The sequence below is a fragment of the Streptomyces sp. NPDC101165 genome, assembly GCF_044768135.1.
In the GTDB taxonomy this organism is placed as follows: Bacteria; Actinomycetota; Actinomycetes; order Streptomycetales; family Streptomycetaceae; genus Streptomyces.
On record NZ_JBIWPG010000019.1, the window covers coordinates 110,363 to 167,893 of the forward strand.

At 71.3% G+C, this 57,531-nt stretch carries 46 protein-coding genes and 4 pseudogenes (1 of these 50 running past the window's edge); 32 read left to right on the forward strand and 18 right to left on the reverse strand.

From position 1 onward, the window contains the following. The 7 genes from ACIRVH_RS34275 to ACIRVH_RS34305 all read left to right on the forward strand — a co-directional run. Nucleotides 1-703, forward strand: partial view of an ATP-binding protein gene (locus tag ACIRVH_RS34275; protein ID WP_403961566.1) — the end only. Its footprint begins 1,424 nt before the window's first position; 703 of the gene's 2,127 nt are visible here — the last part of the coding sequence; its start codon lies off the left edge, out of view; the stop codon is at nt 701-703. A gap of 137 nt (nt 704-840) precedes the next feature. Beyond that, complete coding sequence (locus ACIRVH_RS34280) at nt 841-2,442, forward strand: PucR family transcriptional regulator (RefSeq protein ID WP_403961568.1); 1,602 nt, start codon at nt 841-843, stop codon at nt 2,440-2,442. A gap of 176 nt (nt 2,443-2,618) precedes the next feature. Further along, nucleotides 2,619-4,064 (forward strand): aldehyde dehydrogenase family protein, encoded by a 1,446-nt coding sequence (locus tag ACIRVH_RS34285; protein WP_403961571.1) that lies wholly within the window; start codon nt 2,619-2,621, stop codon nt 4,062-4,064. Nucleotides 4,065-4,255: 191 nt separating this feature from the next. Continuing rightward, the gene (locus ACIRVH_RS34290; RefSeq protein ID WP_403961573.1) at nt 4,256-5,629 is read left to right on the forward strand and encodes a S8 family serine peptidase; all 1,374 of its coding nucleotides are present in this window, start codon (nt 4,256-4,258) and stop codon (nt 5,627-5,629) included. A 163-nt stretch (nt 5,630-5,792) separates the two neighbouring features. Beyond that, a complete protein-coding gene (locus ACIRVH_RS34295; RefSeq protein WP_403961766.1) occupies nt 5,793-6,401 on the forward strand; it encodes an AraC family transcriptional regulator in 609 nt (202 codons plus the stop codon). A gap of 160 nt (nt 6,402-6,561) precedes the next feature. Continuing rightward, the gene (locus tag ACIRVH_RS34300) at nt 6,562-7,350 is read left to right on the forward strand and encodes an ArsR/SmtB family transcription factor (RefSeq protein ID WP_403961769.1); all 789 of its coding nucleotides are present in this window, start codon (nt 6,562-6,564) and stop codon (nt 7,348-7,350) included. A 29-nt stretch (nt 7,351-7,379) separates the two neighbouring features. Next, nucleotides 7,380-7,886: a hypothetical protein gene (locus ACIRVH_RS34305; RefSeq protein ID WP_403961576.1), complete on the forward strand. Its 507-nt coding sequence runs from the start codon at nt 7,380-7,382 to the stop codon at nt 7,884-7,886. 24 nt (nt 7,887-7,910) lie between these two features. Here ACIRVH_RS34305 and ACIRVH_RS34310 read toward each other — a convergent pair whose 3' ends face one another. After that, complete coding sequence (locus tag ACIRVH_RS34310) at nt 7,911-8,291, reverse strand: VOC family protein (protein WP_403961580.1); 381 nt, start codon at nt 8,289-8,291, stop codon at nt 7,911-7,913. A 220-nt stretch (nt 8,292-8,511) separates the two neighbouring features. Then, nucleotides 8,512-9,465 (reverse strand): annotated as a pseudogene (locus ACIRVH_RS34315) (fibronectin type III-like domain-contianing protein); the annotation flags it as partial. Nucleotide 9,466: 1 nt separating this feature from the next. Between ACIRVH_RS34315 and ACIRVH_RS34320 the strand changes: the two are divergent. Next, nucleotides 9,467-10,372, forward strand: a pseudogene (locus tag ACIRVH_RS34320) (glycosyl hydrolase family 95 catalytic domain-containing protein); the annotation flags it as partial. A 34-nt stretch (nt 10,373-10,406) separates the two neighbouring features. Then, nucleotides 10,407-11,125, forward strand: a pseudogene (locus tag ACIRVH_RS34325) (hypothetical protein). Nucleotides 11,126-11,175: 50 nt separating this feature from the next. Here ACIRVH_RS34325 and ACIRVH_RS34330 read toward each other — a convergent pair. Together ACIRVH_RS34330 and ACIRVH_RS34335 are read right to left on the reverse strand one after the other, a co-directional pair. Beyond that, nucleotides 11,176-13,218 (reverse strand): annotated as a pseudogene (locus tag ACIRVH_RS34330) (TIM-barrel domain-containing protein). A gap of 84 nt (nt 13,219-13,302) precedes the next feature. After that, the gene (locus ACIRVH_RS34335) at nt 13,303-14,316 is read right to left on the reverse strand and encodes a LacI family DNA-binding transcriptional regulator (protein WP_403961583.1); all 1,014 of its coding nucleotides are present in this window, start codon (nt 14,314-14,316) and stop codon (nt 13,303-13,305) included. 212 nt (nt 14,317-14,528) lie between these two features. On the opposite strand from ACIRVH_RS34335, the gene ACIRVH_RS34340 reads away from it, so the two are divergent. Both ACIRVH_RS34340 and ACIRVH_RS34345 read left to right on the forward strand, forming a co-directional pair. Then, complete coding sequence (locus ACIRVH_RS34340) at nt 14,529-15,338, forward strand: endo-1,4-beta-glucanase (RefSeq protein WP_403961586.1); 810 nt, start codon at nt 14,529-14,531, stop codon at nt 15,336-15,338. A gap of 132 nt (nt 15,339-15,470) precedes the next feature. Further along, nucleotides 15,471-17,408 (forward strand): acyl-CoA dehydrogenase family protein, encoded by a 1,938-nt coding sequence (locus ACIRVH_RS34345; protein WP_403961589.1) that lies wholly within the window; start codon nt 15,471-15,473, stop codon nt 17,406-17,408. 20 nt (nt 17,409-17,428) lie between these two features. Here ACIRVH_RS34345 and ACIRVH_RS34350 read toward each other — a convergent pair whose 3' ends face one another. Continuing rightward, nucleotides 17,429-17,887, reverse strand: coding sequence for a lamin tail domain-containing protein (locus ACIRVH_RS34350; protein WP_403961592.1), 459 nt, complete (start codon nt 17,885-17,887; stop codon nt 17,429-17,431). A gap of 198 nt (nt 17,888-18,085) precedes the next feature. On the opposite strand from ACIRVH_RS34350, the gene dxr reads away from it, so the two are divergent. From dxr to ispG, 3 genes are all read left to right on the forward strand, one after another. After that, nucleotides 18,086-19,351: a 1-deoxy-D-xylulose-5-phosphate reductoisomerase gene (gene dxr, locus ACIRVH_RS34355; protein ID WP_403961595.1), complete on the forward strand. Its 1,266-nt coding sequence runs from the start codon at nt 18,086-18,088 to the stop codon at nt 19,349-19,351. Beyond that, entirely contained in the window at nt 19,348-20,652 is a 1,305-nt protein-coding gene (locus ACIRVH_RS34360; protein ID WP_403961598.1) for a M50 family metallopeptidase, read from the forward strand. The genes dxr and ACIRVH_RS34360 overlap by 4 nt, the downstream gene beginning before the upstream one ends. A 169-nt stretch (nt 20,653-20,821) precedes the next feature. Then, entirely contained in the window at nt 20,822-21,979 is a 1,158-nt protein-coding gene (gene ispG / locus ACIRVH_RS34365) for a flavodoxin-dependent (E)-4-hydroxy-3-methylbut-2-enyl-diphosphate synthase (protein ID WP_403961601.1), read from the forward strand. A gap of 59 nt (nt 21,980-22,038) precedes the next feature. Here ispG and ACIRVH_RS34370 read toward each other — a convergent pair whose 3' ends face one another. Further along, nucleotides 22,039-22,776, reverse strand: a complete 738-nt coding sequence (locus ACIRVH_RS34370) for a GNAT family N-acetyltransferase (protein ID WP_403961605.1) — start codon at nt 22,774-22,776, stop codon at nt 22,039-22,041. A 100-nt stretch (nt 22,777-22,876) separates the two neighbouring features. On the opposite strand from ACIRVH_RS34370, the gene ACIRVH_RS34375 reads away from it, so the two are divergent. From ACIRVH_RS34375 to ACIRVH_RS34385, 3 genes are all read left to right on the forward strand, one after another. Then, on the forward strand, nt 22,877-23,725 hold the full coding sequence (locus ACIRVH_RS34375) for a GNAT family N-acetyltransferase (RefSeq protein WP_403961608.1): 849 nt from the start codon (nt 22,877-22,879) through the stop codon (nt 23,723-23,725). A gap of 130 nt (nt 23,726-23,855) precedes the next feature. Then, nucleotides 23,856-24,386: a GNAT family N-acetyltransferase gene (locus ACIRVH_RS34380; RefSeq protein ID WP_403961611.1), complete on the forward strand. Its 531-nt coding sequence runs from the start codon at nt 23,856-23,858 to the stop codon at nt 24,384-24,386. Nucleotides 24,387-24,494: 108 nt separating this feature from the next. Then, on the forward strand, nt 24,495-26,201 hold the full coding sequence (locus tag ACIRVH_RS34385) for a proline--tRNA ligase (protein ID WP_403961613.1): 1,707 nt from the start codon (nt 24,495-24,497) through the stop codon (nt 26,199-26,201). 190 nt (nt 26,202-26,391) lie between these two features. On the opposite strand, the gene ACIRVH_RS34390 is transcribed toward ACIRVH_RS34385, so the two are convergent. From ACIRVH_RS34390 to ACIRVH_RS34400, 3 genes are read right to left on the reverse strand one after another with little or no spacing between them, the layout of a single operon-like run. Then, nucleotides 26,392-27,300, reverse strand: coding sequence for an aminoglycoside phosphotransferase family protein (locus ACIRVH_RS34390; RefSeq protein ID WP_403961617.1), 909 nt, complete (start codon nt 27,298-27,300; stop codon nt 26,392-26,394). A 50-nt stretch (nt 27,301-27,350) separates the two neighbouring features. After that, nucleotides 27,351-27,836 (reverse strand): ferritin-like domain-containing protein, encoded by a 486-nt coding sequence (locus tag ACIRVH_RS34395; protein WP_403961620.1) that lies wholly within the window; start codon nt 27,834-27,836, stop codon nt 27,351-27,353. Further along, nucleotides 27,833-28,366 carry a hypothetical protein gene (locus tag ACIRVH_RS34400; protein ID WP_403961623.1) on the reverse strand — a complete coding sequence of 178 codons (534 nt, stop codon included), beginning with the start codon at nt 28,364-28,366 and terminating at the stop codon, nt 27,833-27,835. The genes ACIRVH_RS34395 and ACIRVH_RS34400 overlap by 4 nt, the downstream gene beginning before the upstream one ends. 220 nt (nt 28,367-28,586) lie before the next feature. On the opposite strand from ACIRVH_RS34400, the gene rimP reads away from it, so the two are divergent. From rimP to ACIRVH_RS34445, 9 genes are all read left to right on the forward strand, one after another. After that, the gene (gene rimP, locus ACIRVH_RS34405; RefSeq protein ID WP_403961626.1) at nt 28,587-29,096 is read left to right on the forward strand and encodes a ribosome maturation factor RimP; all 510 of its coding nucleotides are present in this window, start codon (nt 28,587-28,589) and stop codon (nt 29,094-29,096) included. Between the two features lie 2 nt (nt 29,097-29,098). Further along, a complete protein-coding gene (nusA, locus tag ACIRVH_RS34410) occupies nt 29,099-30,097 on the forward strand; it encodes a transcription termination factor NusA (RefSeq protein WP_403961629.1) in 999 nt (332 codons plus the stop codon). Nucleotides 30,098-30,198: 101 nt separating this feature from the next. After that, nucleotides 30,199-30,480 carry a YlxR family protein gene (locus ACIRVH_RS34415; protein ID WP_403961632.1) on the forward strand — a complete coding sequence of 94 codons (282 nt, stop codon included), beginning with the start codon at nt 30,199-30,201 and terminating at the stop codon, nt 30,478-30,480. 167 nt (nt 30,481-30,647) lie between these two features. Then, nucleotides 30,648-33,755 carry a translation initiation factor IF-2 gene (infB, locus tag ACIRVH_RS34420; protein ID WP_403961635.1) on the forward strand — a complete coding sequence of 1,036 codons (3,108 nt, stop codon included), beginning with the start codon at nt 30,648-30,650 and terminating at the stop codon, nt 33,753-33,755. A gap of 195 nt (nt 33,756-33,950) precedes the next feature. Beyond that, complete coding sequence (locus ACIRVH_RS34425) at nt 33,951-34,244, forward strand: DUF503 domain-containing protein (RefSeq protein WP_403961638.1); 294 nt, start codon at nt 33,951-33,953, stop codon at nt 34,242-34,244. Nucleotides 34,245-34,284: 40 nt separating this feature from the next. Beyond that, a complete protein-coding gene (gene rbfA, locus ACIRVH_RS34430; RefSeq protein WP_403961641.1) occupies nt 34,285-34,746 on the forward strand; it encodes a 30S ribosome-binding factor RbfA in 462 nt (153 codons plus the stop codon). Further along, nucleotides 34,743-35,648 (forward strand): tRNA pseudouridine(55) synthase TruB, encoded by a 906-nt coding sequence (truB, locus tag ACIRVH_RS34435; RefSeq protein WP_403961643.1) that lies wholly within the window; start codon nt 34,743-34,745, stop codon nt 35,646-35,648. Before rbfA ends, truB begins: the two co-directional genes overlap by 4 nt. 271 nt (nt 35,649-35,919) lie before the next feature. Then, nucleotides 35,920-39,468, forward strand: coding sequence for a trypsin-like peptidase domain-containing protein (locus ACIRVH_RS34440; RefSeq protein ID WP_403961646.1), 3,549 nt, complete (start codon nt 35,920-35,922; stop codon nt 39,466-39,468). Nucleotides 39,469-39,599: 131 nt separating this feature from the next. Continuing rightward, a complete protein-coding gene (locus ACIRVH_RS34445) occupies nt 39,600-40,547 on the forward strand; it encodes a bifunctional riboflavin kinase/FAD synthetase (RefSeq protein ID WP_393483582.1) in 948 nt (315 codons plus the stop codon). 70 nt (nt 40,548-40,617) lie between these two features. On the opposite strand, the gene ACIRVH_RS34450 is transcribed toward ACIRVH_RS34445, so the two are convergent. From ACIRVH_RS34450 to eccE, 3 genes are all read right to left on the reverse strand, one after another. Next, a complete protein-coding gene (locus ACIRVH_RS34450) occupies nt 40,618-44,070 on the reverse strand; it encodes an SCO5717 family growth-regulating ATPase (protein WP_403961649.1) in 3,453 nt (1,150 codons plus the stop codon). A 361-nt stretch (nt 44,071-44,431) separates the two neighbouring features. Next, entirely contained in the window at nt 44,432-45,196 is a 765-nt protein-coding gene (locus ACIRVH_RS34455; RefSeq protein ID WP_403961652.1) for a hypothetical protein, read from the reverse strand. Beyond that, nucleotides 45,196-46,566, reverse strand: a complete 1,371-nt coding sequence (gene eccE, locus ACIRVH_RS34460) for a type VII secretion protein EccE (protein ID WP_403961655.1) — start codon at nt 46,564-46,566, stop codon at nt 45,196-45,198. Before eccE ends, ACIRVH_RS34455 begins: the two co-directional genes overlap by 1 nt. Nucleotides 46,567-46,771: 205 nt before the next feature. On the opposite strand from eccE, the gene eccB reads away from it, so the two are divergent. Genes eccB through ACIRVH_RS34475 form a run of 3 tightly spaced genes read left to right on the forward strand, consistent with a single transcriptional unit; the run spans nt 46,772 to nt 50,193 of the window. Next, nucleotides 46,772-48,295, forward strand: a complete 1,524-nt coding sequence (eccB, locus tag ACIRVH_RS34465) for a type VII secretion protein EccB (protein ID WP_403961659.1) — start codon at nt 46,772-46,774, stop codon at nt 48,293-48,295. Between the two features lie 27 nt (nt 48,296-48,322). Continuing rightward, nucleotides 48,323-49,597 (forward strand): type VII secretion-associated serine protease mycosin, encoded by a 1,275-nt coding sequence (gene mycP / locus ACIRVH_RS34470; RefSeq protein WP_403961662.1) that lies wholly within the window; start codon nt 48,323-48,325, stop codon nt 49,595-49,597. Further along, nucleotides 49,585-50,193, forward strand: a complete 609-nt coding sequence (locus ACIRVH_RS34475; protein ID WP_403961665.1) for a hypothetical protein — start codon at nt 49,585-49,587, stop codon at nt 50,191-50,193. Before mycP ends, ACIRVH_RS34475 begins: the two co-directional genes overlap by 13 nt. 37 nt (nt 50,194-50,230) lie before the next feature. Here ACIRVH_RS34475 and ACIRVH_RS34480 read toward each other — a convergent pair whose 3' ends face one another. The 5 genes from ACIRVH_RS34480 to ACIRVH_RS34500 form a co-directional block, all read right to left on the reverse strand. After that, nucleotides 50,231-50,743, reverse strand: a complete 513-nt coding sequence (locus ACIRVH_RS34480; RefSeq protein ID WP_403961668.1) for a hypothetical protein — start codon at nt 50,741-50,743, stop codon at nt 50,231-50,233. A gap of 60 nt (nt 50,744-50,803) precedes the next feature. Next, a complete protein-coding gene (locus ACIRVH_RS34485; protein WP_403961671.1) occupies nt 50,804-51,301 on the reverse strand; it encodes a hypothetical protein in 498 nt (165 codons plus the stop codon). A gap of 80 nt (nt 51,302-51,381) precedes the next feature. Next, nucleotides 51,382-52,707, reverse strand: a complete 1,326-nt coding sequence (locus ACIRVH_RS34490; protein ID WP_403961673.1) for a hypothetical protein — start codon at nt 52,705-52,707, stop codon at nt 51,382-51,384. Nucleotides 52,708-52,783: 76 nt separating this feature from the next. After that, nucleotides 52,784-53,167 carry a hypothetical protein gene (locus ACIRVH_RS34495; RefSeq protein WP_403961675.1) on the reverse strand — a complete coding sequence of 128 codons (384 nt, stop codon included), beginning with the start codon at nt 53,165-53,167 and terminating at the stop codon, nt 52,784-52,786. 190 nt (nt 53,168-53,357) lie between these two features. Further along, on the reverse strand, nt 53,358-53,714 hold the full coding sequence (locus tag ACIRVH_RS34500) for a DUF4333 domain-containing protein (protein ID WP_403961677.1): 357 nt from the start codon (nt 53,712-53,714) through the stop codon (nt 53,358-53,360). A gap of 356 nt (nt 53,715-54,070) precedes the next feature. Between ACIRVH_RS34500 and ACIRVH_RS34505 the strand changes: the two genes are divergently transcribed. The 3 genes from ACIRVH_RS34505 to ACIRVH_RS34515 are packed head-to-tail and all read left to right on the forward strand — an operon-like array spanning nt 54,071 to nt 56,229. After that, entirely contained in the window at nt 54,071-54,376 is a 306-nt protein-coding gene (locus ACIRVH_RS34505; protein ID WP_403961680.1) for a hypothetical protein, read from the forward strand. Between the two features lie 32 nt (nt 54,377-54,408). After that, nucleotides 54,409-55,680, forward strand: a complete 1,272-nt coding sequence (locus ACIRVH_RS34510) for a putative T7SS-secreted protein (RefSeq protein WP_403961683.1) — start codon at nt 54,409-54,411, stop codon at nt 55,678-55,680. A 33-nt stretch (nt 55,681-55,713) separates the two neighbouring features. Then, entirely contained in the window at nt 55,714-56,229 is a 516-nt protein-coding gene (locus tag ACIRVH_RS34515; protein WP_403961685.1) for a hypothetical protein, read from the forward strand. A 102-nt stretch (nt 56,230-56,331) separates the two neighbouring features. Here ACIRVH_RS34515 and ACIRVH_RS34520 read toward each other — a convergent pair whose 3' ends face one another. Beyond that, complete coding sequence (locus tag ACIRVH_RS34520) at nt 56,332-57,045, reverse strand: hypothetical protein (protein WP_403961688.1); 714 nt, start codon at nt 57,043-57,045, stop codon at nt 56,332-56,334. Nucleotides 57,046-57,531 lie beyond the last annotated feature (486 nt).

Consider the following 57,531-nt stretch of genomic DNA (forward strand, 5'->3'; position numbering starts at 1 on the left):
CGCCGACCGGATCGCGCTGCTCGACCGGCCCGCATTCGCCGCCTTCTTCGACACCTCCGGGCAGTCCCGGCCGTTCTCCCTCAAGGCCCTCGACCACCCGGTCCGGGTCCGCATCGACCTGCCCCAGCGCGGGCACGCCGACGCCTCGCGGATCCTCGCCCGGCTGGTCCTCGCCCAGTTCACGGCCAGCGTGACGGTACGGGAGGACCGCTCGCTCTTCGCCTGCCTGCTGCTGGACGACGCCTCCGGTGTGATCACCCCGGAGTCCGTGCGCGGCGTCCAGCGACTGCGCTCCGCCCACGCGGGCACCGTGCTGACACTGCGCACCCTGGACGACGTACCCCGGCCGCTGCGCGGACCGCTGCTCGGTGCCACCGGCTGCCGGATGGCGCTGTCCGGGCTCACCCCCTGGGACGGGCAGGACTTCGCCGAGGTGTGGGGCAAGGAGTGGACCGAGACCCGGGACGTCACCGACCGGCAGATCATCGCCGAGACCCCGGCCGGCAAGGCCGTGCACATGCTGCGCCGGGTCATCACCGGCCAGGCGCCCACCGCACGAGCCGTCACCGTCCGCCAGGTGGAGCGCGAGCGCTGGTCGGCCTCCGAGCTGGCGCACGGGGTGCCGCCGGGCCATGCGGTGCTGTCGCTGACCACGGTCCAGGGTGAGCACGCTCCGCCGTTGCTGGTGGATCTGCGGGACTGAGGGAAGGCGGCACCCGGGGACCGTACGGTACGGCAGAATCGGCATAGGCTGTTCATACGCGGCGGCCAATTGATCACACTGATCACCGGATCTCCCCACCCGCCGTCCGTCCCGGTTCTCCCCTCCCTGAAGGCCTCATGCCCCCGACGCTCGCCTCGCTCGTCCACCACTCCGCGCTCAAGCTGACCGTCCGCGCGGGCGAGGACCGGCTCGACGTGCCCGTCCGCTGGGCGCACGTGAGCGAGCTGGCCGATCCCGTGCCCTACATGGAGGGCGGCGAGCTGCTGCTGATCACCGCGCTCAAGCTGGACGCGGAGGATCCGGAGGCGATGCGGCGGTATGTGAAGCGGCTGGTCGGCGCGGGCGTCGTAGGGCTCGGCTTCGCGGTCGGGGTGAACTACGACGAGATCCCCAAGGCCCTCGTCGACGCCGCCGAGGAGGAGGGGCTGCCGCTGCTGGAGGTGCCCCGCCGCACCCCTTTCCTCGCCATCAGCAAGGCCGTCTCCGCCGCGATCGCCGCCGACCAGTACCGGGCCGTCACGGCGGGCTTCGCCGCCCAGCGGGAGCTGACCAAGCAGGCGCTGAACGCCGGACCCGAGGGGCTGCTCGGCGCGCTCGCCGCGCAGGTCGACGGGTGGGCGGCGCTGTACGACGCCTCGGGCGCCGTCGTCGCCACCGCGCCCGAGTGGGCCGGCCGCCGGGCCGCCCGGCTCACCGCGGAGGTCGAGCGGCTGCGGGAGCGGTCCGCCCCGGCCTCCTCGGTGGTCGGTGGTCCCGACAACGAGGACCGGGTGGAGCTGCACTCCCTGGGCACGGGCCGGCGCCCGCGCGCCGCGCTCGCCGTGGGCACGGCCGCAGCCCTCGGCACCGCCGAGCGGTACGCCGTCCACTCCGCGATCGCCCTGCTCACCCTCACCACCGAACGGTCCCGCTCGCTGCACGCGGCCGAGCAGCGGCTCGGCGCGGCCGTACTGCGCATGCTGCTGGCCGGGGAGCCGGACCATGCCCGGGCCGTCGCCGGTGACCTGTACGGCGGGCTCCTCGACGCCCCCTTCCGGATGATCGTCGCCGAGTCGGCGTCCGGCCCGGCCGCGCGGGCGCACACGGAGGCGGACGCCGACGCGCTGGGCGGGATCGTGGAGGCCGTGGAGTCGGCTGCCGCGCGCGCCGGGGAGGCCGTGCTGGTCGTGCCCGAAGGGGAGCGGCTGGTGGTGATGGCCGCGGACGGGGGTGCGGCGGTGGCCGCGTGTGCCGCGTACGCGGCGGCGCTGGAGGCCGGGCGGGCCATGCCCGAGCAGACGGCCGGGGACGAGGTGGAGCTGGTCGTCGGGCTGTCGGCCCCGGTCGGACCGATCGCCGCGGCGGCGGCCTACAAGCAGGCCGAGCAGGCGCTGTCCGTCGCGCGGCGACGGGGGCGGGTGCTGGTGGAGCACGAGCAGCTGGCTGCGGGGTCCGTGCTGCCGTTGCTGGCCGACGATGCGGTGAAGGCGTTCGCGGACGGGCTGCTGCGGGCGCTGCACGAGCACGACGCGACGGGGCGGGGGGATCTGGTCGCCTCGCTGCGGGCGTGGCTGTCCCGGCACGGTCAGTGGGACGCGGCGGCGGCGGACCTCGGGGTGCATCGGCACACGCTGCGGTACCGGATGCGGAGGGTCGAGGAGATCCTGGGGCGCTCCCTGGACGACCCGGACGTCCGGATGGAGCTGTGGCTCGCTCTGAAGGCGACGTCACCGGAATAGCCGTACCAGGAGTCTCCGCCCCCTGGCCCCCGGCCTCTCCAGCCCCCACCACGCCAAACCGGAGCATCGCCCACCCCCACCAGTACGACTCGGACAAGCGACCCCCGCTCGCCTCCGCCCTACCGTGGACCACGAAAGAACACGCACACCCCCAACGCGGAAGGGCCGGGACTCACATGACTTCCACCCACGCCTTCTGGCTCGCCGGCCGCCAGGTCACCGGCGAGGACACCTTCGACGTAACCTCCCCGTGGGACGGCCGTCTCGTCGGCAAGGTCAGCGTGCCGACCGACGCCCAGGTCGAGGAGGCCGTGGCCGCCGCGTACGCCGTGCGGGACGAGTTCGCCGCGACCCCGGCGCACGTACGTGCCGCCGCCCTCGACCACGTCAGCAAGCGCCTGGTCGAGCGCACCGAGGAGATCGCCCAGCTGATCTCCGCCGAGAACGGCAAGCCGATCAAGTGGGCCCGCGGCGAGGTCGGCCGCGCCGTGTCCGTGTTCCGCTTCGCGGCCGAGGAGGCCCGGCGGTTCAACGGCGGCGAGGCCCAGCGGCTCGACACCGACCTCGGCGGCCAGGGCCGCCTGGCGCTCACCCGCCGCTTCCCGAAGGGCGTCGTCCTCGGTATCGCGCCGTTCAACTTCCCGCTGAACCTGTGCGCGCACAAGGTCGCCCCGGCGATCGCCGCCGGCGCCCCGATCATCCTCAAGCCGGCCCCGGCCACCCCGCTCTCCGGCCTGATCATCGGCGACCTGCTCGCCGAGACCGACCTGCCCGCCGGCTCCTGGTCGATCCTCCCGGTCGCCAACGAGAAGATGCCCGCGCTGGTCCAGGACGAGCGTCTGCCGGTCATCTCCTTCACCGGTTCCGAGAAGGTCGGCTACGCGATCATGGACTCGGTGCCGCGCAAGCACTGCACCCTGGAGCTGGGCGGCAACGGTGCCGCGGTCGTGCTCGGCGACTTCGCCTCCGACGCCGACCTCGACTGGGCCGCGACCCGTATCGCGACCTTCTCGAACTACCAGGGCGGCCAGTCCTGCATCTCCGTGCAGCGCGTGATCGCGGACGCCTCCGTCTACGACCGTCTGCTGCCGCGCATCGTCGCCGCCGTCGAGGCCCAGGCCACCGGTGACCCGACCGACGACAAGACCGATGTCGGCCCGCTGGTCAGCGAGGACGCGGCCAAGCGCGTGGAGTCCTGGGTGAAGGAGGCCGTCGAGGCCGGCGCCACCCTCCTCACGGGCGGCGACCGCGACGGCGCCTCCTACGCGCCGACCGTCCTCACCGACGTACCGGCGGACACCACGATCGCGTGCGAGGAGGTCTTCGGGCCGGTCCTCACCGTGCAGAAGGTGGACGGCGAGGCCGCGGCCTTCGCCGCCGTCAACTCCTCCAAGTACGGCCTCCAGGCGGGCGTGTTCACCCGCGACCTCCAGGTCGCCTTCCGCGCCCACCGTGCGCTGGAGGTCGGCGGCGTGGTCATCGGCGACGTCCCGTCCTACCGCGCCGACCAGATGCCGTACGGCGGTGCCAAGCAGTCCGGTGTGGGTCGCGAGGGCGTGAAGTTCGCGATGGAGGACTACACATACGAGCGCGTTCTGGTTCTCACCGGTCTCGCGCTCTGACCTGCCACGGACAGGTCGGACGGAACGGCCGCAGCCCACTGTGCGGGGGCTGCGGCCGTTTCTTTTGCCGTTCCTATGGCCGGGTAAAGGATTCGGCATCGTCCGTTCAATAGTCTTGTTCTGTGCATGACCCACTCGATGGGATGCGAGTCGACCACTTCGTCCGACTCACGGACCACTCAGGGGAATTCATGCACATAGCCCGTACCGGGCGCGGCGTCGCGACTTCCGCGGCCGCCACCGCTGCCCTCGTCGCCGCCGCGCTGGCGACCACTTCGCAGGCCGGCGTCACCGCCGCCGCGCCCGCCGCCGTACCGCACACCAAGGCGGTTCCGGCCATCGCAGGGCACACCCTGGTCCATGGCGTGGCCAGCCCGCTCCCGAGCGCGCAGTGCCAGGCCAAGTGGCACATCAACTGCTACAACCCGCTGCAGTACCGCACCGCGTACAACCTCAACCCGCTGTACCGCAAGGGCATCACGGGCAAGGGGCGCACCATCGTCATCGTGGACTCGTTCGGCTCTCCGACGGTCCAGCACGACCTCGACCACTACAGCAGGCAGTTCGGTCTGCCCAGCACCAAGGTCAAGGTCGTCAAGTGGGGTCACGTGCCCGCCTTCGACCCCAAGAACTCCGACATGACCGGGTGGGCCGGCGAGACCACCCTGGACGTCGAGATGGCCCACGCGGTGGCGCCCGACGCCAAGATCGTCCTGGTGGAGACGGCCGTCTCCGAGACCGAGGGCACCACCGGTCTGCCGGAGATGATGTCCGCCGAGAAGCACCTGATCGACCAGGGTGTCGGCGACGTCATCACCCAGAGCTTCGGCGCCACGGAGAACACCTTCCCCGGCTTCGACCGGGGCGACTTCTCCAGCATCAAGAAGCTGCGCTACGCCTTCCAGGCCGCGAACCGGAAGCACGTGACCGTCCTCGCCTCCTCCGGCGACGGCGGTGCCACCGACATGAAGGCGGACGGCAAGCACTACTACAACAAGCGGGTCAACTCCTGGCCGTCCTCGGACCCGTTGGTCACCTCCATCGGTGGCACCCAGCTCCACCTGAACGACAAGGGTGACCGCGTCAAGCCGGACAGCGTCTACAACGACTACGGCGCGGGCGGCGGCGGCCAGTCGCACGTCTTCTCCCGCCCGGGCTTCCAGGACGGCGTGAAGAGCATCGTCGGCACCCGTCGCGGCACGCCGGACGTGTCGATGGCCGCCGCGGTCAACGGCGGTGCCTGGATCTACTCCAGCTACGACCCGACCGCCACCGGCTGGGACGTCAGCGGCGGCACCAGCGAGGCCAGCCCGCTCTTCTCGGGCATCGTCGCCCTCGCCGACCAGGCCGCGGGCCACCGGCTCGGCAACATCAACGCGGCGCTGTACAAGCTGGCCAAGCTCAGGAACACCGGCGTCGTCGACGTCAACGACGGCACCGACAACAGCTACGAAGGTGTCACCGGCTACAAGGCCGTCAAGGGCTACGACATGGCCACCGGCGTGGGCACCGTGAACGCCCTCCGCTTCGTGACCGCCCTCGCCGAGGCCGGCCACCACAGCTGACGCGACACACCTGCAACGGGGCTGCTGCCGCCCTGCCGACGGCCCGGGTTCTCCACCCGGGCCGTTCGTCCGTCCGTGGGTCACGGATCGCCGATTGGCCCGCGACCCGGCCGCAGCGCGCCTGGCAGACTGCGCGTTCCGTGCCGTGCTGCGAGGAGGCGCCGTGCAGGTAGCCGTGGTCACCTTTGACGGATTCAACGAGCTCGACAGCTTCATCGCCTCCGCGCTGATCAACCGGTGCCGCAAGGACGGTCTGGAGGCCTTCATCACGACACCGACGCCGGTGGTGACGTCCATGACCGGCGTCGAGGTGACCGGGCAGCGCCCGATGGAGTTCGTGACCGAAGCCGATGTCGTGCTGATCGGCAGCGGCGTGAGGACGCGGGACGTGGTCGCCGACGACCGGCTGATCTCCAGGCTGCCGCTCGACCCTGCGCGACAGCTGATCGGCGCGCAGTGCTCCGGCGCGCTGGTGCTCGCCCGGCTCGGCCTGCTGGACGACATGCCCGCCTGCACGGACCGCACGAGCCGGCCCTTCTTGGAGGCCTGCGACGTCACCGTGCTGGACGCGCCGTTCCACGCCGAGGGGAACATTGCCACGGCGGGCGGCTGCCTGGCGTCGCAGTATCTCGCCGCGTGGGTGATCACCCGAACGCTCGGTGAGGACGCGGCACGCGACGTCATCGACTACGTGGCGCCGGTCGGCGAGAACCGGGCGACCGTCGAGCGCGCCCTGCGCGCCGTCCGGGCGGGCGAGGCCGCACTGCGCTGAAGGCCCGCGCACCGGCGTCGGTCTCCCGTTGCACTGAAACGACATCACCGCAGGTCAGAACGGTTCCCGGCAGGTGGCGTGCCCTGGGCTCGGATCTCGTCGTTGACATTATGCAGGCAGATACCTGCATAATCGAAGGGTGAGCCACGAAGCGAGAGCGATGGACTCGGTCTTCAAAGCACTGGCCGACCCCACCCGACGACTCCTGCTCGACCGTCTGCGCGAGCAGAACGGTCAGACGCTGCGTGAGCTGTGCGAGCGCCTCGAGATGACACGGCAGTCAGCGACGCAGCATCTCGACCTGCTCCAGCAGGCCAACCTCGTGACCGTCGTACGGCGCGGGCGGGAACGCCTCCACTACCTCAATCCGGCCCCCATCCACGAGATCGAGGAGCGCTGGATCTCGGAGTTCGACAAGCCCCGCCTGCAAGCGATCAGTGCCATCAAGAACCAGGCAGAGGAGTACGCCATGACCGACGCACCCACATCCGTACCGACCTACGTCTACGTCACCTACATCCGTGCGAGCGCGGAGCAGGTGTGGCAGGCCCTGACGGACGCGGACCTGACGGCGCGCTACTGGGGCCACGCCAACGTCTCGGACTGGCAGCCGGGCTCGTCCTGGGAGCACCGGCGCGTCGACGGATCGGGCAAGACCGACGTCGTCGGCCAGGTGCTCAAGGCCGAACCCCCGACGAGCCTGGTCATCACGTTCGAGGACGCCCCTGACACCGCGCCGCCCAGAGAGCCGTCCGTCGTCACCTTCCTCGTCGAGCCGTACGAGGACATCGTCCGCCTCACCGTGACCCACGAGAACCTCGCCGACGAGGCGATGCTCAAGGGGATTTCACAGGGATGGCCGGCCGTGCTGGCGAACCTCAAGTCGCTGCTGGAGACCGGCGACATCCTCCCGCAGGCCCCCTGGGAGATGTACCGCTCGCACAGCTGAGACGACATCCGCAGAAGGGAGAAGACATCATGGACTCCACCCCGCTCCGGGACGCCTACCGCACCCTGCTGGATGCCGCCGCCACGGTGGCCGACTCGGGCGACGCGAGCCCCGTCCCGCCGGCCGGCGAATGGAACGCGGACCAGATCCTGGCGCACGTCGCCCTCGTCGGCGCCGCCACCCTCACCGCCGTCTCCTCGGTCGCTTCGGGAGCGGTGACGACGTACGACAACCGACTCGCGCAGGACACCTGGACCCTCGACCGCGTCATCGCGCTCGCCGGCGGCAACGCGGGACTTCGGGACCGCATCCGCATCCAGGCGGACGCCCTCTGCGCACTCGGCGGACCGATGCTGAGCGAGGCCGAACTCGACACGCCGGTGCCCACCCTGCTGCTGTCCAACGGCACACTCCTGGTCGACGAGCCCGTACCGCTCAGGGGCCTCCTCGCAGGCCTCGCAGAGGTGGAGCTCCCCGGTCACGCGAAGCAGCTCCTGGCTCTCCTCGGGGACGGAGCCGCGGCGGACGTGCCCTAGGGCCGCACCGGGGACCCAGAGCCGTCAGAGCGGGTTGAGGCGGGTCCTGAGCAGGCAGAACTCATTGCCCTCGGGGTCGGCGAGAACGTGCCAGGACTCCTCGCCGGTCTGGCCGATGTCGGCCGGGCGCGCCCCGAGCTTCAGGAGGCGTTCGAGCTCGGCGTCCTGATCGCGGTCGGTGGCGTTGACGTCGATGTGCAGCCGGGGCTTGCCCGGCTCCGGCTCGGCCCTGCGGCTGAGGAAGAGCGTCGGCTGCGCGCCGCCGAAGCCTTCGCGCGGCCCGATCTCGATGCTGCCGTCCTCTTCGCGGCCGAGCACCACGAAGTCCAGGACCTCGCACCAGAACCGCGCCAGCACCTCGGGGTCGCGGCAACCGAGCACGAGCTCACTGATACGACATGCCATCGACGAAACCTGCTCTCAGCGTGGGAACTGCCGGGGCGGCCGCGCGCGGAGCTCTTGAGCTCCCCGCAGTGGGAACGCGCTCGCGACCGTACCGGGCGGGGCGAGCAGGTGCGAGGGGTTTTCGGGGTCCTCGCCCCGCCCAACCGCCTTGCGGAGAGGGGGCCCGGCACCGCTGCCTGCCGGTGCCGGGCCCCTTCCGGGTGTCGGCTTCTGCGGACCCTCAACCGGAGAAGCCGACATGCGCGAGCCGCAGCGGGCCGCGCAGCCTGAGGTGGACGTCGTGCACGCCCTCGGTGACGATTCCGGCGCCCAGCGCGGTGTAGGCGTAGGCGTCCGCGGTGGGGACGGAGAGGGTCAGCGCGGCCAGCGGCGGCCCGCCGTCCAGGGACAGCTCCAGGACGCCCTCGCCCGCCAGCTGAGCCGTCACCTCGATCACGCCGTCGCCGAAGTCGCAGGCCCGGTAGACCAGTTCGGCCGTGCCGCCCCCCGCCGGAGTCACCGCGTCGCCCGCCGTCCTCGTACGGTCGACGATCACGACGCCGGACTGCTCGTCGAAGTCCGCCGCCTCCAGGCCCCGTCGGACGACCGCGCGGGGCGCCTGGGGCTCGCCGTCCAGGGTGACGGTCGTGCGCAGCCGGACGTCCTCGCTGGACGCGCCGAGCAGAAGGTCGTACGGGCCCTGCTTCAGGCGCCATCCGTCCCGTGCCACATCCCAGAACTCGAAGGCCGACAGCGGGACTTCGAAGTGGAGCTCCGTCCGCCCGCCGGGTGCGAGCGTCACCCGGCGGTGGGCGAGCAGCTCGCGGCGCGGCCGGGGCACGGAAGGGTCCGCCGCCCGGGTGCAGAGCTGGGCGACCTCGTCGGCCGTGCGGTCGCCCGTGTTCGTGAGGGTGCAGCCGACGTGGACCGTGCCGTCCTGCACCCGGGCCGACAGGTCGGCGTAGGCGAAGGACGCGTACGACAGGCCGTGGCCGAAGGGGAACAGCGGGGTGCCCTCGAAGTAGAGGTAGGTCTGGCGGCCGCCGATCACGTCGTAGTCGAACAGGTCCGGAAGGTCGGCGTCGGACGCGTACCAGGTCTGCGGGAGGCGGCCCGCGGGGGAGACGTCACCGGCCAGCACCCGGGCCAGGGCCGTGCCCGCGGCCTGGCCGCCGTGTGCGGTCCAGACGACGGCCGACCACGACGAGAATCGCGGCGCCCAGGATCCGCGCACGGCCGCCGTCCTCGCCGGGATCGCCGCCTTCTACGAGGACTTCCTCACCCGCACCGACGCCGACGGCCGCCTCGTCGCCGTCCCGTCCTACTCGCCCGAGAACCGGCCGGCGAACGCCGGCTGGGGCGCGCTCAACGCGGCCATGGACCTCTCCGCCGCCCGGCACGCCCTGCTCACCGCCGCCCGCTATCACCCCGAACACGCAAAGAAATGGCAGGAGTTGGCCGAGCAACTGCCCCCGCACCGGATCAACGCCGACGGCGCCCTCGCCGAATGGGCCTGGCCCGGCCTGGACGACACCTACGACCACCGCCACCTCAGCCATCTCTACGGCGTCTGGCCGCTGGACTAGATCACCCCCTACGACACCCCGGACCTGGCCGCCGCCGCCCACCGCGCCCTCGAACTGCGCGGCGCCGAGAACCACTCGGCCCACGGCCATCTCCACCACGCCCTGATCGCGGCCCGGCTCCGGGACCCCGACCGGGTCACGCACGCCCTGCGTCAGGTCCTGGAGGGCGACTTCTTCCACGCCTCCCTGATGAGCGCCCACTACCCGAACCGCGACGTCTACAACGCGGACGCCGCGCACACCCTCCCCGCCGTGCTGATCGAGGCGCTCGTGCAGTCCACCCCGGACCGGCTCGTCCTGCTGCCGGCCGTCACGGACGGCTGCCCCCGGGGCGAACTGCGCGGCGTGCGCACCCGGTTCGGCGCGGAGATCGACCTCGACTGGACCCCCGACGGCGCCCGAGCCGTCGTGCGGCCCGGCCGCACCCACCGCATCGAACTGCGGACTTCCTCCGGCGCGGAGCCGCTCGACCTCGTCGCCGGAGAAGACCGCGTCCTCACCCTGGGGGCGCGGTGACCGAGGAACCCCCCCACCCATGGAAGGGACACCCATGGCAACAAGCACGCCGAGCAGGGTCGCCAAGGCCCTGATCGCCCCCGCGCTCGCCCTCGGCGCCACCGTCGGCCTCGCCTCGCCTCGGCGCGCGCCTCCGCCGCCGTCTGGAGCTCCTGCGACCAGTGGGGCAACACCACACTGAACGGCTACACCCTCTACAACAACATCTGGGGCTCCGGCGCGGGCAGCCAGTGCGTCTGGGCCAACTCCGGCACCAACTGGGGTGTCTGGGCCGACCACCCGAACACCGGCGGCATCAAGTCCTACCCGAACGCCAAGAAGGTGATCAACAAGTCGATCACCTCGCTCTCCTCGCTCACCAGCAGCTACAACGTCACCGTGCCGTCGTCCGGCGCGTACAACACGTCGTACGACATCTGGGACACCGGCTACAAGCACGAGGTCATGCTCTGGGTCAACAGGACCGGAGCCGTCGGCCCGCTCGGCACCTCGCAGGGCTCCCTGACCCTCGGCGGCTCCACCTGGACCGTCTACAAGGGCAACAACGGCTCCAACGACGTCTTCTCCTTCGTGCGCAGCTCCAACTCCGGCTCCGGCACGGTGAACATCCTGCCGATCCTGAAGTGGATCAAGGACACCAAGGGCTGGTTCGGCGACGTGACCATCGGTGACCTGCAGTTCGGCTACGAGATCACCTCGTCGTCCGGCGGACTGAACTTCACGACCAACAGCTACGGCGTCAGCAGCAGCTGAGCTGTCTGAAGGGGGGGCCGGTCCCGGGCGGGGCCGGCCCCCTCGTGCGCTCAGCCGGCGATCGGCAGCTCCGCGCCGTCCCGCAGGAACAGCGGGATGCGGTCCAGCGGGGCGTCCACCGTCACGGCCGTACCGCCCTCGTACGTCTCACCCGTCCACGCGTCCGTCCAGCGCGCGCCCGCCGGCAGGTACGTCGTGCTGGCCGTGGCGCCCGCCGTCAGCACCGGCGCGACCAGCAGATCGCGGCCGAAGAGGTAGGCGTCGTCGACGGACCAGGCCGCCTGGTCGTCGGGGAACTCCAGGAACAGCGGACGCATCACCGGCAGGCCCTCCTCGTGGGCCTCCCGCATCACCTGCAGCACATACGGCTTCAGGCGCTCGCGCAGCCGCAGGTACTTCTCCAGGACTCTGCCGGCCTCCTCGCCGTACGACCACACCTCGTTCGGGCCGCCGGTCATGTCCGGGCCCAGCGGCATACCCGGGTCGCGGAAGCCGTGCAGACGCATCAGCGGGGACAGCGCGCCGAACTGGAACCAGCGGATCATGACCTCGCGGTACGCCGGGTCGTCCGGGTCGCCGCCGTGGAAGCCGCCGATGTCGGTGTTCCACCAGGGGATGCCGGAGAGCGCCGTGTTGAGGCCGGCCGCGATCTGGCGGCGCAGGGTCGCGAAGTCGGTGCCGATGTCACCGGACCACAGGGCGGCGCCGTAGCGCTGACTGCCCGCCCACGCCGAGCGGTTCAGCGTGACCACGTCCGTCTCGCCGGCCGCCAGCAGGCCCTCGTGGAAGGTGCGGGCGTTCTCCCGCGGGTAGAGGTTGCCGACCTCCGGACCCGGGCCCGCCCAGTAGCGCAGGTTCTCGGGGAACCCCGGCTTCAGCTCCGGCTCGCAGGCGTCCAGCCAGAAGGCCGTGATGCCGTACGGGGCGAGGTAGTTGTCCCGGACGCGGGACCACACGAACTCCCGTGCCTCGGGGTTCGTGGCGTCGTAGAAGGCCACCTGGACGGTCGAGGCGATCTCCTTGTCCGGCCAGTCGGCGTGCGCCATCGGGCCGTACTGGGTGCCGATGAACCAGCCGCGCTGCTCCATCAGCGGGTGGTTCTCGGACAGCGGCGACACCGACGGCCACACGGACACGACCAGCTTGACGCCCAGCTCGTCCAGCTCGCGGACCATCGCGGCCGGGTCGGGCCACTCCCTAGGGTCGAACTTCCACTCGCCGAGGTGGGTCCAGTGGAAGAAGTCGCAGACGATCGCGGAGAGGGGAAGGCCCCGGCGCCTGTACTCCCGTGCCACCTCCAGGAGTTCGTCCTGGGTGCGATAGCGCAGCTTGCACTGCCAGAAGCCCGCCGCCCACTCCGGCAGCATCGGCGAACGCCCGGTCGCCGCGCTGTAGGCGCGCTGCCCGTCGGCCGGGGTGCCCGCGGTGATCCAGTAGTCGAGCTGCCGGGCCGAGTCGGCCACCCAGCGGGTGCCGTTGGCCGCCAGCTCCACCCGGCCGATCGCCGGGTTGTTCCACAGCAGGGTGTAGCCCCGGCTGGAGACCAGCACCGGGACGCTCACCTCGGCGTTGCGCTGCACCAGGTCCAGCACCAGGCCCTTCTGGTCCAGCCGGCCGTGCTGGTGCTGGCCCAGGCCGTACAGCTTCTCGCCCTCGTGGGCGGCGAAGCGCTGCTCCAGGCGGTGGTGGCCGTTGCCGACGGCCGTGTACAGACGCGAGCCGGGCCACCAGAAGTGGGCGCGCTCCTCCGCGAGCAGCTCCGCGCGGTCGTCGGTGCGCAGAAAGCGGATCAGACCCTCGGCACTCACCTCGACGGTGAGTGCGCCGACCGTCAACAGCCCCTGTTCCTAGGTCACCTTGACGGTGCTCTCGGTGGCCTGCGGGGCGTCCAGGAGCGCCCCCGGCAACCCGTCCAGGACCGGGCCGCCGAGCCGGGCGCGCACCCGGACCGCGTCCGGACCCCACGGCTCGATCCGCACCGTCTCCTGACGGCCGCTCCACTCCAGCGCCCCGTCCTGCTCACGGAAGGTGCCGACGGTGGGGGAGGACTGCGCGAGGCTGACCTTGGGCTGAATTCCGGCAGGCTGATTCACGGCATGCTCCTGAGGAGAGGAGTGCAGACAGGGACAGCAGGCACAGGTGTGCCCCGGACGTGCGAGGCACCGGGAGGAGATACGTCAGGACGCGGCGGGCGCCGGCCCCGAACTCGCCCGTACCGTCAGCTCGGGCGCGATCAGCACGACCTCGTCGCCGCCCCGCCCGTCCAGCTTGGCCACCAGGTGCTCCACGGCGTGCCGGCCCATCTCCTGCGCGGGGACGGCGACCGAGGTCAGCCGCACCGAGGCCTGCACGGCCACCTGGTCCGGGCAGATCGCGACCACGGACACGTCCTCGGGCACGGCCCGCCCCTGCTGGCGCAGCAGAGCGAGCAGCGGCTCCACCGCGGACTCGTTCTGCACGACGAACCCGGTGGTGCCCGGGCGCTCGTCGAGGATCCGGGCCAGGGTCACGGCCATCGCGTCGTACCCGCCCTCGCACGGGCGGTGCAGCACCCGCACGCCCGTCTCGCGGGCGCGGGAGCGGAGCCCGTCGAGGGTGCGCTCGGCGAAGCCGGTGTGCCGCTCGTAGACGGCCGGGGCCTCGCCGATGACAGCGATGTCACGGTGCCCGAGCCCCGCCAGATGCTCCACGCACAGCGCGCCCGTCGCACTCCAGTCCAGATCCACGCAGGTCAGACCGGTGGTGTCGGCGGGCAGCCCGATCAGTACCGAGGGCTGGTCGGTCTCCCGCAGCAGCGGCAGCCGCTCGTCCTCCAGCTCGACGTCCATCAGGATCATCGCGTCGGCGAGACCGCTGCCGGTGACCCGGCGCACCGCGTCGGGGCCCTCCTCGCCGGTGAGCAGCAGGACGTCGTACCCGTGCGTGCGGGCCGTGGTGGCCACCGCGATGGCGATCTCCATCATCACCGGCACGTACATGTCGGTGCGCAGCGGGATCATCAGCGCGATGATGTTCGACCGGTTGCTCGCCAGGGCGCGCGCGCCCGCGTTGGGGTGGTAGCCGAGCTCGCGGATGCTCTGCTCGACCCGCTGCCGGGTGGTGGCGGAGATGGACCGCTTGCCGCTGAGGACGTAGCTCACCGTGCTCGCCGAGACTCCGGCGTGCTGGGCGACCTCGGCGAGGGTGACCATCCAGCTCTCCAAGCTTTGTGAAGCGCTTCGACACTGCGCATTGCTGACACGGGCGAGTGAGGGTGTATTGACAGTAGCCGCAGCGGGGGTGAGTAGCCATAGGCTGTCGAAGCGCTTCGACAGAAATTCCGACGCCAAGGGTTCGGCAACCTTTCGGCGGGCCGGCGACCACAGGGAGGCGGTAGACGAACCGTCCCCCGGAAGGACCCCCGATGCAACACCGCAGACCGCGCCTGTCGAAGAAGGCGAAGACGCTTGTCGCCGCCTCCGTCGCCCTGGCCGCCGCCGCAGGCGTCACCGTGGCGCAGGCCGGCGAGTCGAGCAAGAAGTGCACGGCCTTCGACACCGTCACCCTCGGCAAGTACTACGTCAACAACAACCTGTGGGGCCAGGACAAGGGCACCGGCACCCAGTGCGTCTGGGACAACTCCCGAAGCGGATCGACGATCTCCTGGGGCACGGACTACACCTGGGCCACCAACAGCAAGGGCAAGGACTCCGACGTGAAGTCCTACGCCGGCACGGTCCTCGGCTGGCACTGGGGCTGGAAGACGGACAGGGCGAGCACCGGGCTGCCCGTCCGGGTCGGCGACCGCAAGAAGATCACCGCCAAGTGGAGCTTCGCGCTCAGCTCGAACCCCGGAACGATGAACGTCGCCTACGACCTGTGGCTGCACGCCAAGGGCAGCGCGGACTGGCCCGACCAGCCCACCGACGAGGTCATGATCTGGCTCGACCGGCAGGGCGGCGCGGGTCCGCTCGGCACGAAGTACGGCAGTGTCAGCCTCGGCGGCACCATGTGGGACATCTACCAGGGCGACATCGGCTGGAAGGTGTACTCCTTCGTTCGCCGTACCAACACCACAGGTGCGACGCTGAACCTGGACGACTTCACCCAGGCACTCGTTCGGCGCAACCTGCTGAGCAACAACAAGTACGTCTCCGGGATCGAGGCCGGAACCGAGGTGTTCAAGGGCTCCGGGCGGCTGGACACGAAGTCGTACTCGGTCGACATCGGCTGAACCCGTTCGCCGGCGCCGACCGAACGGCGCGCGAGGACTGGTGGGGTCGGCCGGATTCGGGTACCAACGATCCAGTAGCACTGGTCGGTAAGGATCGGTCCTCAACATCCCTATTGCGGCGAGGTGAGCCTCATGTCCGCCCCCACCACCCAACGTAAAACCGTCACTGAGCGCGAGGCACGCCAGGTGGCGGAGGCCGCCCGGGAACAGGACTGGCGCAAGCCCAGCTTCGCCAAGGAACTGTTTCTCGGGCGCTTCCGGCTCGACCTCATCCACCCCCATCCGCTCCCGGAGCCCGAGAGCGTGCGCCGCGGCGAGGAGTTCCTCGCCAAGCTGCGCGTCTTCTGCGAGACGACGATCGACTCGGCCCGCATCGAGCGCGAGGCCCGCATCCCCGACGAGGTCGTCGCCGGCCTGAAGGAACTCGGCGCGCTCGGCATGAAGATCGACCCCAAGTACGGCGGTCTCGGCCTCACCCAGCTGTACTACAACAAGGCCCTCGCCCTGGTCGGCTCCGCGAGCCCCGCGGTCGGCGCGCTGCTCTCCGCCCACCAGTCGATCGGCGTGCCCCAGCCGCTGAAGATCTTCGGCACCCAGGAGCAGAAGGACGCCTTCCTGCCCCGCTGCGCCCGCACCGACATCTCCGCCTTCCTGCTCACCGAGCCGGACGTCGGCTCCGACCCGGCCCGCCTCGCGACGACGGCCGTCCCGGACGGGGACGACTACGTCCTCGACGGGGTGAAGCTGTGGACCACCAACGGGGTGGTCGCCGACCTGCTGGTCGTCATGGCGCGGGTGCCGAAGTCCGAGGGGCACAAGGGCGGCATCACCGCCTTCGTGGTGGAGGCCACCGCCGAGGGCATCACCGTGGAGAACCGCAACGCCTTCATGGGCCTGCGCGGCATCGAGAACGGCGTCACCCGCTTCCACCAGGTCCGGGTCCCGGCCGCCAACCGCATCGGCTCCGAGGGCGCGGGCCTGAAGATCGCGCTCACCACGCTCAACACCGGCCGGCTGTCGCTGCCCGCGATGTGCGCCGGCGCCGGCAAGTGGTGCCTGAAGATCGCCCGTGAATGGGCCGCCGAGCGCGAGCAGTGGGGCAAGCCGGTCGCGCTGCACGAGGCCGTCGGCTCCAAGATCAGCTTCATCGCGGCCACGACCTTCGCCCTGGAGGCCGTCCTCGACCTGTCCTCGCAGATGGCCGACGAGGACCGCAACGACATCCGCATCGAGGCCGCCCTCGCCAAGCTCTACGGCTCCGAGATGGCCTGGCTGATGGCCGACGAACTGGTCCAGATCCGCGGCGGCCGCGGCTACGAGACGGCGGAGTCCCTCAAGGAGCGCGGCGAGCGCTCCGTCCCGGCCGAGCAGATCCTGCGCGACCTGCGCATCAACCGGATCTTCGAGGGCTCGACGGAGATCATGCACCTGCTCATCGCCCGCGAGGCCGTGGACGCCCACCTCTCCGTCGCCGGCGACCTCATCGACCCCGACAAGTCCCTGTCGGACAAGGCGAGGGCGGGCGCCAACGCGGGCGTCTTCTACGCCAAGTGGCTGCCGAAGCTGGTCGCCGGACCCGGCCAACTGCCCTCCTCGTACCACGAGTTCAAGCGCGAGACGGACCTCTCCGGTCATCTGCGCTACGTCGAGCGGCACGCCCGCAAGCTGGCCCGCTCCACGTTCTACGCCATGTCCCGCTGGCAGGGCCGGATGGAGACCAAGCAGGGCTTCCTCGGCCGGATCGTGGACATCGGCGCGGAACTGTTCGCGATGAGCGCGGCCTGTGTGCGTGCCGAGCGGCTGCGCGGCGAGGGCGAACACGGCCGCGAGGCGTACCAGCTCGCCGACGCCTTCTGCCGTCAGTCCCGCCTCCGTGTCGAGGAACTCTTCAACCGGCTGTGGGCCAACACCGACGACCTCGACCGCAAGGTGGTCAAGGGCGTGCTCGGCGGGGCCTACGAGTGGCTGGAGGACGGGATCGTCGACCCCTCGGGCGAGGGCCCGTGGATCGCCGACGCGACCCCCGGACCGTCCGCCCGTGAGAACGTGCGCCGCCCGTACGGCGGGTAGCCGCCCGTACGGGCGGTAGCTCAGCAGTACTTGTCGCTCGGATCCCGCGTCGTCCAGGAGCAGGAGTCGACCTTGGTGCCGCTCGCCTTGGTCAGCGTGGCCGTGTCCCTGTCGTTGTTCCAGACGTAGGCGCGGCGGCCCTGGTACTTGTTCGATGCGGTGTCCGAGCCGCTGCCGGTGTGGATCTTCATGTACTTCCCGGCGCCGATCCTGACGTCCGGGAAGACGTACTTGTGGTTGGAGGCGTCCTTCAGGATCCAGCCCTTGAGCGAGACCGCCGAGCCGCCGCTGTTCTTGATCTGCACCCACTCGGCGTTCAGGCTCTGGTTGGAGCGGTCGTCCCGGCCCGGGCTGTCGAACCAGACGTGGTGGATGTGCACGCCGCCGGCCGCCTGGGCCGGGGTGCTGAGCAGGGTTCCGGTGAGCAGGGCCGCGCCCGCGAGGGCGGGCAGGGCGGCGCGTATGCGCACAGTACGCATGGAGATATCCCCCCAGGATGTCGTCCGCGAAGTCGTACTCGGACCGGTCGTCCACCGGCCCGACTGAAGTGTTATCACACGATCTTCACTCCGACTTCACAAACGGAAAATCACCACATCCGGCAATGAAAGCTGTTAACGCACCCGCCCGAGGGATGCCCTGTCCGACCGCCCGCGGCCAACGGCCACAATGGGGGGATGACCGACAGTCCCGCCAGTCCCGCACCCCTCGCCGACCCGCACCTCGTGTACGACCCCCTCGCGGGAGACGGCCCGAAGGACGTGGTGATCCTCGGCTCCACCGGGTCCATCGGAACCCAGGCGATCGACCTCGTGCTGCGCCACCCCGACCGCTTCCGGGTCACCGCCCTCTCCGCGAACGGCGCCCGCACGGCCCTGCTCGCCGAGCAGGCGCACCGGCTGCGGGTCCGGACCGTGGCGGTCGCCCGCGAGGACGCCGTACCGGCTCTGCATGAGGCGCTGACCGAGCGGTACGGCGCGGGGGAGCCGCTCCCCGAGATCCTCGCCGGACCGGACGCGGCCACCCAGGTTGCCGCCTCCGACTGCCACACGGTGCTCAACGGCATCACCGGGTCCATCGGCCTCGCGCCCACCCTGGCCGCCCTGGAGGCGGGCCGCACCCTCGCGCTCGCCAACAAGGAGTCGTTGATCGTCGGCGGCCCGCTGGTCAAGGCACTCGCCAAGCCCGGGCAGATCATCCCGGTCGACTCCGAGCACGCCGCGCTCTTCCAGGCGCTCGCCTCCGGTACCCGCGCCGACGTGCGCAAGCTGGTCGTCACCGCCTCCGGCGGGCCCTTCCGCGGCCGCACCAAGGCCGAGCTGGCGAACGTCACCGTCGAGGACGCCCTCGCGCACCCCACCTGGGCCATGGGCCCGGTGATCACGATCAACTCCGCGACCCTCGTCAACAAGGGCCTGGAAGTCATCGAGGCGCACCTGCTCTACGACATTCCCTTCGACCGCATTGAGGTCGTTGTGCATCCCCAGTCGTATGTTCACTCGATGGTCGAGTTCACCGACGGATCCACGATCGCCCAGGCGACGCCCCCCGACATGCGCGGGCCGATCGCCATCGGTCTGGGCTGGCCCGAACGTGTTCCCGACGCGGCACCCGCCTTCGACTGGAGCAAGGCCTCCACCTGGGAGTTCTTCCCGCTGGACAACGAGGCCTTCCCCTCGGTGAACCTCGCCCGGCACGTGGGGCAGCTCGCGGGGACCGCCCCGGCGGTGTTCAATGCGGCCAACGAGGAGTGTGTCGAGGCGTTCCGCACCGGCGCACTGCCCTTCAACGGCATCATGGAGACCGTGACCCGGGTGGTCGAGGAGCACGGCACCCCGGTCACGGGAACCTCACTCACCGTGTCGGACGTCCTCGAAGCGGAGACCTGGGCACGGGCCCGGGCGCGCGAACTGACAGACCGGACCGCGGAGGCGCGTGCATGACGACCTTGATGTTCATCCTCGGCATAGTGGTCTTCGCGGTCGGCCTGCTCGTCTCGATCGCCTGGCACGAGCTGGGGCACCTGTCCACGGCCAAGCTCTTCGGCATCCGCGTCCCGCAGTACATGGTCGGCTTCGGCCCGACCATCTGGTCGCGCACGAAGGGCGACACCGAGTACGGCATCAAGGCCATCCCGCTCGGCGGCTACATCCGCATGATCGGCATGTTCCCGCCCGACGAGGCAGGCCGGGTCTCCGCCCGCTCCACCTCCCCGTGGCGCGGCATGATCGAGGACGCCCGTTCGGCGGCCTTCGAGGAGCTCAAGCCGGGTGACGAGACGCGCATGTTCTACACGCGCAAGCCGTGGAAGCGCGTCATCGTCATGTTCGCGGGCCCGTTCATGAACCTGATCCTCGCGATCGGCCTGTTCCTGACCGTGCTGATGGGCTTCGGCATTCAGCAGGAGACCACCAGCGTCGAGTCCGTCTCGCCCTGCATCATCGCGCAGAGCCAGCACCGTGACAGCTGCAAGAAGTCCGACCCGGCCTCCCCGGCCGCGGACGCCGGCATGAAGGCGGGCGACAAGATCGTCTCGTTCGGCGGCGTACCGACCAACGACTGGAACACCCTCTCGGACCTGATCCGGGAGAGCGCCGGCAAGGACGTCGCGATCGTCGTCGACCGCAAGGGCCAGGAGCTGACCCTGCACGCGAAGATCGCCACCAACCAGGTCGCCAAGAAGGACTCCAGCGGCACCTACGTCCAGGGTCAGTACGTGAAGGCCGGCTTCCTCGGCTTCAGCGCGGCCCACGGTGTCGTGAAGCAGGACTTCGGCCAGTCCGTGACCTGGATGACCGACCGGGTCGGCGACGCCGTCGACTCCCTCGTCGCCCTGCCCGGCAAGATCCCGGCCCTGTGGGACGCGGCCTTCGGCAACGGCCCGCGCGAGCCGGACTCCCCGATGGGCATCGTCGGCGCGGCCCGGGTCACCGGCGAGATCGCCACGCTGGACATCCCGGCCTCGCAGCAGCTGGCCATGGCCCTCTTCGTGGTCGCCGGGTTCAACCTCTCCCTGTTCCTGTTCAACATGCTCCCGCTGCTCCCGCTCGACGGCGGGCACATCGCGGGCGCCCTGTGGGAGTCGGTCAGGAGGAACGTGGCCCGGGTGCTGCGCCGGCCGGACCCCGGTCCGTTCGACGTGGCCACGCTGATGCCGGTGGCGTACGTGGTGGCCGGGATCTTCGTCTGCTTCACCATCCTCGTGCTGATCGCGGACGTGGTTAACCCGGTGAAAATCTCCTAGCCATCGGAGGTTCGAGGCGGCCCGGGGCCCTGTGCTCCGGGCCGTCTTCCATTGAGTGGGTTTGCCGGGTGGGATGTGCTCGGCCCGGGGGCGGTGCCGTAATCTCGAAGTCTGGAGCCCGCCGTTCACGGGACCGGACCTTGATCCACGACTTGGGGTTGCACAGCAGATGACTGCGATTTCTCTCGGCATGCCGTCCGTTCCGACCAAGCTCGCCGAGCGCCGGAAGAGCCGGCAGATCCAGGTCGGATCCGTGGCGGTCGGTGGAGACGCGCCCGTCTCGGTCCAGTCGATGACCACGACCCGTACGTCCGACATCGGCGCCACCCTCCAGCAGATCGCCGAGCTGACCGCGTCCGGCTGCCAGATCGTCCGCGTCGCCTGCCCCACTCAGGACGATGCCGACGCCCTCGCGACCATCGCCCGCAAGTCGCAGATCCCGGTCATCGCCGACATCCACTTCCAGCCGAAGTACGTCTTCGCGGCCATCGAGGCCGGCTGCGCCGCCGTCCGCGTCAACCCGGGCAACATCAAGCAGTTCGACGACAAGGTCAAGGAGATCGCCAGGGCCGCCAAGGAGCACGGCACCCCGATCCGCATCGGTGTCAACGCCGGCTCCCTGGACCGCCGCCTGCTCCAGAAGTACGGCAAGGCGACCCCCGAGGCCCTGGTCGAGAGCGCCCTGTGGGAGGCCTCCCTCTTCGAGGAGCACGACTTCCGCGACATCAAGATCTCGGTCAAGCACAACGACCCGGTCGTGATGATCGAGGCCTACCGCCAGCTCGCCGAGCAGTGCGACTACCCGCTCCACCTGGGCGTCACCGAGGCCGGCCCCGCCTTCCAGGGCACGATCAAGTCCGCGGTCGCCTTCGGCGCGCTGCTCAGCCAGGGCATCGGCGACACCATCCGGGTGTCCCTCTCCGCGCCTCCGGCCGAGGAGGTCAAGGTCGGCCTCCAGATCCTGGAGTCCCTGAACCTCAAGCAGCGCGGTCTGGAGATCGTCTCCTGCCCGTCCTGCGGCCGCGCCCAGGTCGACGTCTACAAGCTCGCCGAAGAGGTCACCGCCGGCCTGACCGGCATGGACGTGCCGCTGCGCGTCGCCGTCATGGGCTGCGTCGTCAACGGCCCGGGCGAGGCCCGCGAGGCCGACCTCGGCGTCGCCTCCGGCAACGGCAAGGGCCAGATCTTCGTCAAGGGCGAGGTCATCAAGACCGTCCCCGAGTCCAAGATCGTGGAGACCCTCATCGAGGAGGCCATGAAGCTGGCCGAGCAGATGGAGGCGGAGGGCATCGCGTCCGGCGAGCCGTCCGTCTCGGTCGCGGGCTGACGCGGTTCCGCTCCGGGGCGGTCGACCTCCTGCGCGAGGTCGGCCGCCCCGTCGGCTTCTCAGCGGTGGCGCATCCAGACGTTCGGCTCCCGGTACACGCCCTCGTCCGTGTCCCGGTCGACCTGCAGCAGGCTGAGTCCCTCCGGGATCACGTACGCACCGGACTCCGGGAGGGCGAGGCCCGTCCAGCCCTCCCACTCGGTGACCGTGCCGGTCATCGTCTGCGACTCCGGCGCCGCCGCCAGGATCTCGGCACCGAGACGCTCGTGCGTCCGTATCCACGGGTCGAGGGCGGCACCGTCGGGCCGCCGCCACCGCATGAACGTCTCGACGGGCGTCAGCGGATACCGCGCCTTCGTCGTCGGCCGCACCGGCGCGATCACCCGGCCCAGCCCCGCCTCCCGGGCCGTCTCCCGCAGCGCGGTCAGTGTCCGGCCCGCCAGCCCGCGCCCCTGCAGCGACGGGGTGACGACGGCCCCGCAGATCACCAGCGTGTCCGGCTCGACGCCCTGCTCCCGCCCCTGCACGGCCCGCACCAGCGCGTCCGTGTATCCCGAGGGAAGTCCGTCGACCCGCCCGTCCCACCGCACCGGCACACCCCAGCCGGCGGCGACCGGCACCCCGTCCTCGTCCACGAGCATCAGATCCAGGGCCGCGAAGAACTCCCGCACCCGGCCCATGTACTCCTTGACCAGCCGATCGGCCGTGATGAACTGCGGAAATCCCTCACTGAACAGCTCCGCGAGCTGCTCCTCGGGGCGACTGCGGGCGTCGGCACGTTCGGTTGTCAAGATCATGTGCCGTTCGTAGCACAGGGCCCGGCTCGACGAGGCAGCGCGGCACAAATTCGGCAGGTACAGTGCGGAGATCAGCAGACCCCAGTGTGAGGCCCCGCCCGTGTTGACCCAGACGACCTCCCGGGTCCTCGAACCGAGCGACCTGGATGCCGCGCTCGCCGTCCTCGACCGTGAGCCGGTCGCGAACGCCTTCGTGACGTCCCGGGTGCAGATCGCCGGGCTCGACCCCTGGCGCCTCGGCGGCGAGATGTGGGGCTGGTACGAGGACGGCATGCTGACGTCCCTCTGCTACGCGGGCGCCAACCTGGTCCCGATCTGCGCCTCCCCGCGCGCCGTCCGTGCCTTCGCCGACCGCGCCCGCAGGGCCGGCCGCCGCTGCTCCTCCGTCGTCGGGCCCGCCGAAGCCACCGCCCAGTTGTGGCGCCTGCTCGAACCGCACTGGGGCCCGGCCCGCGAGGTCCGGGCCCACCAGCCCCTGATGGTCACCGACCGCATGCCCGCCGACATCGCCCCGGATCCCTACGTCCGCCGCATCCGCAAGGACGAGATGGAGACGATCATGCCGGCGTGCGTGGCGATGTTCACCGAGGAGGTCGGCGTCTCGCCGCTGGCCGGCGACGGCGGCCTGCTCTACCAGGCCCGGGTCGCCGAACTGGTCGGCTCCGGCCGCTCCTTCGCCCGCCTAGACGAACACGGCAAGGTCGTCTTCAAGGCGGAGATCGGAGCGGCGACGTCCCAGGCCTGCCAGATCCAGGGCGTCTGGGTGGCGCCGGAGTACCGCGGCAGGGGCCTGGCGGCACCCGGCATGGCAGCCGTCCTGCGCTACGCGCTGGCCGACATGGCTCCGATGGTGAGCCTCTACGTCAACGACTTCAACACGGCGGCGAGGCGGACCTACCGGCGCGTGGGCTTCCAGGAGGTCGGCGCCTTCATGAGCGTTCTCTTCTGAGACGTCCGAGGGGCGGCCACCCCAGGGGCGCGGGGACTGCGTCGATGTGCGGCTCCGCCGCGTGCGCGCGAGCAACCGCAGATCACCCGCACCCCCGCACACAGTGCGTACCCCCCTGTACGCTCCCCGCATGGACCTCGTGATCGGCCCCCTGGACCTCTCAGCCCACGTCGACGAGGCCCTCGCCGTCCAGGCCGTCGCCTTCGGACTCGGCCCGGACGAGGTCGCCGTACGCCGCCAGATCGTCCAGCGCCACATGCAGTACCCGGGTGCCAGGGCGCTCGGCGCGACCGCCGGCGGACTGCTCGTCGGTTTCGTCTACGGCATGCCCAACTCCCGCACCCACTGGTGGTCCACGGTCGTGGAGCCCTACCTCCGCGCCCAGCACAATGATCTCTGGCTGGACGACTCCTTCGTCATCACCGAGCTGCACGTCCACCCCGACCAGCAGAACCGCGGCATCGGCCGCCGTCTGATCACCACCATCACCGACGGCGCCGCCGAACCCCGCTCGATCCTCTCCGCGATCGACACCGACAGCCCGGCCCGCGGCCTCTACCACTCCCTCGGCTACGTCGACCTCGCCCGGCAGGTCCACTTCCCGAGCGCCCCCCGGCCGTACGCGGTGATGGGCGCACCTCTGCCACTGCGTCGGCGTTAACCGATTTCCACCGGAACAGCCAGCCCGGCTAACCTCCTATGCCATCACCATCCCCCACTCTCGGCCGCGCTCGAGCGGGGGACCCCCATCGGCAGGAGTACGAGAACCATGGCGAACGCACCGGTCCAGCGCATGTCCCAGTTGATGGCGAAGACGCTGCGCGACGACCCGGCGGACGCCGAGGTCCTCAGCCACAAGCTCCTCGTCCGTGCCGGCTACGTCCGCCGCACCGCCGCCGGCATCTGGAGCTGGCTGCCCCTCGGCAAGAAGGTCCTCGCCAACGTGGAGCGGATCGTCCGCGAGGAGATGGACGCCATCGGCGCCCAGGAGGTCTCGCTCCCCGCCCTGCTGCCGCGTGAGCCCTACGAAGCCACCGGCCGCTGGGACGAGTACGGCCAGGAGCTGTTCCGTCTGAAGGACCGCAAGGGCGGCGACTACCTCCTCGGCCCCACCCACGAGGAGATCTTCACCCTCCTGGTCAAGGACCAGTGCACGTCCTACAAGGACCTGCCGGTGATCCTCTACCAGATCCAGACCAAGTTCAGGGACGAGGCCCGTCCGCGCGCCGGCATCCTGCGCGGCCGTGAGTTCCTGATGAAGGACTCGTACTCCTTCGACCTGGACGACGAGGGCCTCGGCAAGTCCTACGCCCTGCACCGCGAGGCCTACCGGCGCACCTTCGAGCGCCTCGGCCTCGACTACCGCATCGTCGCCGCCACCGCCGGCGCGATGGGCGGCTCCAAGTCCGAGGAGTTCCTGGCCCCGGCCGAGGCCGGCGAGGACACCTTCGCGGACTGCCCGAACTGCGACTTCGCCGCCAACACCGAGGCGATCACCTACGAGCTCAAGCCGGTGGACGGCTCGGCCGTGCCCGCGCTCGAGGAGATCCCCACCCCCGACACCCCGACCATCGAGACCCTGGCCGCCCACCTCGGCGTCCCGGCCTCCGCCACGCTGAAGAACCTGCTGGTCAAGGTGGACGGCGAGATCGTCGCCGTGGGCGTGCCCGGCGACCGCGAGGTCGACCTGGGCAAGGTCGAGGAGCACTTCGCCCCGGCGGTCGTCGAGATGGTCACCGAGGCGGACTTCTCGGGCCGCCCGGACCTGGTCCGCGGTTACGTCGGCCCGCAGGGCCGGGGCGAGAAGGTCAAGTACATCGCCGACCCGCGCGTGGCCCCCGGCACCGCCTGGATCACCGGCGCCAACAAGGAGCACACGCACGCCAAGAACGTCGTCGCCGGACGTGACTTCGAGGTCGACGAGTACGTGGACGTCGTCGTGGTCCTGGAGGGCGACCCCTGCCCGAAGTGCGGCACCGGCCTGAAGCTGGACCGCGCCATCGAGATCGGCCACATCTTCCAGCTGGGCCGCAAGTACGCCGACGCCCTCAAGCTCGACGTCCTCGGCCAGAACGGCAAGCCGGTCCGCGTCACCATGGGCTCCTACGGCATCGGCGTCTCCCGCGCCGTCGCCGCGCTCGCCGAGCAGACCGCCGACGACAAGGGCCTGTGCTGGCCCAAGGAGGTCGCCCCGGCCGACGTGCACGTCGTCGCCGCCGGCAAGGCGCTGCAGACCGAGCTGGCGCTCGACGTCGCCGACAAGCTGGCCGCCGCGGGCGTACGCGTCCTGGTGGACGACCGGGCCGGGGTCTCCCCGGGTGTGAAGTTCACCGACGCCGAGCTGATCGGCGTACCGCAGATCCTGGTGGCCGGCCGCCGCTCCGGCGAGGGCGTGTTGGAGCTGAAGGACCGCAAGACGGGTGAGCGCGAGGAGCTGTCCGTCGAGGACGCGATCGCCCGCCTGACGGCGCAGTAGAGGAACCCCTCGGAGAGTTCTCCCGAGGCCGGCAGGCGCCTCACGAGGTTCTCTCAACCCGTTCCCCGACCGTGGGACGTGACACAGCGTCACGATCACCACGGGCGGGGAACGGTCATGGACACCAGGGAACGGGGCGCCGCAGCAGGGGTCCGCGGCGGAGCTCGACCCGACGACCTGCACGGGCCCCCTAAAGCCAACCGGCAAACTCCAACAGCAGCTCGGCATCCTTCGGCCGCCCGACCCGAAGCGCCCGAACCCCCGACTCCACGGCCCGGAACAACGTCCACCCGCGCAGCCGCTCCAGATCCACATCCAGCGACTCGGCAAGCCGCTTGATCCGCCGTCGAGTGGTCGCCGCCCCCGACGGCGTCGCGATCAGATCCTCCACCCGGTCCCGCACCAGCCGAGCCAGATCGAACGCACACTCACCGACGACCGGATCCGGCCCCACCGCCAGCCACGGCATCCGCTCACCGGCGAGCACCTTGCTCTGCCGAAACGTGCCGTGCAGCAGCCGGTGCTCAGGCGCGGACGCCGACAACTCCTCGCGCGCACCCACAGCGGCGTCGACCAGCTCCGCCACTTCGGGGAACGTGGACGCAGTCGCCCGCATCGCCTCCGCCTGCCGTCCCGTCCGCTCGGCCACCGTCTCGAACGCGTGGTCGCCCGGCGGCTCCACCCACAGCCGCCGCAGCGTCCCCGCCGCCTCCAGCAGCGCCTTCGCCTCGGGCAGCGACCGCACCGACACGTCCGGGTGCAGCCGCTCCAGCAGCAGCACTCCCTCGGCGGCGTCCTCGGTGTCCGTCTCCAGGAGCTGTACGGCGCCCAGACCGGCCCACTGCGCCAGCGCAGCCCGCTCGCTCTCGGGGCGGGCCCGGGGCGGGGCCAGCTTCAGTACCGCCGGGCTGTCGTCCGCCCGCCGGACCAGCACCACCAGGCTGCTGCGTCCGCCGGGCACCTGGACCCGCTCCACGGTCAACTCGCGCCGGGCGACCGCCCGTTCGACCGTCCCGGGCAGCCGCGTCAGCCAGTCGTCCCCGGCCGGTGCCGTCTCACCGAGTGCCCGCACCAGCCGCTGGGGCGGTTCGAAAGCCATGCGCGAGTTGTTCCCTTCCTCCTGGGCCTGCCGTAGGGGCGGCTACACGATCACGTCGTCGGGGACGCCGGGGTACGGGGTCCGGCCGCACCTGCTTCGTCGCCGGCCCGCTCGGCGAGCCCAGGGAAGGCTACGCTCTCCCCGCTCCAGCGCACCGCCCGCACCGCTGCCTCGCGCAGCGCCGCGGCCGCCGAGGCACGCCGCGCGCCGGTCGCCGTCCGGACCAGGTCCGAGTACACCCCGGCCACCCGCTCCTCCAACTCGGCGGCCAGCCGTACCGCCGCGGCCGCGTCCGGCACCTGGAACGGCAGCGCGTACGCGGCGCTCGCGGCGACCGGCTGAGTGCCCAGGTCGCGCACTTCGCGCACCAGTGCGTCCCGGCGGGCCCGGTGCGCGTCGTACGCCGCCCGTGCGTCGGTCCGCCGCCGCTGGTCGATCCGCCCGCCGACGACGCCGTAGCCGTACACCGCCGCGTGCTCCGCGGCCAGTGCCGCCTGCAGCGCGGCCAGTTCGGCCTTCCGGGTCTCGTCGCTCACTTGGCTCCCTCGGTCAGCAGGTACGCGTGGGCCGCGCCGGACGCCGCCACCGACGCCATCAGCCGGGCCAGTTCGCCCGGCACGTCCAGCAGGGCCTTGGTCCGCCGGTCGGCGAGGGCGCGCTCGGCGGCGGCGAGATCGGCGAGGGCGCCCTTCTCGGTGGCCGGCACGGCCTGTGGCGTCGCCGTGGAGGCCGCCGGGGAAGGGGATCCGGTGGCCGTGGGGGAGGGGGACTTGGTGGCAGCGGTGCCGCCGAACGCCTCCGTGTGCGCCGCCACTTCCGCGCGCAGCGGGCGCAGCCGCTCGGCCAGTGCCGGATGGGCGGCGAGCACCGCGTCGTAGCGCTCCAGCAGCCCCGCGCCGTCCTTGGCCGCACGCGCACGGGCCCGTTCGGTCGCCGAGGGGGAGTCGCCGCTGTCCCCGGGGCCCGGATCGGCCGAACAGCCCACCAGCAGGGCGGCTCCGGCGGCCGAAGCGAAAAGGGTTCTTCTGCGCGGCCCCGAGGGGGTGCGCGGCGGCGGGTACGGCACTGCAGACGTCCTCGGGGAACTCGTACGAAAGGAACAACTTCGAAAGAAAGACAGCCAAAGGGCGGCACGCCCGTGATCACGGTACCCGCGCACCCCGCGCACACCACTCACCGGCACCGCGCGTACACAGGTGGACGGCAACACTCCCCTCGACCGGATACCCTTTGACCAGACGCGCGACCCATCCCACAACAGCACACGCGGCCGAGGAGTCACCCGGATGAGCACCACCCAGAGCGAGAGGCTGCGAGAGCTTCTGGAACCGCTCGTCACCTCCCAGGGGCTGGATCTCGAGGAGATCGCCGTGGACTCCGTCGGACGCAAGCGGGTGCTGCGCGTGGTCGTCGACTCCGACACCGGAGCGGATCTGGACGCCATCGCCGATGTGAGCCGCGCGCTCTCGGCGAAGCTCGACGAGACCAACGCGATGGGCGACGCCGCGTACGACCTGGAGGTCGGAACGCCCGGCGCGGAGCGTCTGCTCACCGAGTACCGGCACTACGTTCGTGCCACCGACCGGCTCGTGAAGTTCCAGCTGGCCGAGGGCGACGAGCTGATCGCCCGGATCCTGCAGGCCGACGAGGACGGTCTCGACGTCGAGGTGCCCGGGGTGAAGGGCCGCAAGGCGACCACCCGTCGGCTCGGCTTCCCCGAGATCGCCAAGGCGCGCGTTCAGGTCGAGTTCAACCGCAAGGACAAGAAGGACATGAAGGAAGAGGAGGAGGCGTAGCCGTGGACATCGACATGAGCGCCCTGCGGGGCTTGGTTCGAGAGAAGGAGATCTCCTTCGACCTGCTGGTCGAGGCGATCGAGTCGGCCCTCCTCATCGCCTACCACCGCACCGAGGGAAGCCGCCGGCACGCGCGCGTGGAGCTCAACCGGGAGACCGGGCATGTGACCGTGTGGGCGAAGGAGGATCCCGAGGACCTGGAGGAGGGGCAGGAGCCGCGCGAGTTCGACGACACCCCGTCGGGCTTCGGGCGGATCGCCGCCACCACCGCCAAGCAGGTGATTCTGCAGCGGCTGCGTGACGCCGAGGACGACGCCACGCTCGGCGAGTACGCGGGGCGCGAGGGCGACATCGTCACCGGAGTCGTCCAGCAGGGCCGCGACCCGAAGAACGTGCTCGTGGACATCGGCAAGCTGGAGGCCATCCTGCCGGTGCAGGAGCAGGTGCCCGGCGAGTCGTACCCGCACGGCATGCGGCTGCGCTCGTACGTCGTCCGGGTGGCCAAGGGTGTGCGCGGCCCGTCCGTGACCCTCTCCCGTACGCACCCCAATCTGGTGAAGAAGCTCTTCGCCCTGGAGGTGCCGGAGATCGCCGACGGGTCGGTCGAGATCGCGGCCATCGCCCGTGAGGCCGGTCACCGCACCAAGATCGCCGTACGGTCCACCCGCTCGGGCCTGAACGCCAAGGGTGCCTGCATCGGCCCCATGGGCGGCCGGGTGCGCAACGTGATGGGCGAGCTGAACGGCGAGAAGATCGACATCGTCGACTGGTCGGACGACCCGGCCGAGATGGTGGCGAACGCGCTGTCACCCGCTCGGGTGAGCAAGGTGGAGGTCGTCGACATGGCCTCCCGCTCCGCCCGGGTGACCGTGCCGGACTACCAGCTGTCGCTGGCGATCGGCAAGGAAGGGCAGAACGCCCGGCTCGCGGCCCGGCTCACCGGCTGGCGGATCGACATCCGTCCGGACACCGAGCAGGCCGGGGAGCGTCCCGGGGAATAGATCTCGGCCGTGTGCCGCTGAGATTACGTCAGCCTGCAGCGAGCAACTGTTCGACTTTTCCCCCGATGGGGTGGGGTCGCTACGGGGAGGTAGACTTAGGAGTGTCTGGCCGGACGCGAGCCCGCGCATGCCCTGAGCGCACCTGTGTGGGGTGCAGGCAGCGAGCGGCCAAGGACGATCTGCTGCGGACCGTGGCGGAAGAGGAACAGTGCGTTCCCGATCCTCGCGGTACGCTGCCCGGCCGGGGTGCGTATCTACACCCCGACCCGGTCTGTCTCGACCAGGCGGTGCGCCGCCGGGCGTTCCCTCGGGCGCTACGCGTCCCCGGGCCGCTCGACATAAAGGCGTTGCGTCAGTACGTCGAGCAGACAGACAGTTGCTGAGCAGGCAACACAGTAGGAAAGCGAGCCGTGCGGAACCCCCCGTGCGGCCCGGTACCTCGCGAGTTCGAAAGCAGGTCGAGATTGCGATGAGCACTCGATGAGTACGCGATGAGTACGCCCATGAACTAACGACGGTCCGGCTTCAACCCGGACCTCAAAGGAGCGAAGTGGCTAAGGTCCGGGTCTACGAACTCGCCAAGGAGTTCGGCGTTGAGAGCAAGGTCGTCATGGCCAAGCTCCAGGAACTCGGTGAATTCGTCCGTTCGGCGTCTTCCACCATCGAAGCGCCCGTTGTACGTAAGCTGACCGACGCCTTCCAGGGCGGCTCCGGCAAGTCCGCCGGCAAGCCCGCCCCGCGCAAGGCCGCCCCCAAGCCCGCCGCGCCCTCTCCGGCGCAGGCGGCCCGTCCGGCTGCCCCGAAGCCGGCGGCCCCCAAGCCTCCGACGGCACCGCAGCCCGCTGCTCCGGCAGTGGCCGCGACTCCGTCGGCCCCGTTGTCCCCGGCGCCCGGCCCGCGTCCGGGCCCGAAGCCCGCGCCGCGCCCGGCCCCGGCCGCCCCGGAGTTCACCGCTCCGCCGGCCGCTCCGGCCGCGCAGGCTCCGGCCCCGCAGGCTCCGGCCGCGCAGGGTCCGGCCACGCAGGGTCCGGCCACGCAGGGTCCGCGTCCCGGTGCCCGTCCCGGTGCCCCGAAGCCCGGCGGTCGTCCGGCCGGTCCCGGCCAGGGCCAGGGCCGTCCGGGTCAGGGTGCTCCGCGTTCCGGTGGTCAGGCCCCGCGTCCCGGTGCCCGTCCGGCCGGTCCGCGTCCGGGCAACAACCCCTTCACCTCCGGTGGCTCCACCGGCATGGCCCGTCCGCAGGCCCCGCGCCCGCAGGGCGGCCCGCGTCCGGGTGGTCCCGGTGCTCCCGGCGCCGGTCCCCGTCCGCAGGGTCCCGGTGCCCAGGGCGGCGGTCCGCGTCCGCAGGCTCCGGGCGGTTCCCGTCCGTCGCCGTCCGGTATGCCCCGTCCGCAGGGCGGTCCGCGTCCCGGCCCGGCCGGTCCGCGCCCGAACCCCGGCATGATGCCGCAGCGTCCTGCTGCCGGCCCGCGTCCCGGTGGCGGTGGCCCCGGCGGTCGCGGTCCCGGTGGCGGTGGCGGTCGTCCCGGTGGCGGTGGCGGTCGTCCGGGTGGCGGCGGCTTCGCCGGTCGTCCCGGTGGTGGCGGCGGCGGCTTCGCCGGTCGTCCCGGTGCTCCCGGTGGCGGTGGCGGCGGTTTCGCCGGTCGTCCCGGTGGTCCCGGTGGTCCCGGTGGTGGCGGCGGTGGCCGTCCCGGCTTCGGTGGCCGTCCCGGCGGTCCCGGTGGCCGCGGTGGCACGCAGGGTGCCTTCGGCCGTCCCGGTGGTCCCGCGCGTCGTGGTCGCAAGTCGAAGCGGCAGCGTCGCCAGGAGTACGAGGCCATGCAGGCCCCGAGCGTCGGCGGCGTGATGCTGCCGCGCGGCAACGGCGAGACCATCCGTCTCTCCCGCGGCGCGTCGCTCACCGACTTCGCGGAGAAGATCAACGCCAACCCGGCGTCCCTCGTCGCGGTCATGATGAACCTCGGCGAGATGGTCACGGCCACGCAGTCCGTCTCCGACGAGACGCTGCAGCTCCTCGCGGGCGAGATGAACTACGCGGTTCAGATCGTCAGCCCCGAGGAGGAGGACCGCGAGCTGCTCGAGTCCTTCGACATCGAGTTCGGCGAGGACGAGGGCGACGAGGAGGACCTGGTGGTCCGTCCGCCGGTCGTCACCGTCATGGGTCACGTCGACCACGGTAAGACCCGACTGCTCGACGCCATCCGCAAGACGAACGTCATCGCGGGCGAGGCCGGCGGCATCACCCAGCACATCGGTGCCTACCAGGTCTCGACCCAGGTCAACGACGAAGACCGAGCGATCACCTTCATCGACACCCCGGGTCACGAGGCGTTCACCGCCATGCGTGCCCGTGGTGCCCGGTCGACGGACATCGCGATCCTGGTCGTCGCGGCCAACGACGGCGTCATGCCGCAGACGGTCGAGGCGCTCAACCACGCCAAGGCGGCCGACGTGCCGATCGTCGTCGCGGTCAACAAGATCGACGTCGAGGGCGCCGACCCGACCAAGGTGCGCGGTCAGCTGACCGAGTACGGCCTGGTGGCCGAGGAGTACGGCGGCGACACGATGTTCGTCGACATCTCCGCCAAGCAGGGTCTGCACATCGACTCGCTGCTGGAGGCCGTGGTCCTCACCGCGGACGCCTCGCTCGACCTGCGGGCCAACCCGCACCAGGACGCGCAGGGCATCTCGATCGAGTCCCGTCTCGACCGCGGCCGCGGTGCCGTGGCGACGGTCCTCGTCCAGCGAGGCACGCTGCGGGTCGGCGACACGATGGTCGTGGGCGACGCCTACGGTCGCGTCCGCGCCATGCTCGACGACAACGGCAACAACGTCGCCGAGGCCGGTCCCTCCACGCCGGTCCAGGTCCTGGGTCTGACCAACGTCCCGGGCGCCGGCGACAACTTCCTCGTGGTCGAGGAGGACCGTACGGCCCGCCAGATCGCGGAGAAGCGCGCCGCCCGTGAGCGCAACGCCGCGTTCGCCAAGCGCACCCGCCGCGTGTCCCTCGAGGACCTGGACAAGGTGCTCAAGGCCGGCGAGATCCAGCAGCTCAACCTCATCATCAAGGGTGACGCTTCTGGTTCCGTCGAGGCCCTGGAGTCCTCCCTGCTCCAGCTGGACGTCGGCGAAGAGGTCGACATCCGCGTCCTGCACCGCGGTGTCGGTGCGGTCACGGAGTCCGACATCGACCTGGCGATGGGCTCCGACGCCATCGTGATCGGCTTCAACGTCCGTGCGGCCGGCCGCGCGGCGCAGATGGCCGAGCGCGAGGGTGTGGACGTCCGGTACTACTCGGTCATCTACCAGGCGATCGAGGAGATCGAGGCGGCCCTGAAGGGCATGCTCAAGCCGGAGTACGAGGAGGTCGAGCTCGGTACGGCGGAGATCCGCGAGGTCTTCAAGTCGTCCAAGCTGGGCAACATCGCCGGTGTCCTCATCCGCTCGGGCGAGGTCAAGCGCAACACGAAGGCCCGCCTCGTCCGCGACGGCAAGGTCATCGCGGAGAACCTCAACATCGAGGGTCTGCGCCGCTTCAAGGACGACGTCACCGAGATCCGCGAAGGCTACGAGGGTGGTATCAACCTCGGCAACTTCAACGACATCAAGGTCGACGACGTCATCGCGACGTACGAGATGCGGGAGAAGCCGCGGGCGTAACGCCCACGGTTCGTGCTGGCCGACGGGACTCCGGTCCTGTCGGCCAGCACGCCGTTCCCGGGCTCCGACCGGAGTCCAGGGTGCGGTAAAACCCCGTCGAGCCTCAGGCAGGAACGGGGTACCGTTCTTGATGTCCCCGGCCCACACGGGCCCGGGGCCATCGATCCCGTACCGGCGGGTGAACCGGCTACACACATGTACGTGGGGACTCTGTCCTTCGACCTCCTCCTCGGCGACGTCCACTCGCTGAAGGAGAAGCGCTCCGTCGTCCGCCCGATCGTCGCCGAACTCCAGCGGAAGTACGCCGTGAGCGCGGCCGAGGTGGACCACATGGACCTCCACCGGCGAACGATCATCGGCCTGGCCATGGTCTCCGGCGACGCGGCGCACCTCACCGACGTACTGGACCGGTGCGAACGGCTGGTCGCCGGCCGCCCCGAAGTGGAGTTGCTGTCCGTGCGACGGCGCCTCCACGGCGACGACGACTGACCACAGAACGCAAGAAGAAGAAAGAACGGGAGACGGACCAGTGGCCGACAACGCGCGGGCGAAAAGGCTGGCGGACCTCATCCGGGAGGTGGTGGCCCAGAAGCTGCAGCGTGGGATCAAGGACCCGCGGCTCGGCTCGCACGTCACCATCACGGACACCCGGGTCACGGGTGACCTGCGGGAGGCGACCGTCTTCTACACGGTCTACGGGGACGACGAGGAGCGGCAGGCCGCGGCCGCCGGACTGGAGAGCGCCAAGGGCATCCTGCGCTCCGAGGTCGGCCGCGCGGCGGGCGTGAAGTTCACGCCGACCCTCACGTTCGTCGCGGACGCCCTCCCGGACACCGCCCGGACCATCGAGGACCTCCTCGACAAGGCACGGCAGTCCGACGCGAAGGTCCGCGAGGCCTCCGCGGGCGCGGCGTACGCGGGCGGCGCCGACCCGTACCGCAAGCCGGCCGAGGACGAGAACGCCGAGACGGACGGCGACGCCGCGGAATGACCCAGAAGCACACCACGCCCGACGGCCTTGTCATCGTCGACAAGCCGTCGGGCTTCACTTCGCACGACGTGGTCGCCAAGATGCGCGGCATCGCACGCACCCGCCGCGTCGGCCACGCCGGCACCCTCGACCCGATGGCGACCGGCGTCCTCGTCCTCGGTGTGGAGCGCGCCACCAAGCTCCTCGGGCACCTCGCCCTCACCGAGAAGGAGTACCTGGGCACCATCCGCCTGGGCCAGAACACGGTCACCGACGACGCCGAGGGGGACATCACCTCCTCCACCGACGCGTCCAAGGTGACCCGGGACGCCGTCGACGCCGGCATCGCCAAGCTCACCGGCGACATCATGCAGGTGCCGTCCAAGGTCAGCGCCATCAAGATCGACGGCGTGCGGTCGTACAAACGGGCCCGCGAGGGCGAGGAGTTCGAGATCCCCGCCCGGCCGGTGAACGTCGCGTCCTTCGCGGTGTACGACGTCCGGGACGCCGTCGCCGAGGACGGCACCGCCGTGCTCGACCTGGTCGTCTCGGTGGTCTGCTCCTCCGGCACCTACATCCGCGCCCTCGCCCGCGACCTGGGCGCCGACCTGGGCGTCGGCGGCCACCTCACCGCGCTGCGCCGCACCCGCGTCGGGCCGTACAAGCTCGACTCCGCGAAGACGCTGGACCAGCTTCAGCAGGAGCTGACCGTGATGCCGATCGCCGAGGCCGCCGCGGCCGCGTTCCCGCGCTGGGACGTGGACGCCAAGCGCGCCCGGCTGCTCCTCAACGGCGTCCGGCTGGAGATGCCCGAGGCGTACGCGGGCGTCGGCACCGTCGCCGTGTTCGACCCCGAGGGCCGCTTCCTCGCGCTCGTCGAGGAGCACAAGGGCAAGGCGAAGAGCCTGGCCGTCTTCGGCTGACCGGAGTCCGGACCGCGCCGCTCCACGGAGCCCAGTCCGTGGAGCGGCGGCCACGGGGTACTGCCCTTGCCGCCGCTCCACGGTCCCCCCTCGGTTCCCCCACCCCTAGGGTGTATCCAGCCGCCCCCGCCTATTCACCCGACCGGGCAGGCGCTCGGAGTGAAGCGGGGGAGCGGAAGGGGGCGCTTTCACTTCGCGTGCTGTTCCGCTGATCACCGCGCCCCTACCGTCGATCACGAGGGCGCGTGTGTACGGGCGGGGAGGTACGGCCATGACGGGTCGGGGCGGCGATGCGAACCGTACCGGGGTATTCGACCGATCCCGGGACGACTTCGGCCGGACCCGGGACGAGGGCCACCGGGACCAGGACGGGATCCGCGGGGACGGCACGGACTGTGCCGGCGACCCGGCTCGCACAGACGTCACACACGTTCTCGTCCGGATCCGCGACCTGGCCGGCCGCCCCCGCGGGGTCGGCTTCCCGGCCGACCATCACGGCACCCTTCTCACCAGCCACGAGGCCGTCGACGGACTCGCCCGGCTGGTCCTGCACACCGCCGCGGACCGCACCTGCGTGGTCGGCGCCGACGCCGTCACCCCGCTGCCCGCGCTCGGCCTGGCCCTGGTCCGCACCGAGGACCTGGGCGTGGACCCCCTCCCGTTGACCGTCCGGGAACGCGTCGAGGCCGGCACCTACGTCCGGGTCGCCGCGGGCTGCTGGCGCGAGGCACGCGTGCTCGCCGCCACCCAGGTGACATACACCGCCACCGACCGCTTCCACCTCATCGAGGACGCCCTGGAGCTGGCCATCGGCACGGCCGGCCGGGACGCGCTCCGGCTCGGCGGCGGCGCCTCCGGGGGACCGGTGCTGGACGCGGAGACCGGCGCGGTCGTGGGCGTCCTCGGCACCGCCCTGCACTCCGACCGGCGCGACGCCGGCTTCGCGGTGCCGCTGCGCCCGGCCGACGGCCCGCTGGCCGAGCTGCTCGCCCGGAACGCGGCCACCGTGCCCGCCTACGGCGCCGACCTCAACCCGGCCGGCGTCCTGGAGCTGACCGCCACCTCGGTGGGCCAGGACGGCCCGCCGGGCGCCCTCGCCGGGTACGTCGGCACCGCCGGCCCCGGCCGTGTGCAGCCGGTCGAACGCGCCGACGCGGTAAGGGAGTTGTCCGCCTTCGCCGACGGCCAGAGCGCCGCCGTGCTCGGCCTGGTCGGCGCCCCGGGCAGCGGTCGTACGACGGAACTCGCGGCCCTCGCCGCCCGCCGGGGCCGGACCGAGCGGCCCGCGCCCACGCTGTGGCTGCGCGGCGCCGACCTGAGGGACGCCGACGACTCCGTGGCCGACGCGGCCCGCCGTTCCCTGCGGCGCGCCGCCCGAATCGTTGCCGCCGCCCGCTCCGTGCACCCCGCCGACCTCGGCGACCTCACCCCCGAGCGCCTGGCCCGCCTCGCCGGGCAGGCCGGCCGCCCGCTGCTGCTCCTGCTCGACGGCCCCGAGGAGATGCCCCCCGTCCTCGCCCACCGGCTGCCCGAGTGGACCAGGGGGACGGCCGCGTGGCTGCGGGAGACCGGGGCACGGCTGGTGGTGGCCTGCCGGGAGGAGTACTGGGAGCGCGCCGGGGCCGAGTTCCCTGCCGACCTGCTGCACGGGCCGGCGTGTGTGCGGCTCGCCGATCTCACCCAGGACGAGGCCCGCCGGGCCCGGGCCCGCTACGGCGTCCCCGACGGCGCCCTCATCGACCGCGACGCCCGGCACCCGCTCACCCTGCGCCTCCTCTCCGAGGTCCGCGCCGCCCTCCCGGACGCCCCGCCCGCCGGGCCGCTCGACCGGCACGAGGTCTTCGCCGCCCACCTCGACCTGATGTGCCTGCGCATCGCGGTCCGCCTCGCCGCCGAGAACGGGCTGCGCGGCACGGCCGTACGGCGGCTCGCGGCCCGGGTGGCCGGACAGGTGCACGAGGCCGCCCGGTGCAGCCTCGGCCCCGGCCAGGGCGAGCTGGACCGGGCCTCCTTCGAGGCGGTGTTCCCGTGGGGGCCCGCCCCGGCCCGGCTCGGCGGCGGCTCCGGCTGGGCCTCCGCCGTCCTCACCGAAGGCCTCCTGGTCCCGGCCGGCGGCGGGTACCGCTTCGCCTACGAGGAGCTGGCCGACTGGATCCAGGGCATGCACCTCGACCTGGACGAGGCCCTGCACGCCCTGGTCCACCGCCCCCGCACCCCGCAGGGAGCCCACCCGCTTCCCGTCCCGCGCCACCGCGTCGGCCCGGTCGTCCAGGCCCTGCTCCTCCTCGGCCGCCAGCAGGGACCGCGCCAACTCTCCCTCCGGCTCAGGGAGTTGGTGGACGCCCTGGATCTGGCCCCCACCTCCTGGTGGGCCGCCCGGCTGCTCGCCCGCACCCTCCTCCAGGTCCCGGACGCGACGCCGTACACGGAGGTGCTCCGCCTCCTGGCCGACCGCGTCACCGCCTGGAGCCTGGGCGGGCGGCCCGTACCGTCCGAGTTCGGCCCCGCCTTCTGGACCGCCCTGCCCCTCCCGGACGCCGAGCGCTTCGCACTGCTGCGGGAGCTGGTCCTCGCGGACCAGGAACCGTCGGAGCCGGGGTGCGCCGCCGCGGGCGAGCGCTACCTGGACGCCGTGGCCCTGCTGCTCGCCGCCGAACCCGGTGCCGTACAGCCGCAGCTCACCCGCTGGTTCGACGACGAGCGGCCGCTGCCCGCGACCCCGCACGCCACCGTGGCGACCGCTGCGCAGGCCCTGCTGCACACCCACCGGCACGGGGCCCTGGACAACCTCACCGAGGTGCTCGTGGAGAGCACGCACCCCAGGGCCGACGAGCTGCTCGCCGGCCTCGCCGAGGACGAGCCCTCGGCGGTCTGCCGGGCCGTCGACCGCTGGGCCCACGACGAGCGCCCCGCCCGCCGGGTGGCCGCGGTGGCGCACGGGCTGCGCGCGGCCCCCCACGTCCGCTCGGCCGCCGACCGCGAACTGCTCCGCTACGCCGCTCTCGCCCTGCTCGCCCGCCCCGCCGACCGCACCGTGCACGGCGGCGCCCTCGCCGTCCTGGTGCGCGACCCGGACACCCGCGACCGCCATCTCGCCGAGGCCCTGCGCCACTTCGCCGACGGCGACCCGCAGTTCCCGCCCGGCGCCCTGGTCCCGGCCCTGGGCAGCCACCCCGAGCCCGTCCTCGAGGCCTTCCGTGCCCGTCTGCGCGGCGGCCCGGACGCCGGAGAGACGCTCCGCACGCTCGCCGACGTCACCGTCCCGGCCCTGGCCCGCCAGGTCGCCGCCCTCGTCCGGGAGGCGGTGGGGCTGCGGCCGGAGACCGCCGGGTACGTGGCCGCGTACGTCGACCGATGCCTCGATCAGGGCCCCGCCACCCGCCCCGTCCTGCTGCCCCTGGTCACCGGCCTCCTCGACGGCGGCCCCGAAGGGGTCCGGGCGGCCCTCGCCACCGTCCTCGCCGCCCCCGGCGCCCCCGCCTCCCACCCGCTGCGCCGCGAGCTGCTGGACTTCCTGCTCGCCCACGAGCACGAGCCGGACGTCCTGGACGCCGTCCTGCAGGCGGCGGCCCCGCACGGCGAGGGCCGGGACGCGGAGCTGCGCGCACTCGTCCACCGCACCGGTCTCCTGCTCGTCCGCACCCCCGAGGGCGCGACCCGATTCGACTGGGGCCTGGTCGTGCTGTCCCGGCACGTGCCCGGCTTCGCCGCACGGCTGGCCCGCTGGCTGGGCGAGACCCCTCAGGACTGGGCCGCGGTGGTGGGCCCCAGCGCCCGCCGCATGATCGAGAACCTGGCGGGCGTGCGCGTACCGGCCTGAGCGCCCGCCGTGAACGTGCGCCCGGTCACAGCCTCCATGCCGATGCGGGCCCCGGGCACCCGGCATGGCACCCTTAGACCTGCACAAGAGGTCAACGGTAGACACGGACACGGGTTCGAGGAGCGGTCACAGTGCAGCGCTGGCGTGGCTTGGAGGACATCCCCCAGGACTGGGGGCGCAGCGTCGTCACCATCGGTTCCTACGACGGCGTTCACCGCGGCCACCAGCTGATCATCAAGCATGCCGTCGACCGCGCCCGTGAGCTGGGCGTCCCGGCCGTCGTCGTCACCTTCGACCCGCACCCCAGCGAGGTCGTCCGCCCCGGCAGCCACCCGCCCCTGCTCGCCGCGCACCACCGCCGTGCCGAGCTGATGGCGGAGCTGGGCGTCGACGCCTGTCTCATCCTCCCCTTCACCACTGAGTTCTCGAAGCTGTCGCCGGCCGACTTCGTCGTCAAGGTGCTGGTCGACAAGCTGCACGCCAAGGCGGTCGTCGAGGGCCCGAACTTCCGCTTCGGCCACAAGGCGGCCGGCAGCGTGGAGTTCCTCACCGAGCAGGGCAAGGTCTACGACTTCGAGGTCGAGGTCGTGGACCTGTACGTCAGCGGTGCGGCGGGCGGCGGCGAGCCGTTCTCCTCGACCCTGACCCGGCGCCTGGTCGCCGAGGGCGACGTGGCCGGCGCCCGCGAGATCCTGGGCCGCCCGCACCGGGTGGAGGGCGTGGTCGTCCGCGGCGCACAGCGCGGCCGCGAACTGGGCTTCCCGACGGCCAACGTCGAGACGCTCCCGCACACCGCGATCCCCGCCGACGGCGTGTACGCCGGCTATCTGCACGCGCAGGGCGAGGTCATGCCCGCCGCGATCTCCGTCGGCACGAACCCGCAGTTCGACGGCACCGAGCGCACGGTGGAGGCGTACGCCATCGACCGCGTCGGCCTCGACCTGTACGGCCTGCACGTCGCCGTCGACTTCCTGGCGTACGTGCGCGGCCAGGCGAAGTTCGAGTCGCTGGAGGCCCTGCTGGAGCAGATGGCCGAAGACGTGAAGCGGTGCCGGGAGATCGTCGCCGAGGAGGCGTAGGCCCGCGTTCTTCCACGACACGAAAGGGCGGTCGGTGCGATGAGCACCGGCCGCCCTTCGTCGTGCCGTCCTACTGCTGCTGCGGCGGCGGGGCCTGCGGAGGCTGCCCGCCCTGCGGGGGCTGCGGATAGCCGTACAGCTCGGGCTGGGGCGGCTGTCCCTGCGGCGGCTGTCCCTGCTGGGGCGGGTACGGCTGGCCCGGGGCGGCCTGCGGGTAGGGCTGGCCCGGCTGCTGGGGCGGGTACGGCTGCGGCTGGCCCTGCGGCGGCTGGCCCTGCTGCGGCGGGTAGGGCTGCGGCGGGTAGGGCTGACCCGGGTACGGCTGGCCGGGATACTGCTGGCCCGGCATGGGCTGACCAGGCATCGGCTGACCCGGCATCGCCTGGCCCGGCATCGGCGGGGCGACCACCGGCGGCGGATTGCCGTCGCTGGTCCACAGGCCGTGCGACTGCTGGTGGCGTACGAAGTCCTCGGCGACCATGGCGGCGAGGTTGAAGTACGCCTCCCGCACCTTGGGCCGCATCATGTCGAGGTCGACCTCGGCACCGGCGGCCAGGTGCTCGTCGAACGGCACCACGACCACACCGCGGCAGCGCGTCTCGAAGTGCCCCACGATGTCCTCGACCTTGATCATCTTTCCGGTCTCGCGGACCCCGGAGATCACGGTGATGGACCGGGAGACCAGGTCGGCGTAGCCGTGCGCGGACAGCCAGTCCAGGGTCGTACTGGCGCTGCTCGCACCGTCCACGGACGGCGTCGAGATGATGATCAGCTGGTCGGCGAGGTCGAGCACCCCACGCATCGCGCTGTACAGCAGACCCGTGCCCGAGTCGGTCAGGATGACCGGGTACTGCCGGCCCAGCACGTCGATCGCGCGCCGGTAGTCCTCGTCGTTGAACGTGGTCGACACGGCCGGGTCCACGTCGTTGGCGATGATCTCCAGACCGGAGGACGCCTGCGAGGTGAACCGGCGGATGTCCATGTACGAGTTGAGGTACGGGATCGCCTGGACCAGGTCGCGGATGGTCGCACCGGTCTCCCGGCGCACCCGTCGGCCGAGGGTGCCGGCGTCCGGGTTCGCGTCGATGGCGAGGATCTTGTCCTGCCGCTCGATGGCGAGGGTGGAGCCGAGGGCGGTGGTGGTGGTCGTCTTGCCGACACCGCCCTTGAGGCTGATGACCGCTATCCGGTAGCAGGACAGCACCGGCGTGCGGATCAACTCCAGCTTGCGCTGCCGCTCGGCCTCCTCCTTCTTGCCGCCCAGCTTGAAGCGGGACGAGGCGGCCGTGGGCCGGCCGCTCTTCGCCTTCTGCTTCTTGGAGTTGAGCAGCCGGTCCGAGGACAGCTCCACGGCCGCGGTGTAACCCAGCGGCGCCGCACCCGGGTTGGTCATCTGCCGCTGGTCGTGCTGCACGGGCTGCGGCCAGGCGGCACCGGCACGCGGGTCGGCGACCGGCTGCGGGGCACCCTGAGCGGCTTCGGGGTTCTGCGGGGGCTGGGGCTGCTGTCCCGGCTGCGGGAAGCCGTAGCCGCCGGGCTGGGCCGGCGGGATGGGGGTGCCGGGCTGCGGAGCGCCTTGGGCGGCTTCGGGGTTCTGCGGGGGCTGGGGCTGCTGTCCCGGCTGCGGGAAGCCGTAGCCGCCGGGCTGAGCCTGGAGGTTGGGGGTGCCGGGCTGCGGGAAGCCGTAGCCGGACTGCGGGTTGGGGCCGCTGGGGGCCGGCTGCTGTCCCTGCTGGGGGACGCCGTAGCCGCTGGGCTGGGCCGGCGGGGTGGGGGCGCCGGGGTGCGGAGCGCCTTGGGTGGCCTCGGGGTTCTGCGGGGGCTGGGGCTGCTGTTCCGGCTGCGGGAACCCGTAGCCGCCGGGCTGAGCTTGGGGGTTGGGGGTGCCGGGCTGCGGGAAGCCGTAGCCGGACTGCGGGTTGGGGCCGCTCGGGGTCGGCTGCGGCGCCGGAGGCTGCGGGAAGCCGTAACCGCCCGGCGGGGTCTGCTGCGGAGCCGGTGCGGGTGCCGCCGGCTGCTCCGCCATGGGGGCGGGGACGCCGGGGGCACCGGGGACTCCAGGAGCGCCCGGGGCGTAGGGCTGGCCGGGCTGCGGTGCGGGCTGCGTCGGAGCCTGCGGGGCCGGCATGCCGGGCTGGTTCCAGGCGGCGGGCGCGGGCTGCGGTGCCTGCGGCTGGAACGGCGGCTGCTGGGGCGGCGCGGCCGGGTGCCCCGGAGCGGCGTGGGGCTGCGCCTGGGCAGCGTGCGGCTGCGGCATCGACGGGTCGGCCGGCTGCGGCTGCGCGGGCCACTGTGCGGCCGGGGTCGGCGCGGCGGGCTGGTAGGAGGGCGGCAGCGGGGGCACGTTGCCCTGCGGCGCCGGCGGGGGAGCCCAGCCGGGCTGGGCTCCCGGTGCGGCTTCTGGGGCTATGGGGGCGGATCCGGCGGCCTGTGCGGCTTCGGGGCCTGCGGGGGTGGATCCGGCGGCCTGTGCGGCCTCGGGGGCTGCGGGGGCCGATGTGGCGTCCTGCGCGGCTTCGGGGCTCGCGGCGATGGGGCCGTCGCCCTGCGCGTCCGCACCCGCGGCGGGAGCCTCGCCCGACTGGGCGTCGCCGTTCTCCGCGGCAGCCGACTGCGCCTGCCTGCTCGGTGCGGAGGCCGCCTCCGGGGACGCGCCGTCGGCCTGGGCGGCGTCGGCGCCGGCTGTGTCTTCCTCGCCGTGCTCGTGCTCGCTGACGGGCGCGGACTCGTCGCCGGTGTCCGGGAGGCCGGTCTCCGCGGCGCCCTTGTGGGCGTCCGGCTCCAGGCTCTCGGACGCGGTGTCGCCGCTGTCCGGCTCCTCGCCCACGTGCGCCGTGGCGGCAGCGGTGGACTTGTCCTCGGCGTCCGTTGCCGCGTCCGCCTCCGGAAGGGCGTTGCCGTAGCCATCGCCGTCACCGCTCGCCGTCGACTCGGCAGTACCGACCGGCTGTTCGGCGGAGGGCTCGTTGCCGTGCGCGTGGCTGCCGGTGTCGGCGTTCGTCCCGGCCTGCTCGGCAGCGGTCGCCGTGGCCGACCGCTCCGCGATCTCCCGCTTCAGGGCGGAGGAGGAGATCCGCATGGTCGCGCCGCTGACGAGGTCTCCGCTGTCCCCCTCGGTCGGCACCAAGGGCGCGACGACAGGGGTGACCTGGGCCTCGGGCGGGGCGACAGGCGTTGCCGGGGGCGCAGGCGGGGCGACAGGAGTGGCCGGGGCCTCGGGCGGGGCGGCAGGGGCTGACCCCGCCGTCCAGGCCGGCTGGAAGCCGCTGCCGGGCGGCACGTCCGGAACCCCGAAAGGCTGGCCGACCGGCGGCGGAGGTGCGGCGGGAGTGGCCGCCGGGGGCGGCACCGGAGCCGACGCGGGCGCACCGGTCGTACCACCCGACGCGTTCTGCGTGTACCAGGCGGGCGGCGCGTAGTCGATCGTGAACTCGCCCGTCATCTCGATGCCGGACTCCGCGTCGGTCTGGTCGTCGTCGGGTGTGTCCCAACCCCCGCGGATCCCGTCCCGATCGCTGTTCACAGTTCCTCCTGGTGTGGTCGAACACCCTTGTGCCGTGCTTGGGGGCGACCGTTCCTGTCGTACGATTCGCCGGGCTTCCCCCTGGGGCCAGTTGACCCCTTTTGTCGCGGAGCGCGCATCGCCCGATCACGGAAACTCGCGACGTGCCCGGTACCAGCCTAATCACCTGAAGCGCGGGCCCGGCAGGCCCGGCCGCCCCTTCGTGCCCGTCCGACGCGTCACACCGGGCCCGAGACCTCCCGGGCGCATGTGTACGTACATCAAAACGTGACGAAGGCGCGGCGCGCTCAGCCTCCGATAGCGCGTGAATTCGCGTGATAGCGCGCCAGGTCCCGTGAAAACGGGCCAAGTTGGACGTCGGTCAGTCCATCCGGCGTGCCACGCCCAGCAGTCCGGTCTCGGCATCCGTCGCCCGTGTCACCACGTACTGCCGGTCCCGCTCCGTGCACCACAGCGTCACGCCGTCCGGCAGCGTCGGCAGTGAATCGAGCTCCGGACGCGGCAGCCCGAGCACGCGCCCGATCTCCGCCGCCTCGTCCGGCGACACCCGCTGCACGCCCACCAGACGCGCCTGACGCATCAACCGCGGCGCCACCGGGCTGAGATACGGAAGCAGCGTCAGCACCGACTGCCACGGCGCCGACACCACGCGCCCGCGCGGGGGCCGCATGCCGCAGTCCCGCACCACGAGCACGGGCGTTCCGGCCGAGGCGCCCTGCGGGGGCACGCGGCCGACGTCGTACACCGCGAGGCCGTTCTGCCCGCCGCCCATGGCGTGCACCATCGGCATCCAGGCCTGTGCCCGGCCCGTCTCCACGGCCACGCGCGCGCCCGTCGCGGCCGCGCGCAGCGCCATGACCTGCGCGGTCCACAGGCCGCCGATGAGCACGATGTCGTACGGCGTCGGACGGTTCACCCCGAGCACGGCGGGCTGGCCCTCGGCGTTGTCGCCGACCACCACACCGTCGTCGCCTATCGGCAGGGACAGGGCGTCGGCCTGCTCCAGGGGCAGCGCATGCCGCGGGTGACGGGGGCCCAGCAGGCCGAAGCCGGTGCGCAGCCGCTCGCCGAGGCCCGGCGCCGACCGGTTCGTCTCCGACGGGGCGGGCGAAGTGGTCACGGCCATCAGCGGGCACCTCCGAGCGGCAGAGTGGCGAGAACGCCGGGGAGTTGTTCACGGTCCAGGCGCGCGAGCCCGGTCCGCGCCTGCCGCGCCGTCTGCTCCAGATCGCGCCGCGCGTTGGTCAGCTCCTGGTTGCTGCGGCCGGTGATCCGCAGATGGCCGGTGACGGCCACGTCCTGCTGCGCGCCCTTGGCCAGCGTCAGACTGAAGGTCGTCGCCAGCGCGGGAACCGCCGTCAGCTGCGCCACCAACTGCGCCAGCGAGCCGCCGGATCCGCCCAGTTGGGGCCAGCGGCGCACCCAGTAGGTGGTGTGCCGACGGTTGTCGCAGCGCCAGCTGCGGCTGGACTCCTCGGTTCGGCGCTGCGGCGCCTCGCCCCGCCCGGCCTGGGCCGCCTGGGCCGTCACCATCGGGTTGGCGCACGCGGAGGTGGCGATGGCGGCCGTCAGCTCCTCCTCGGTGAGCACGTTCGCCTGGAACCCGGCGCCGGTCAGCCGGCTCGCCAGATGCTCGGCCGAGCGGGTCAGGCACTTCTGTGCGCCCAACAGACCGCCGCCGCGCGCAGCCACCGCCTCCGGGCACAGCTCGGGATCGAGCTTCAGCGCGATCCACGTGATGCGCACCGCGGGGGAGCCGGTCTGGGCCTGCAGCGGCGCGTAGTTGCTCACCACGACCGACTGCTGGGGCAGGTGCAGCGCGGGCGCGGGCTGCGTGTGCACCACGACCTGCGCCGACTCCAGCCGGATCCCGTCGACTTCGAGGACGTCCCGCACCAGCGCCAGCGGCAGCGGTCTGCGGCTGCGCTCCGCGCGCAGCGCGTCGGCGCCCGACTCCACCTGGAGCACCGCGGTCAGGAAGCCGCCGTCGCCCACCATGCCGATGGGCCGCTGGTCGCGGTCGTCGCCGCGGCTGTAGCTGTACGTGCGCAGGGTCGGATCGCACTCCACGGCGGGCGCGAGACCGGAGTCGGTGCCCGGCGGCACCGGTGTGCCCGCGGCCCGCCGCCTGCGGGCCCGCAGCGCCAGCAGGGTGCCGAGCCATTCCGGCAGGGAGCGTCCCCGACGTCGTACGACGGCGAGCACCAGGAACACGGCGGCGACGGCGGCGGCGGAGATCAGCGCGACCGTGCCGAGAAGCCACCCGCACACCACGAGCGCGCCCGCGATCTCCAGCAGCACCAGCCGCTGCACCGCGAACGAACCACCGCGCCCCGAACGGGACTCCAGATGTGGCGCGAAAGCGCCCTGATACGAAGTGGGTGCCTGCTGGGCGCCCGGTTGGGAGGAAGAAGTGCCGCGACCACGCGACCGGCGCGTACCACCCGACCGTGACCCCGATTGCGATCGCGACCGGTTCCGCGTTGCGGAAGCCATCACTCCAAAACCCCCGAACTCTCCCGAAAAACCTTGCGCTCCGGTCCCTTCAAGCCCTGAGCACCCTACCCGTGCCACACGCACCTCTTGGCAACAGGCATAGTAGGGGCCGGGTCTGACAGTCGAGACACCAGAGCAACCGAGGGCGGGGGACGGATCTTCACAGGTCCCCCACGGCTCCGCAACGGGGAGAGAGCGGACACAGATGGCATCACGGCGGGACGAACTCAACGCCTACACCTTCGCGAAGCGCCGCACGCTCGCATCATTCCTGCAGCCTTCCCCCTCCGGTTCGGAGGAGGGCGCCCCCAAGCCGCTGGGCGCGCTCGTGCCCGGCGCCGTCGTCGGCGTCGTGATCCTCGCGGTGTTCGGCGCGATCGGCATGTTCAGCCCGACCGCGCCCAAGGGTTGGGACAAACCCGAGGAACACGTCATCGTCGCAAGCGAGTCGACCACGCGGTACGTCGTCCTGAAAACGGGCACGCAGAGCCAGCTGCACCCGGTTCTCAACATGGCCTCGGCCAAGCTCCTGCTGGACCCCAGCCACGACAGCGTCATCACCGTCGACGAGAAGGTCCTGGACAGTGGCAAGCCCCCGCACGGCGCCACCATCGGCATCCCCTACGCCCCCGACCGCCTGCCCACCTCGGACGAGGCCGAGGCCGCCAAGCGCTGGGTGGTCTGCGAACGCCCCGGCGACGGCGGCCGCGCCATCCAGAAGGCGGCGTTCGTCCTCGCGAAGAAGGAATGGTCGAAGACGGACGGGCCGAACAAGCTCACCCACGGCGACCTGATGTACGTCGTCGCCCCGGACGGCAAGACCCAGTACGTCGTCGACGCGCGGGGCACGGCGTACCAGATCGCCAACCCGACCGACAAGGAACTGCTCAAGGCCCTCGACACCCAGGGCCGCGCCCCGCAGCGCGTCTCCCAGCAGTGGCTCGACACCCTCCACAAGGGCGACTCGATCGCGATCCCGCCGATCCAGGGCACGCCCGGCGCGAAGGCCGACGCCTCGACCCTGCTGCGGCAGTACGACAAGGTCGGCGAGGTCATCAAGGCGTACGACGGCCAGTCGATGCAGTACTACGTCGTGCTGCAGGGAAAGGTCGCCCGGATCTCCGAGTTCACGGCCACGCTCCTGCTCAACAGCGGGGACCTCATCGGCACGGACCAGGCCGGTGAGGCGCAGCAGGTCAGCCCCGGCGCGGTCGCCGACAGCACCACGTTCGACGGGAACAAGAACTGGCCGACGTACAAGCCGAAGACGGTGAACGACGGCTCCAGCACCACCAGCGGCCGCAACACGGTCTGCAACGTCATGCTCTCGGTCGCCGGCAAGGGCCGGACCACGCTGTCGACCTGGGTGGGCACGGAATTTCCCGCCCAGCTGCCCACCGGCTCCTCCAGCGGATACGTCACCGCCGGCTCCGGCCAGCTCTACCGCCAGTTCCAGGGCACGGCGACCGGCGCCGGCGGCGTCTTCCTGGTCACCGACACGGGCCTGCGCTACGCCCTGCAGTCCAACAGCGACAGCGCCACCGACGACCAGGGCATCGGCACCTCCGCCAAGCAGCGCAAGGAGGAGCTGTCCGAGGCGAAGATCGCCCAGACCCGCCTCGGCTACGAGAACGTGAAGCCCACGCCCGTCCCCCAGGAGTGGTCCAGGTTCCTGCCGACGGGCCCGCGCCTGTCGGAGGCGGCGGCACGGCAGCCGCAGGGTTCGTAGCGGAGCGGGCGGAGGAGAAGCGAACTCATGCTGAAGGCAAGGACACCGGGGACCGCGGCCCGGACAGCGGGCGTGGCCGCCGCGGTAATCCTCACCGCGACGACCACGGTGATCGCCCTCCCGGCTTCCCCGGCCCGGGCGGACGACGGCCAGTGCACGTTCCCGTCGAAGAACTACGCGGGCCGGCCGTGGGCGCTGCAACGCGTCAACCTGGACGCGCTGTGGGCGCAGTCGACGGGCAAGGGCGTCCGGGTGGCCGTGATCGACACCGGGGTGGACATCAAGAATCCGCAGCTCACCCAGGCCGTTGACGTGTCGAAGGGCAAGAACCTGCTGCCGCCCAAGAACACCAAGGGCGAGAAGATCGAGCGCGGCAACAACTCGGGCACCACGGACACGGTCGGCCACGGCACGCGCGTGGCCGGCATCATCGCGGCCCGCCCGGGCAAGGGAACGGGCTTCGTGGGCCTGGCCCCGAAAGCGACGATCATCCCGATCAAGCAGAACGACGCCGAGGGCGACGGCACGGCGCTCACCCTGGCCTCGGCGATCCACTACGCGGTGCAGGCGGGCGCGGACGTCATCAACATCTCCCAGGACACGGCCAACGCGGTCGCGCCGGACATACGCCTGAAGCAGGCCGTCGACGAGGCCCTCGGCCGGAAGGTCGTGGTCGTGGCGTCGGCCGGCAACGACGGTCTGGGCGGCAACGTCAAGCCGACGTACCCGGCGTCGTACCCGGGCGTCCTGGCGGTGGGGGCGTCCGACCGCAACAACGAACGGGCGGCCTTTTCACAGTCGGGAGATTTCGTGGGGGTCTCGGCCCCCGGTGTCGACATGATCTCCACGGTCCCGGGCCGCGGCCACTGCTCGGACAACGGCACGAGCTTCTCGGCGCCGTATGTGGCGGGCGTGGCGGCCCTGTTGAAGGCCAAGTACCCCAAGTGGACGGCCCAGGAGGTCGCCGCCCAGATCGAGCAGACCGCTGAACGCTCGATCCCCGGGCAGGACCGGCTGGTGGGCTGGGGGGTGGTGGACCCGGTGAAGGCGTTGACCGAGGTGGATCCGGAGCACCCCGTCGAGTCACCGAAACCCGAGGACGGCGTCGCCAAGGGCGAGGCCCCCTCGGTCACGCCCCTGCACTTCGGCGAGACGGCGGACGAACGCAACTCCCGCATGGCGACGTACGTCATGGTGGGAGGCCTGGTCGTGGTGGCGGGGCTGAGCGGTACGGCCGTGGCGGTACGGGACGGACGCCGCAGGCGCGGCGGGCAGCGGCCGGGCGGCCGGTGGACGGCCTGACCGAGCTGAACGTCCTGGGCCTGGCCCTGACCGCCGTACTCCTGGCCATGGCCTGCGTGAAGGCGGACCGGGTACGCGCGTGGCGCTCGAGCATCAACCCGTCCGCCCCGGACCTTCCCGACTCCGCCTTCGTCGTCGCCCGCGTCGTCTTCGTGACCCTGGCCGGTCTCGGCGTCTACACGGCCGTCCAGGGCTTCGGCGTCTCCGACGACATGGCGTGGGACGACACCGAGCTGGCCGGCGCGGTGCGGCAGGCCGCCGACGACCTGAACGGCTTCACGTACCAGACCGACGACTCGGGCAGTCCTCTCTACTTCGACGACTACGCCTCGCTGATCGAGGACAACGTGATCCGGTACGGCGGCGGCGACGCCCCGCAGTACGGCGTGGCCGCCGTCCCGGCTGACGCCAACACGGAGGACGACGCGTACTTCACGGTCACGGCGAAGGGCGCGGACGGCGCGTTCTGCGCGCACGTCGAGCGCGGCCGGTCGAAGGAGGACGACTACACGCCTCCCGGTATCGGTGGCCGGGAGGGGACGCTGACGTACCGGGGGTACCGGATCGCCATGGAGTCACGCAAGGGCGAGTGCTGAGCTCCGACGGGTGCCGATGCGGGGGTGCCGCCGAGGCTCACAGCTTGCCGAAGACGACTCCCCGCCAGGTCCAGCCGGACTTGAGGACGGCGTCGCGCAGCGGCTCGCGCAACTGCGCGCTGTCGAAGCCGAAGGTCTCCGTCGTCTCGAGCCGACCGCTCTCCCCACGTCCGACGGTCCACCGGCGGCTGACGGTCCGGCTCGGCCCGCGCGTGTACTCCGACGTCCTCTGGAGCGTCGTCGACGTCCCGACCCGGCTGACCTCCCACTGCTCCTCCAGAGCACGCACCTCGTGCTCCTTGTGGTCCAGCCGCATCCGGATCCGCACCGCGTGACTGACCTGGGACTGGACGAAGATGTGCTGCCACGCGGGCTCCGTCAGCCGCCACTCCGCCAGCAGGTCGCACTGTTCACCGCCGCCGTAACGGATGACGTACGGCACATCGGGCTGATTGAGCCCGAGCAGAGCCGCCCGCAGTTCCTCTCCCGGGACCGGTGAAACTCCCTCCGGGGGGTGCTGGGTGCCGGTGAGTTTGTCGAAGAGTCCCATGGAGTCAACCTACGAAGGACAAGGACGGAGGCACAAGCTTCGCCGACTCCGCACAAGCCGCTACGGCGTCGCACCCTCGCCCGGACGGACGGTGCGCACCAAATCCCTGAAGTCCTCCAGCAGGGCGGGGTGCTGCGACGCGGTGGAGGTGAGCATCAGCCGGATCACCACCCGCCGGTGCGGATCGTCGATGTCGAGCACGGACAGGTACACCTGGGACTGCACGAGGTCGCGGCTCCTCCCGCCCGCGACGACCGAGAAGGCCAGCGTCTGGGTGAGGCCCGGCGCATCCACGGAGCCGGTCTCACGGCGGTCGGTGACCATGACCGAGGCGACGGCCTCGTCCATGTGCCCCACCGACTCCTCGGCGATCTCGGGCAGCGTCGCGGCGTCGGGGCGGTACGCGCCGTCGACGGTGATGTTCGCGGTGAAGCCGGCGTCCGACGGCAGACGGACCGCGACGAACGCCGCGCCGGGCGCGCCGACCTCGTCCGGCGGCGCGGATCGCCAGCCGTGCGGCAGATCGAACTCGAGCGGGATCGGCAGGGTCGTCGACATCGCGAGGTTTCCTTCCTACGACGGCACTCCCGTGACGGCGGGCCACGGGAGTGCCGGTTCAGAGCCGGTTGGTGAGGGAGTCAGAACACACTGGTGATCGCATTCCCGAACGAACTCACACCATCCCCGACGGCGTCGGCCAGGTCCCCCGCGGTGTGGACGACCTTGTCCGGGTCGACACTGAAGTTGACGCCCACTTCACCGCCGAGGGCGGGGGAGAGGCCCACCTTGGTGCTGAACTCCCACGCGCCTTGCTGGTTCTTGCCGAAGTCCAGGCTCGCCTCGGCACCGGGGCCGGCCCAGCCCTCGGCGGAGAAGCCCGCCGAGACGCCTCCGACGTCGGCACCGATCTCGCCACCGCCCTTGGCGCCCGCGAAGGCCGTGCCGCCCACGTGCACACCTTCTTTGCTCACCCCGGCGTCGACACCGGCTTCGGCACCCACCATGCCCTCGGCCTTCGCGGAGACGCCGGCCGGGCCGAGACTGACGCCGCCCTCGGCCGAGCCCTCACCGCCCGCGAAGGCGCTCGCGTTTCCTTCGACGCCGTCCTGGGAGACGCCGCCCTCGACGGAGGCCTTGGCGCCCGAGTAGGCCTCGGCCTTCCCGTCGAGCTTCCACGGCCCTCTGGTGAGCGAGCCCTCGGCGCTCGCGCTGCCGAGGTCGGCGTGCGCCTCCGCCTCGCCGAGTTTGCCGGATCCGAAGTCGGGCCCCTTCGCACTCGCCCCGGCATCGGGGCCGGACGTCTCGGTCTTGCCCTCGGACTTCCACCCGTCGGGCTTGGTCCGGGCGGCTTCGCGCTTGGCCTCGTCCTCGTACGTCTTGATGTCGCCATGGGCCTGGCTGTTGAAGCCGGTGAGCGTGCCGTCACCGAGGTCGGAGTCGATCACCACCCGGGTGAGGGCGTTCTCGACCTCGTTGTCGATGTCGCACATCTCCTTGACGAGCCGGTTGATCTCCGCCTGCCAGGAGGCCTTGGCCTTGCCCACGGACTCCTGGTAGTCGGGGTCATGGTGCAGGGCGGTGCGTTCGCCCTCGCTCAGCTTCGTGGTGTCGTAGGAGACCACACCGCCCTCCGACACCGCCATGCCGGCCTTGACGGCGTCCGCCCGGGCCGACTCCAGCTTCTTGCGGATGTTCGTGAAGTCCTTGTGCGCCTCACGCAGCAGTGAGGCCACCGCCTTGGCCTCGACCTGCGCGGCCTGGAACTGCTTGAGCGTGACGTCGAAGCGTCCGTTGGCGGCGTCCGCGCTCTGCCCGGACCAGCCTGGGCCCAGGGTGATGCCGCATACATCCCGCTGGTACGCGACCTCCTGCTGGTGGAACTCCTTCGCCATCCCGTCCCAGCGGTCTGCGGACGTCGTGAGCGCGGACAGGTCGGTCGTCATGATCTCGTGATAAGTCGGCATGGGATCCCCGTTGTCATTCCCGTAGCGGACTGCTGGTCGAGACGTGGCTCAGGACTGAGCCTGTGATGCGGCCCGGTCAGTAACCGTTGATGACCGACACCGAGTTCGAGTTCGACCCCACCTGGAAGTCCGTGGTCTGCAAGGTGGTGTTGGCGTTGCGCAGAGCCGTCTTGTCGGAGGCGAGCATGTTCATCAGGTTCTTCACCTGCCCGTCCCAGGACGCATGCGCCTTCTTCAGTGCTCCCGACGTGTGCCATCCGTCACGGAACGCCGTGACGGTCGTGTTGGTCTCCGTGTCCGCGTAGTCGCCGGCCTTACGGGTGTCGGGTTCGATGTGCTGCTCGATGGCGTTGGCAGCGGCGTGCTTCTGGGCCGGTGTGGAAGCGAGCTTCTGACCCCCGGTCAGCCCCGGGGCAGCGGGGGATGCCCCGACGTCGCCCGGCACTTGGTTCAGTCGCATACCGACGGGCTGTGCCGTCCCGTCGCTTCCCGGTTGCACCTGCTCCGCCCCTGACATGAGTCCCGCCTTCCCTTGCCGCCGTACGGTGCCGGCAGCGCGGGCACCCCCGTTGCAGCGATCGCGTCGTACCGTAGCGCTTTCATGCCTTCGGTTAGGTAAAGACTGTCCCAAACAGCCGCGCGGGTACACGTCAGTTGGGGGCCGGGGACGCCTTGTCGTCGGCCTTGAAGTCGTAGTGGATCTGGTCTCCGCTGACGGACGTGACCTTGACCGTCACACCCAAGGTGCTGCCGTCGTTCGCCGTCAGCGTGCAGCGCGTGGTGGTGCCGACCTTGCCGACGAGGTCCTCGGGGCAGGAGATGCGGGGCTTGGGCTGATTTGTGGCGGCGGCGAGCTTTTCGGAGAGCGTGCTGGAAAGCTTGTCCGCGGACAGCTTCGGCGGAGTGGACTTCTTGACCTCGACAGAGGCCGAGCAGCCCAGCAGCAGCGTGCCGGCTGCTGCGGCCGCGAGGATCGAAACAGCGGTGGTCATCCGGGTCTTGGGCATCGTCTACTCCGGGTCGACTGGTTATGCAAGAAGACCGGGATAGCGTACTTGGCGGGGTGCTGGGGGCATGGCGATGGGTGCCCGGCCATTACCCGACCGCGCGAAACTTGGAATGCGCGCAGTCTTCGTATCTCCTTCACTCCACCTACGGAAATTCTCACTTTCTCCACGAGGTGGAGCTGATCACGTTCCCGTCGTGCCGGCCGATTGGCGAGGCCCGGGTGACGCTCAGCGGCAGGAGTCGTGTGGGCGCGGTGAGCTCGATATTTATGGCTTGATATTGGTGCTAGCGTGAGCGCGCCGACCGCCAAGACGCGTGTGCGCAGGCGGGGTTGAATGAAGAGGGATGGGATTTCGTGACGGCCGATCTGGGAGTGGAGCCCGGTGTCCTCAAGAAGGGCGCTTCGGACATTCTGGAATGTCTGACGCCCGTTCAGAAGGTGGACCTGAAGAGTCTGGCCGAACAGGGTTCCGCGATCGGGGACGATTCCGCGGCCGAGGCGCTGGTCACGTTCTGCGGCACCTGGGAGCTGGGGGCCGAGTTCCTCGCCGATTGTGCGGCCTCCCTGGCTGAGGGCCTGAACTCGGCCAACAACAACTTCACGGAGACGGACCAGGCCATCCGCGACGCGGTGAATTCGGTCAAGTCGGACTTGAGTTAGAAAACTGAATCAGAGACGGGGAATCCGCATCCATGGCAACCGAGCTGGGGTCGACGACCGACCCCAAGGAGCTCGTTCCGGGTGACACCGGAAAGCTGACCGAGCTCGCCTCCACCCTCACCGGCTGGTCCAAGAAGTTCGACAAGATCGGCGACGGCCTGCGCGATCTGAAGATCACGGGCTGGAAGGGCGAGGCCAGCGACGCCTTCTGGCCCACCCTGTCCAAGGAGAAGTTCGATTGGTACCTCGCGGCCGACGCGATGACGGGCGCGGCCGACGCGGTCACCTCGTACTCCTCCACGCTGGGATGGGCCCAGAAACAGGCCTCGACGGCGATCGACCAGTGGAAGTCCGGCGACCACGACGCGGCACGGACGACGCTGAACGCCGCGCGCAAGCAACTCAAGCCCGAGCTCGAGAAGCTGACGAAGAAGTTCGACGACCTCGCGGGCGGCGCGGCACACAGCCCCGGCTGGCTGACGGACGCGCGACAGCGGGTCGACGACTGGAAGTGGATCCAGGACCACAGCGTCGGCAAGACGACCCAGAACCGGTGGAAGCTGGAGACCGAGCGCTGGCTCCCGAAGGGTGACGGCCACTACCGCGCCGACAAGGTCTGGGGCAAGGACGAGGACGGCAACTGGTTCATCCGGGACAAGCCCGCGCCGACCGGGGACGAGGAGGACGGGACCACCCCCGGCAAGAAGACCAACCTGACCGTCAAGCTCGCCGAGTGGCAGGGCGGTGCCAACGTCTGGTCGGCGGGCGCCAACGGAGAGACGTCCTTCGCTGGTGACGGCAAGCTGAAGGGTTCGGCCGGCGTCTCGGCGCTCGGTGTCGACGGCTCCGCCGCCGCGAGCATCACCAACGGACGGCTCCAGGCCGGCCTGTCGGGAAGCGCGTACCTCGCCCAGGCCTCCGCGAGCGGCAGTGCCGAGTACGGCTACGCGGCGGTCCAGGCCGAGGGCAAGGCCTACGCGGGTGCCGAGGCCTCCGCGAACGTGGGCGTCGGCAAGGACGGCGTACACGCGGGCGCCGAGGCGTTCGCCGGCGCCAAGGCCACCGGCTCGGTCTCCGGCGACGTCGCCGGTGTCGGCGCCGGTGTCGGCGGCGAGGCGTGGGCGGGTGCCGGCGCGTCCGCGAGCGCCGACCTGGGCATGAAGGACGGCAAGTTCACCGTCGGCGGCGAGGTCGGAGTCGGCCTCGGTATCGGCGGCAAGGTCTCCTTCGACGTCACCATCGATCCGCACAAGGTGGTCGACTCGCTCGGTGACGCCGCCGACGCGATCGGTGACTGGTTCTAAGCTGAGCTGACGCTCATCAAGGAAGGGAGCATCATGGCGGCCACGCTGCCGGTCAAGATCTCGTTCTCGTTGCCGGAGGGCTGGCAGGCTGCGCCGCCGGACGAGGTGGGAGCGCCCGGCGCCGCCTTCGTCGCGCTCCATCCCGCCTCCATCGACGGCGGGTTCACGGCGAACATCACCATCGCCGGTCGGATGCGCAACGACAGCGCCACCATGTGGCAGATCGCCGACGAGTCGGTGCACCGGCTCGAGCAGGCGGGAACCGTGGAGGTCGTCAAGAAGGCCGAAGTGGGGACCCCGGACATCCCGGGCCTGACGGACGCCCCCGGCGTGATCCAGAACCTCCGCCTCCACACCACCCTGAGGGGCGAGCCGCTGGAGCTGCTCCAGAGTCAGGTGTACCTCGGCGTGGAGGACGTCAGGAACTCGGCGAAGCGCGCGGTGATCGAACTCGTCCTCACCGCGAAGCAGAGCCAGATGGCCGAGGTGCTGGACGACTTCAAGGCCTTCCTGCGGACGGTGCGCCCGGCCGAGGAGGACTCTGACTGAACGACAGAGTGCCCGTTCTCCCGCGAGCCTGCCGGCCTCGGGAGAACGGGCACTCTGACGTGTGCTCCGGCTTCTGCTCGGACCTTTGCTCTGAACTTTGGCTCAGGCGGCGCTCCAAGCCTGTTCCGGAATCCGGTCCAGGACATCGCACAGGTAGTTCAGCTTCTCGTCGACGGCCTGTGGCGTCAGCGGACCCCTGTACCACGTGAACAGTTCGTCCTCGCGCAGCTGGAGGGACCCCTTCGCCTTCGGGTCGGTCACCAGATAGGGCACCACCGTCTGGCCGAGCGCGTTACGGACAAATTCCTCGTCCCGGGTGATGACCCGGAAGTTCTGATCGAATTCCGGCACACCGAGCTGCATCTTGGCCCTGCGGTCGAACAGCGTGTCCAACACACTCGGGCGCAGTATCTGCACGAACGGCCCGGAGCCAGGCGCCGTGACGATGAAAACGGACTCGATGTTGGGCTGCTTGCGTTCCCCGGTGTCCGCGCCCGACTGGAGGTTCATGGAGCGGTACTCGAAGTACTTGAAGGAACGGCCGCGGAACTCTCCCGTGGTGTAGTGCCAGGCCCGCAGATTGCTCCCACGACCGGGAAAGGGCCGCACGCCACAGTACTGATCGATCTCCCCCTGGACACGCTTCTGGTAGGTCCACCCACGTTCCGGTGCGATCCGGGCAAGCTGCTCATAGCCCTCTTTGACCCGCGCGTCCTTCTTACGCCCACGCGCCGACACGGTGAACACGAGGATGAACATTCCCGCGATGAAGGCGAACAGCGACCACTTGATCAGTTCCCCAGCCCAATGCTCCATGGTTCTGATTATGGCGGACGGGAGCGAGGAGGGTGAACGGAGGCTTCCGTTTGATGCCTGATGCCTGATGCCTGGGGGGTGCGAGGTCGTGGGTGGCGGCGTGCTCAGCCTGCAGGGGAAGTCGCAGCCAAACGCTGAACGTTTCGCCCTACTTGGTGTTCGCGGTGATCAGCTTCTGCATTCACGGCATCCCCACAACTGGGTCAATGTCAGGGAGATGCTGCGTCATCAAGGTGCAAGTGTGGGGGACCTGGGTTGGCGGGACCTTGGCAGGAAGGTCTGCCTCCGAAGCGCAGCTCGATCGGTCTGCCACTTTGCGGGCAACGGAGTTGAGGATCGCCATGTGGTCCCTGGCCCTGCGAGCGCTCCCGAGAGCGGAAGAGGGTGAGAACATCTCTTCCTTGACGTACCGCGCATCTCCGATCAACGACGTTCCTGTCTCCTTGGTGGTGCAAGCGAAGTAGAGGTCGGCTCCGTTCGTACCCG

What these genes read in the sequence shown, in the direction of transcription:
- ACIRVH_RS34280 (WP_403961568.1), top strand. Translation starts at nt 841, where the DNA reads ATGCCCCCGACGCTCGCCTCGCTCGTCCACCACTCCGCGCTCAAGCTG.
- ACIRVH_RS34285 (WP_403961571.1), top strand. Translation starts at nt 2,619, where the DNA reads ATGACTTCCACCCACGCCTTCTGGCTCGCCGGCCGCCAGGTCACCGGC.
- ACIRVH_RS34290 (WP_403961573.1), top strand. Translation starts at nt 4,256, where the DNA reads ATGCACATAGCCCGTACCGGGCGCGGCGTCGCGACTTCCGCGGCCGCC.
- ACIRVH_RS34300 (WP_403961769.1), top strand. Translation starts at nt 6,562, where the DNA reads ATGGACTCGGTCTTCAAAGCACTGGCCGACCCCACCCGACGACTCCTG.
- ACIRVH_RS34305 (WP_403961576.1), top strand. Translation starts at nt 7,380, where the DNA reads ATGGACTCCACCCCGCTCCGGGACGCCTACCGCACCCTGCTGGATGCC.
- ACIRVH_RS34310 (WP_403961580.1), bottom strand. Translation starts at nt 8,291, where the DNA reads ATGGCATGTCGTATCAGTGAGCTCGTGCTCGGTTGCCGCGACCCCGAG.
- ACIRVH_RS34335 (WP_403961583.1), bottom strand. Translation starts at nt 14,316, where the DNA reads ATGGTCACCCTCGCCGAGGTCGCCCAGCACGCCGGAGTCTCGGCGAGC.
- ACIRVH_RS34340 (WP_403961586.1), top strand. Translation starts at nt 14,529, where the DNA reads ATGCAACACCGCAGACCGCGCCTGTCGAAGAAGGCGAAGACGCTTGTC.
- ACIRVH_RS34345 (WP_403961589.1), top strand. Translation starts at nt 15,471, where the DNA reads ATGTCCGCCCCCACCACCCAACGTAAAACCGTCACTGAGCGCGAGGCA.
- ACIRVH_RS34350 (WP_403961592.1), bottom strand. Translation starts at nt 17,887, where the DNA reads ATGCGTACTGTGCGCATACGCGCCGCCCTGCCCGCCCTCGCGGGCGCG.
- dxr (WP_403961595.1), top strand. Translation starts at nt 18,086, where the DNA reads ATGACCGACAGTCCCGCCAGTCCCGCACCCCTCGCCGACCCGCACCTC.
- ACIRVH_RS34360 (WP_403961598.1), top strand. Translation starts at nt 19,348, where the DNA reads ATGACGACCTTGATGTTCATCCTCGGCATAGTGGTCTTCGCGGTCGGC.
- ispG (WP_403961601.1), top strand. Translation starts at nt 20,822, where the DNA reads ATGACTGCGATTTCTCTCGGCATGCCGTCCGTTCCGACCAAGCTCGCC.
- ACIRVH_RS34370 (WP_403961605.1), bottom strand. Translation starts at nt 22,776, where the DNA reads ATGATCTTGACAACCGAACGTGCCGACGCCCGCAGTCGCCCCGAGGAG.
- ACIRVH_RS34380 (WP_403961611.1), top strand. Translation starts at nt 23,856, where the DNA reads ATGGACCTCGTGATCGGCCCCCTGGACCTCTCAGCCCACGTCGACGAG.
- ACIRVH_RS34385 (WP_403961613.1), top strand. Translation starts at nt 24,495, where the DNA reads ATGGCGAACGCACCGGTCCAGCGCATGTCCCAGTTGATGGCGAAGACG.
- ACIRVH_RS34390 (WP_403961617.1), bottom strand. Translation starts at nt 27,300, where the DNA reads ATGGCTTTCGAACCGCCCCAGCGGCTGGTGCGGGCACTCGGTGAGACG.
- rimP (WP_403961626.1), top strand. Translation starts at nt 28,587, where the DNA reads ATGAGCACCACCCAGAGCGAGAGGCTGCGAGAGCTTCTGGAACCGCTC.
- ACIRVH_RS34425 (WP_403961638.1), top strand. Translation starts at nt 33,951, where the DNA reads ATGTACGTGGGGACTCTGTCCTTCGACCTCCTCCTCGGCGACGTCCAC.
- truB (WP_403961643.1), top strand. Translation starts at nt 34,743, where the DNA reads ATGACCCAGAAGCACACCACGCCCGACGGCCTTGTCATCGTCGACAAG.
- ACIRVH_RS34440 (WP_403961646.1), top strand. Translation starts at nt 35,920, where the DNA reads ATGACGGGTCGGGGCGGCGATGCGAACCGTACCGGGGTATTCGACCGA.
- ACIRVH_RS34455 (WP_403961652.1), bottom strand. Translation starts at nt 45,196, where the DNA reads ATGGCCGTGACCACTTCGCCCGCCCCGTCGGAGACGAACCGGTCGGCG.
- eccE (WP_403961655.1), bottom strand. Translation starts at nt 46,566, where the DNA reads ATGGCTTCCGCAACGCGGAACCGGTCGCGATCGCAATCGGGGTCACGG.
- eccB (WP_403961659.1), top strand. Translation starts at nt 46,772, where the DNA reads ATGGCATCACGGCGGGACGAACTCAACGCCTACACCTTCGCGAAGCGC.
- mycP (WP_403961662.1), top strand. Translation starts at nt 48,323, where the DNA reads ATGCTGAAGGCAAGGACACCGGGGACCGCGGCCCGGACAGCGGGCGTG.
- ACIRVH_RS34480 (WP_403961668.1), bottom strand. Translation starts at nt 50,743, where the DNA reads ATGGGACTCTTCGACAAACTCACCGGCACCCAGCACCCCCCGGAGGGA.
- ACIRVH_RS34485 (WP_403961671.1), bottom strand. Translation starts at nt 51,301, where the DNA reads ATGTCGACGACCCTGCCGATCCCGCTCGAGTTCGATCTGCCGCACGGC.
- ACIRVH_RS34490 (WP_403961673.1), bottom strand. Translation starts at nt 52,707, where the DNA reads ATGCCGACTTATCACGAGATCATGACGACCGACCTGTCCGCGCTCACG.
- ACIRVH_RS34495 (WP_403961675.1), bottom strand. Translation starts at nt 53,167, where the DNA reads ATGCGACTGAACCAAGTGCCGGGCGACGTCGGGGCATCCCCCGCTGCC.
- ACIRVH_RS34500 (WP_403961677.1), bottom strand. Translation starts at nt 53,714, where the DNA reads ATGCCCAAGACCCGGATGACCACCGCTGTTTCGATCCTCGCGGCCGCA.
- ACIRVH_RS34510 (WP_403961683.1), top strand. Translation starts at nt 54,409, where the DNA reads ATGGCAACCGAGCTGGGGTCGACGACCGACCCCAAGGAGCTCGTTCCG.
- ACIRVH_RS34515 (WP_403961685.1), top strand. Translation starts at nt 55,714, where the DNA reads ATGGCGGCCACGCTGCCGGTCAAGATCTCGTTCTCGTTGCCGGAGGGC.
- ACIRVH_RS34520 (WP_403961688.1), bottom strand. Translation starts at nt 57,045, where the DNA reads ATGGAGCATTGGGCTGGGGAACTGATCAAGTGGTCGCTGTTCGCCTTC.